This window comes from Frankia sp. CgMI4, assembly GCF_001756285.1.
GTDB lineage: Bacteria > Actinomycetota > Actinomycetes > Frankiales > Frankiaceae > Frankia > Frankia casuarinae.
In genome coordinates, this window is sequence record NZ_MAQZ01000002.1 from 173,015 (window position 1) to 230,685 (window position 57,671).

The window sequence follows — 57,671 nt, forward strand, 5'->3', positions numbered from 1 at the left end:
TCCCTGAACGCCGCGCTGCGGGGCTTCACCGAAGCCGGCAGTGACGGCATCGTGCAGGTGTCCACCGGCGGTGCCGAGTACCTGTCCGGCTCGACGGTGAAGAACATGGTCCTCGGCGCGGAGGCACTGGCCGAGTTCGCCCACCACGTCGCGAAGGCGTATCCGGTCAACATCGCCCTGCACACCGACCACTGCCCGGCCGACAAGCTTGACACCTACATCCGCCCCTTGATCGCGATCTCGAAGAATCGGGTGGCCCAGGGACGCGAGCCGCTCTTCCAGTCGCACATGTGGGACGGCTCGGCGGTCCCCCTCGAGGAGAACCTCAAGATCGCCGAAGAACTACTCGCGGACGCCGCCGCCGCGAAGATCGTTCTCGAGGTCGAGATCGGGGTCGTCGGCGGCGAGGAGGACGGCGTCGTCGGCGCGATCGACGAGAAGCTCTACACGACGCCGGAGGACATGTGGCGGACGGCCGAGGTGCTCGGCACCGGCGCGAAGGGGCGCTACCTGCTCGCCGCCACCTTCGGCAACGTGCACGGTGTGTACAAGCCCGGAAACGTCAAGCTACGCCCGACGATTCTGCACGAAGGACAGGAGTACGTCGCCAGGAAGCTCGGGCTGCCAGCCGGCGCGAAGCCGTTCAACCTCGTCTTTCACGGCGGTAGCGGGTCGGCTCTCACCGAAATCCGCGAGACCCTCGACTACGGGGTGGTCAAGATGAACGTGGACACGGACACCCAGTACGCATTCACCCGCCCCATCGTGGACCACGTGTTCAAAAACTATGACGGCGTTCTCAAGGTGGACGGTGAGGTCGGCGTGAAGAAGGCGTACGACCCGCGTACCTACGGAAAGCTCGCGGAGAGCAGCATGGCGGCCCGCGTCGCCCAGGCGTGTGAGGACCTCCGTTCCGCCGGCACCAGCCTCGGGCGGGCATAGTCGGGCCCAGGAGCGCACGCCGGCTGGCGGGATCGGTTCGTCGGATACCGGCCGCTTGTCCGCCGGCCGGCGGACAAGCGGACAGATAGCCGCCGGCCGCGAACGGGCAACCGAGCAACCGCCGCCGCTCGTCCGAGGACATTCTCCGGACCCCTCGGTCCGACCCTCTCCATCATTTCCGGCGGACGGAACGACCGGCACGCGGCGGACATCCGACCCGCCCCGGTCCGATGCACGACCCGCCGATTTCCCGTACTATGCCGGCCCGYGCGGTCCCCCGGTCGCTCCGACGGCTGGGGGACCACTGTTTAGCGGGCGCGGCATCCCGCTCCTCGCGTAACGCCGCCCCCGCCGGCAACCAGCAGGTTTCGGCCAAATGAGCGGACACGCACCGGACCTTCGGTAACCGTTCACCTACCGCCCCACCCCCAGGGAACCCCTTCGCCCACTGTGGTGATCCGACGGGCGCTTTTCACAGTCGGTGTCCGATTGAATCCGCCGTGTGCAAAAATCACAACGCCGCAAGTTACCGCCCGATTTCCGTTGTTTTTCTCACAAAAACAGGCTTCAATGGACGAAGCGTAGTATCAGGCCGATCACTCGCGTCGATCTCGTAGCAGGGCCGTCACGCCTTTGTCGACATGTCACGCATCTGGCCTGATGTGGGACTCTCCGCTCATCGTCGACCATCGGCAAACAGGGTGATCGGCCGAGCACAAATGCCTCCGCACGCCGTACCGCCAGGTTGATGAGCGGGCGCGCACGCGCGATACCAGGCCGCCAGTTCCTACTCAAGCAGGCGCGCCGAGTGTGCTCTTTTTCACGCACCCTATTCAATGCTTGGCGACTCGCCGGGCGGCGTGGTTATGGTTTTCGCCGTGCCCGGCAACAACGTCGGGCATTCGTCGGGCGGCACGCCGAATCCTGCCCCTGGCCGACGATTTCTCGAACCGGGCGGCAGGAACGGGGGACCCATCTCCGAGTATCGAAAGGATTCGATGCTCTCGGGGTGAAGCCATGTGCGACGACCACCCGGAAAGGTATTTCCGGTGCGGCTTCCGTCTCCAGGGATCCCTGGCACGGCCGGGCAGTTCCCAGCCCGAATCCGACAGCTCACCTCGCAGGCGTGGGGAAGGACCACAAGACATGTCCGACGCACGTATCAGTGGCCGACAATGCCGCGCCGGTACCCGCAGCCGGGCCCGGGCCCTCGTGGTCGCACCAGTACTCGCGGCGGCGGTGGGCGGCACCTTCGCGCTCAGCCAGCCGGCCGATGCGGCCACCACCTGGACGGGCCTGCGGCAGTGCGAGTCCGGCGGTGACTACACGACCAACACCGGCAACGCGTACTACGGCGCTTACCAGTTCTCCGCCAGCACTTGGCACAGCCTCGGCTACGGCGGTCTGCCGCACCAGGCTTCCCCGGCCGTCCAGGACGAGGCCGCGCTCAAGCTCGCCCGACGGTCCGGCTTCGGCCAGTGGCCGGCCTGTGGCCGCGGGATGGGCGCCGACCAGCTCGCGGGCGGCTCGTCGAGCTCCTCGGGCCAGGCCTCGCGCACGACGGAACGCCGCGAGCTGACGGTCAGCCCCATCTCCATGAGCACCCCCGTATTCACCCGTAACCTGACGACCGCACTGGCCAGGCAGGTACGTGACGACGTGCGGGCCTGGCAGGCCCGCGTCAACCATCTGGGCTATCCGATCACGATCGACGGCCGCTACGGACCACGCTCCGCCGCAGTCGCCCGCGCCCTGCAGGCCGCCAAGGGACTCGCCGTCGACGGCATCGTCGGCCCGGCGACCTGGCGGGCCACCTTCCGCTGATCCTCCCCATCAGCCCCATCAGCTCCATCAGCTGATCCATTCGCTCCGCCCCCGTGGCGGAGGGACGACCGCCGCGGGAACCGGACATCCCACCCCGGCGACACCGGTCAGGGGATCTCACCTCGACGACGGGCTGGCCCGACCTGTCTCCGGACGATCTCCGGTTGACGGCCCGTACGGGCCGGCCCGTACAACCCACCACCAGCATCACCAGGACCGCACCCTGACCGGCCTCCGGCAGGGCCGATCTTCGGCAGAGCCGATCTTCGGCAAGGCCGACGAGGAACAGCAGGACCAGCGAGCCACCTGCGGAACCTGTATGGAAGTGGCACGATTCGCGCGATCCTCACTGGTTACTCCGGACCACCCCGGTTTGCGCTCCATGAGCGGTTCTCGCTAGAGTGCCGCTCACTCGCCTCGTCGGCGAGGCCGCCCGGACGGACGCCGAGTCCTGCCCCCGTACGAGCGGCCGGAACGAACATCGACCGCAGCGGGCAGGAGTGGGGGACCCACATTTCGGGCGCCGCAAGCGGCGTCCTTGGGGTAAAGCCGGTGCGTCCCGGCCCATGGTGGAGAGCGGTTCCCACCCGGGGTCGGATCCTCCGGCCGGGCCATCCCAGCCCGCACCCGACAGCTCACCCCGCAGGCGACGGGATTGGACTGACATGCCCTCTGGGCGTCGTGGCGGCAGACATCGAGCACCGCAGGCCCCATCGCCCGCCGGTCGCATCCTGCGCACCACCGGCGCGGTCACGGCCATCGTCGGCAGCGGCCTCGCGGTCACCGCGGCTCCGGCGGGCGCGGCCACCTCCGACGACTTCGCCAAGCTCCGCCAATGCGAGTCCGGCGGCAACTACGCGGTCAACACCGGCAACGGCTTCTCCGGTGCCTACCAGTTCGACGACCAGACCTGGCACGGGCTCGGGTACTCCGGCCGCCCGTACCAGGCATCGCCCGCCACGCAGGACGAGGCGGCCGCGAAGCTCTACAACCAGCGGGGCTGGCAGCCATGGCCGTCCTGCTCGGTCAAGATGGGCCTGACCAACAACGGCCCGGCCARTGTCCCGGGCGGCTCCGGTGACGTCATCCAGCAGGCCATCACCCCGGTGGAACCCCCCATGACGCTGGACCGGGCCCGCCGGGAGATGGGGGACGGCTCGTTCAGGGGCACGGTCCTCGACGCGTCCCTCAGCGACGACGTTCGCCCGGACGCCTTCGTCTGGCAGGACAGGATGCGTCAGAAGGGCTTCGTACTCACCGTCGACGGCAAGTTCGGACCGCAGTCGCAGGGCATCGCCGCGCTGTACTCGTACCTCACCCGGGTGAGCGACGGTCAACCCGGGGTCGTCGGCCAGAATCTGTGGAACGTCAGCGTCAGGGCCTGACCGACCGGTCACCGTGCGCGCAGGGCAAGCGCGTCCGGGGTGACCTCCATGACGTGTGCGGCCGGTCGTCGGGCAGGATGCACTCATGACGACGCCGTCCACCTCGGGAAAGCCCAACCTGCTCTCCGGTCCGCCGCCGACGCTCCTGCCCTCCGACGCGGCCGCGACCGATGCGCTGGTCGCCGGTGATCCGCCGGATGCCGTCGCCGCCCGGCTGCCCGCGTTCAGCGTGCCTTGGGCCGCGCTCGCCGAGCTCGCGCTCACCGGCGGACGACCCGTCGAGGCCTATGCCTACGCCCGCACGGGCTATCACCGCGGCCTCGACGCCCTGCGCCGCTCGGGCTGGAAGGGCAACGGGCCGATCCCCTGGTCACACGAACCCAACCGCGGGTTCCTGCGTTCGCTCGCCGCTCTCGGTCGGGCGGCCGCGGCCATCGGGGAGGCCGAGGAGGCCACCCGCTGCCGGACGTTCCTGGCCGACAGCGATTCCGTCGCTGCCAGTGAGCTCGGCTTCACCTGACAGTGAGTTCATCAGGCCGCGTCGGTGGTGGAGACCAGCGAGGATGCCGCAGCCGGCCCCACGACCCCGCCATCCCTAGTAACCTCGCCCGGTGCCTGCTCTTGTCCTCATCGGTGCCCAGTGGGGCGACGAGGGAAAAGGAAAGGCGACCGACCTCCTGGGCGGCGCCGTCGATTACGTCGTCCGGTACCAGGGTGGCAACAACGCCGGCCACACCGTGGTCATCGGGGCGGAGAGTTACGCGCTCCACCTGATTCCCAGTGGCATGCTGCGGGCCGACTGCGTTCCCGTGATCGGCAACGGGGTCGTCATCGACCCGGGCGTGCTGCTGGCCGAGATGGACGGGCTCACCGCCCGCGGCATCGACGTCTCCCGGCTCCTGATCAGCGCGAACGCCCATCTGATCATGCCCCATCACCGGGCGCTGSACCGGGTCATCGAGCGTTACCTGGGCAAGGCGCGGATCGGTACCACCGGTCGCGGCATCGGTCCCACCTACGGCGACAAGGTTGCCCGTACGGGCATCAGAGTGCAGGATCTCCTCGACCCGGGCATCTTCCACAAGAAGCTCGAACTGGTGCTACGGGAGAAGAACCAGGTCCTGGCCAAGGTCTACAACCGGCGCCGGATCGAGCTCGACGAGGTGGTCGAGGAGTACGCCGACTACGCGAAACGCCTGCAACCCCACATCGCCGACACCGGTCTGATCCTCGACCGGGCGCTGCGCGCGGGCAAGGTCGTGCTGCTCGAAGGCTCCCAGGGCACCCTCCTCGACGTCGACCACGGCACCTACCCGTTCGTCACGTCATCGAACCCGACCGCCGGCTACGCGGCCACCGGCGCCGGCATCGGCCCGACGAGGATCAGTCGGGTGATCGGCATCATCAAGGCCTACACGACCCGGGTCGGCGCCGGCCCCTTCCCCACCGAACTGGACGACAAGGTCGGAGAGGAGCTGCGCCGCATCGGCGGGGAGTTCGGCGTGACGACCGGCCGGGCGCGGCGCACCGGCTGGTTCGACGCCGTAATCGCCCGCTACGCGGTGCGGGTCAACGGCCTGACCGACCTTTTCCTCACCAAACTGGACGTCCTGTCGGGCTTCGACCGGGTGCCCATCTGCGTCGGCTACGACCTCGGCGGCGAACGGGTTGACGAGATGCCCATGACCCAGACCGAGTTCCACCACGCCAAGCCGATCTACACCGACCTGCCCGGCTGGCACGAGGACATCTCCGACGTCCGGTCGTTCGCCGACCTGCCCGGCGCCGCGAAGGACTACATCAGGGCGTTGGAGGAGTTCTCCGGCGCCCCGGTGTCGGYGGTCGGCGTCGGTCCCGGGCGGGACCAGACGCTCGTCATCAATGACCTGGTCTGAAACGACTGGTCCGGAACGGACCTGATCTGATCCCGCCCGGCGCGGGCCGAGATCCGGTCGGTTCCGGTTGCACCCGGAAGCATTACCGTCGACGCTTGGGCGGTCACGCAAAGCAATGACGTCCGGGGGTGGTGGCGGTGGCCGTTGTCAGGTCCCGGCCGTCGGATGACGATCCTTCCATCCCCGGGCGGACACCGCTGTCGCTGCCGGAACCGGCCGAAGCCCCGCAACCGGCCCGTTGGCCACCAGCCGTGAGACGCGGTTACCTGCACCCGACCGACTCCGACGCCTGGCCGGTCGGGTTCTCCCCCACCGGCGAGGCTCTGCCGCAGACCCTGACCGACGTGCTGCTGCGGGGCAGCCACGCCATCCGGAGCTCGAAGCGGGCCGAGGCACAGCGGCTCGAACGCGCCGCGGCCGTCGCCAGTCACGTCGACGCCCAGATCCGTGACTTCCTGGACTTCTGCGCGGCCGAACACCTGGTACCACCGGTCACGGTGCGGGCGACCCGCACCGCGCCGCACCGCGCGCCGGCGCGGTACCGTGCCGGGYGGCCGCTGCCCGCGCTGGACCTGAGCGAGGGCGGGGCGACACGGGCGACACGGGCGGTCACGGACCCGGCGGCCCGGGCCGACCCGGCGGATCGGGCGGACCGGGCGGATCGGGCGGACCGGGCGGACCGGGCGGACGCGGGTGAGGCGGCCGTTGACCCCGGTCGCCGCCGGCGTTGGCCGGGACGGCGGGAACGGCTGCAGGCGTGGCCGCTGCTGTACTGGCGCTGCGAGAACTTCCCGGCTGCGGGGCGGTCGCTGCACCTGTTCGTCGAACCGGGTGGGCGCGCCTTCGAAGGCCGCGACGATCCCGCCCCGCTGACCGTGCTCGGCCGGGAGGTCCGGGTCTGGCCGGTCGACGCCGCCGCCATCGTCGCGGGCATGGCCGAGGTGGACGCACGCCGCTGCGCGCTGCACCTGGTGCACGGCATGGCCCACCTGCTCTGGCGGTCGGGTGTCGGGCTGTAGTCGCTCAGCGCGGATCGTCCCAGGTGATCGGCCGGGAGTCACCGGCACCGACCGGGCACGACGCGCACGATGATCAGCACACCCGCTACTGTGGAACCGTGACCCGACCGAACTGCGACGACGCGATGCCCCAGACGGRGTTCGCCGGTTCGCGATGGCACCCGCGCCCGGTCCGGATCTCCGTCCCGGCGCCGCGCGCCAGGGACAACCGGTGACGGCCGCCACCGACCCTCGCGTCCCCCGCGCACGGCCGTGGCGGCGACGCGGCCCGCTCCGCCGGCATTACCGGGAATTCGCCGCCGCGCACCGGGCCGCTGCTTGCGTCGCGAGGTGAACTGATGAAGATTCTTGTTGTCGGCTCCGGCGGCCGTGAACACGCGCTGTGCCGGGCGCTCGCCCGCGATCCCCGGGTCGGCTCGCTGGTCTGCGCGCCCGGAAACGCCGGAACCGCCGAGCTCGCCGAGCCCCGCCCGCTCGACGTCGCTGACCCGGACGCCGTCGCCGACCTTGCTGAGGCGGTCGGCGCGGACCTCACCGTCATCGGTCCGGAGATGCCGTTGGTAACCGGGGCCGCCGACGAGATACGCGCCCGCGGTCTCGCGGTCTTCGGCCCGAGCGCGGCCGCGGCCCGGCTGGAGGGCAGCAAGGCGTTCGCCAAGGAGGTCATGCGCGCCGCCGGGGTGCCCACGGCGGCCTCTCGCGACCACACCGAGATCGAGCCCGCCCTGGCCGACCTGGACGTCTTCGGGCCACCGTACGTGGTGAAGTACGACGGGCTCGCCGCCGGCAAGGGCGTCACGGTGACCGAGGATCGCGACGCGGCCGTCGCCGCGGTCCGCGCGAGCCTGCGCGGACCGGACGACCGGGTTGTCCTCGAGGAGTACCTCGACGGGCCCGAGGTCTCCCTGTTCGCCGTGGTGACCGAGTCCGGCGCGGTCCTCCCGATRCTGCCGGCACAGGATCACAAACGGGTCGGCGAYGGCGACACCGGCCCGAACACCGGGGGGATGGGCGCGTACACCCCGCTGCCCTGGGCCTCGCATGGCCTGCCGGCGAAGATCGTCACCACGGTGATCCGGCCGACGGTGGCCGAGATGGCCCGGCGCGGCACCCCGTTCACCGGTCTGCTCTACGCCGGGCTCGCGCTGACCACCCGCGGGCCGCGGGTGGTGGAGTTCAACGTGCGCTTCGGTGACCCCGAGGTGCAGGCCATCCTCGCCCTGCTCACGACGCCGTTGACGGACGTGCTCTCCGGCCGGCGGGCACCGGTGTGGCGCTCCGGCGCGGCGATCAGCGTCGTCGTCGCCGCGCACGGCTATCCGGCGGCCCCCAGGCTCGGCGACCCGATCCGCGGGCTCGCCGCCGCCGGCGCGCTGGCCGGCGTCGACATCCTGCACGCCGGTACCCGCAGGGAGCCGGATGGTCGGGTCGTCTCGGCCGGCGGCCGTGTGCTGTCCGTCACGGCCATCGGCTCCAACCTGGAGTCCGCGCGAGGATCGGCCTACGAGGCCGTCAGCCGCATCTCGCTGCCCGGCGCCCATTACCGCACCGACATCGGAGATCCGTCCCGGATGCGCCACGCGGCCGACGTCCGTCGAACGGACGTCGCGTCCGGCGAGGATCCCGCAGGACATAGAAAGAAGGAGTAGACCGTGTCGCAGAGCACCCCCGGGCCGGATCATCCCCAGGTGGCGATCGTCTTCGGATCACCGTCGGACACCCAGACCATGAGCAAGGCCGGCGCCACTCTGGAACGCTTCGGTGTGCCCTACGAGCAGGTGTCGCTGTCGGCGCACCGCGCGCCGCGCACCCTCGCCGACTACGTGGGTCAGCTACGGGCCCGCGACATCTCGGTGGTCATCGCCGGGGYAGGCCTGGCCGCCGCGCTGCCCGGCACCATTGCGGCCCTCACCACGCTGCCGGTAATCGGCGTGCCGATCTCCGGCGGGGCGCTGGACGGCATGGACTCGCTGCTCGCCATCGCGCAGATGCCGCCGGGCGTCCCGGTCGCGACCGTGGGTCTGAACAACTCGACGAACGCGGCGATCCTGGCGATCCAGATCCTGGCGCTGGCCGATCCCGATCTGGGGCTGAAGCTGGCCGCGTTCAAGGACGAGTTCGAGCAGGCCGCGGCGGACGGGCTGAGCGCGGCGGCCGCGGCCGGCAGCCAGCCATGATCGGCCGGTACACCCTGGCGGAGATGGGCCGGGTGTGGTCGGAGGCGCACAAGTACGAGCTGTGGTGTCGCGTCGAGGTGCTGGTCATGGAGGCGCACGCCGCCGCGGGCCGCAYCCCCGCCGATTCCATCGAGCCGGTCCGGGCCGCCCCCGCTCCGACGCCCGAAGCCGTCGCCGAGGTGGAGGCCGTCACCCAGCATGACGTCATCGCCTTCCTGACCGCCTGGGCCGACCGCACCGAACCCCGGTCCGCCGCCGCCTACGTGCACTTCGGCATGACCTCCTCCGACCTGCTCGACACGGCGCTCGCGCTGCAGCTGGTCGAGTCGACCGACCTGCTGCTCGCCCGGGCGGACATTCTCGTCGCCGCGCTGCGCGACCTCGGCCTRGCCCACCGGAACACCCTGCGGGTCGGCCGGACGCACGGCATCCACGGCGAGCCGACGGTGTTCGGGCACCGCGTCGCGGACCTGGCGTTCGGGCTCGCCCGCTGCCGCGACCGGCTGCGCGCGGCCCGCGCGGACGTGGCCGTCGCCAAGATCTCCGGCGCGGTCGGGACGTACTCCAACATCGACCCCGACGTCGAGGCCTACGTGGCCGACAAGCTGGGCCTCACCGCGGCCCCGGTGGCCACCCAGGTCGTGCTGCGCGACGGCATCGCCTCCTGGGTCGCGGCGCTGGCCGGGCTCGCGACCGTCTGCGAGGCGGTCGCCCTGGAGGTCCGRCACGGCCAGCGCACGGAGGTCCGGGAGCTGTCCGAGCCGTTCGGCTCCGGGCAGAAGGGCTCCTCCGCGATGCCCCACAAGAAGAACCCGATCATGTCGGAGCGCATCGCCGGGCTCGCCCGGATCGTCCGGGCGCAGTACGTCCCGGTGCTGGAGGGCGTGCCGCTGTGGCACGAGCGCGACATCTCCCACTCCTCCACMGAGCGCATCGCGCTGCCGGATGCCGCCACCGGCGTCGACTACCTGCTGCACCTGACGACCCGGCTGGTCACCGGGCTGGTCGTGGACACCGCACGGATGCGGGCGAACCTCGATGCCACGGGCGGGCTGGTCTACACCTCGGCGGTGCTGCTCGAACTCGTCGAGACGGGGCTGTCCCGCGAGGACGCCTACGCTGTCACCCAGGCGGCGGCGATGGAGACCTGGCAGACCGGCGTGCCGTTTTGGGAAACGCTGCGCAAGCACGCCGGCGACCGCGGCCTGCCCCTGGACGAGGCCAGGCTCAACGAGGTGAGCCGGCCCGAGCGCTACACCGAGCGCCTCGGCTCGGTCTTCGACGCCCTGGCGRCCCTCACCTGACCCGCACCCCCGCACCTGACCCGCCGCGCAGCCGCGCAGGCATGGCGCGGTGCCCCGGCCGGCAGGTGCTGTTGTTCTCCCTGGGTACGGTCTGTCTATGCCGCTGACACATGAGGAATTCGCCGGACTCACCCACCTGGGTTCGGGCAAGGTCCGGGAGCTGTTCGCGGTCGGGGACGACGCCGTGCTGCTGGTCGCCAGCGACCGCATCTCGGCGTTCGACGTGGTCCTACCGACCGAGATTCCCGACAAGGGAGCCGTTCTCACCGGGCTTTCGCTGTGGTGGTTCGACCAGCTCGCCGACCTGGTCCCGTCCCACGTCGTCAGTTCGAACGTCGACGAGTACCCGGCCGAGCTCACTCCGTACACGGAGCAGCTGCGTGGCCGGTCGATGCTGTGCCGACGCCTGAACATGGTGCAGATCGAGTGCGTCGCCCGTGGTTATCTGACCGGCAGCGGGCTGAAGGACTACCAGCGCACCGGCGCGGTCAGCGGGCATCCCCTACCCACCGGGCTGGTGGACGGCAGCAAGCTGCCGGCACCGATCTACACGCCGTCCACGAAGGCGCCGATCGGTGAGCACGACGAGAACATCAGCCGGGCCGACGCGGCCGGCCGGATCGGCACCGAGCTTGCCGCCGAGCTCGAGCGGCTGACCCTGCAGATCTTCGGCCGGGCCAGTGTCCTCGCAGCCGAGCGCGGCATCCTGCTCGCYGACACCAAGTTCGAGTTCGGTCATGACACCCAGGGCACGCTGCGGCTCGCCGACGAGGTCCTGACCCCTGACTCGTCCCGGTTCTGGCCGGAGGACACCTGGCGGCCCGGGGCCTCCCAGCCGTCCTTCGACAAGCAGTACATCCGTGACTATCTGACGAGTACCGGCTGGGACAGGACCGCGCCGGGGCCGGAGCTGCCCGCGGACGTTGTCGAGGCGACCCGGGCCCGTTACGTGGAGGCCTACGAGCGGCTGACCGGCATCTCCTTCAAGGACTACCTGTCCACCGTCTGACCGCGCTCRCACCGCGAACAACACGAGAAGTTATCTTCTGGGTACTATAAGTTCATCTTAGGTTCTCTCCTAGAAGGAGATCGAGATATCGAGAGAGGTGAGCTGCCATGGCCACGAAGACGGACACCCCRCCACGGGCACGGCCACAGCCGCACCGGGAGGACACGGACACCTCTGCCCCTGAGCGGGACCAGCAGCAGCCGGCCGCGCCCACGGGCCCCGAGCGGTCGTCTGRCACACGCACCTTCACGGTCCGGGCACCGCTACTCACGTCGCGGTTCGAGGTTGGACGAGGTACGAGCATGCAGTGGCCGTCACTGGGCAAGAGCGCCTACTACCTGGGACTCGGCGGGCTCGCCGCGGCCTCAATCATCGAATGGCCGGTCGCGGCGGCGATCGCCGCCGGCACCTACGTCGCGCAGCACACCCGCCCAGGAGCCCCCACGCCCTCCTCCCCCGAGGAGGCCGAGGCCCCTGAGCGGGCTGAGCCCACGCACGCCGGGGCCTGAACTCCGGTGGACTCGCCGCCCCCACGAAGTGGCGCATAACGTCATAAAGCAACAAATTGCACCTTCCGGCGTGAGCAGAGGGCTTCGTTCGGGACGATCGCCCGAACGAAGCCCAGCTCACAGGGGAGGGCGGCAACCATTGCAGCCGAGTTACAGTTGCCAACGACGTCCGGTACCCCATCCGAGGACTGGAACGGATCATGACTACTGTTTCCTCCACCACGCCCGGCCGCCCATCGACGGAATCCCGCGATCAGGCGGCCACCGCCACGGTCCCCTCCGCAAGGAGCATTGCCCCCTCCGCCCGGCCCAGCACGCTCCCCGGCTCGTCCCGTCCCGTCCTGGCCAGAGACCGGGCCGAGCTGCGCGCCGGGCTCGCCGCGCTCGACCGGCAGGCCAACATCGCCCGGCGGGGTGAGGGCGGTCCGCCCGCGCCGGACGACGCGCCCACTCGGGCGGCAGCCGGGCACCCGCGCCCGACCAGGGCCGTCGTCATGACAATGGGAGCGCTGCACGAGGGCCACGCCTCGCTGTTGCGCGCCGCCCGGGCCCAGGCGGACCAGGTGGTTGCCACGATCTACGTTAATCCGCTGCAGTTCGGCGCGGGTGAGGATCTCGACCGGTACCCGCGCACCCTGGCCGCCGATCTCGACGTGTGCGCGGGGGAGGGGGTTGATCTCGTCTTCGTCCCCCGGGCGATCCACGACCCGCCGCCGCTCGTCCGGTTGCAGGCCGGGCCGCTCGGTGAGCTGCTTGAAGGCGCCGCCCGTCCGGGCCATTTCGATGGGATGCTGACCCTGGTGGGGACCATGCTCCACCTGGTCCGTCCGGACCTGGCGTTCTTCKGGCGCAAGGACGCCCAGCAGCTGGTCTGCATCCGCCGGATGGTCGCGGACCTCGCCTTCGACGTCACCGTGATCGGCGTGGAGACCGTGCGCGAGCCCGACGGCCTCGCGATGTCGAGCCGGAACGTCTACCTGACCCCCGACCAGCGGCGCAGCGCGCTCGCGCTGTCCCGAGCGCTCGCCGCCGGGGCACGGGCCCAGGCGGGCGGGCGGGACACCGTGCTCGCGACCGCGCGGGAGGTTCTGGCCGCCGCGGACGGGGTGGACGTGGACTACCTCGCCCTGGCCAGCCCCGACGATCTACGTCCGGTCCGGAGCGGTCCCGCCCTGCTACTCGTCGCCGCCCGGGTGGGCACCACCCGCCTGATCGACAACATCGATCTCGTCCTGCCTCCGGAATCCCCGGCGCCGGCCCCCACCGGAACTCCGRCATCAGCCGGATCCCCCGCCGTCACCCCCCGACCGGACCGTCCCGCCGACCGCGATCACCCGGGAGCCTGACCGTGTTGCGCACCATGCTCACCGCCAAGATCCACCGTGCCACGGTCACCCAGGCCGATCTGCACTACGTGGGCTCCGTGACGRTCGACGCGGACCTGCTGGCCGCCGCCGACCTGCTGCCTGGCGAGCAGGTCACGATCGTCGACATCAACAACGGCGCCCGGCTGGAGACGTACGCCATCGCGGGACCGGCGGGAAGCGGGATCATCGGTATTAACGGTGCCGCGGCGCGCCTGGTCCAGCCGGGCGACCTAGTGATCATCATTGCGTACGGGCTCATGGACGACGCCGAGGCGCGCCGGCACGTCCCGAAGGTGCTGTTCGTCGACGCGGCAAACCGGATCATCGGGCACGGCGACGACCCGGCCGAACCGCTCCCCGGCGACCCGTCGAGCCTGCGTGGCGACATCCCGGTCGACATCCCGGTCGACATCCCGGTACCCACAGCCGCGGCGGCGGTCCGATCGGCCATGGCTACGCAGTGACCGTGCTACCTTGCCGGCTCGGCGCGCCCCGCCCGGGATGGATGCGCGCCGCGGACGTCGTCGTCATCGGTTCGGGCATCGCCGGGCTCACGACGGTCCTGCACCTGCGCCGGGCGCTGCCCGCCGCCCGGGTGCTGCTGGTGACCAAGGCGCACCTCGACGCCGGGTCGACCCGGTGGGCGCAGGGTGGGATCGCCGCCGCGCTCGCCGCGGAGGACTCGCCCGATGATCATCTTGCCGACACCCTGGTCGCCGGCGTCGGGCTGTGCGACGAGGACGCAGCCCGAGTGCTGGTCCGCGACGGACCGGCGCGGGTGCGTGAGCTCGCCGAGCTCGGCGCCCGGTTCGATCGGACCACCGACGRCTCGTTCGCCCTCACTCGGGAGGGCGGCCATCTGCGCAACCGCATCATCCATGCGGGTGGGGACGCCACCGRCCTGGAGGTGGAACGCGCCCTGATCACCGCCGTCCGGGCCGATGAGAGCATCGAGGTCATCGAACACGCCCTGGTCCTCGACCTGCTGCTCGACTCCGACGGCCGGGCCGCCGGCGCCACCCTGCACGTGCTGGGGGAGGGCAGCCGGGACGGCGTCGGCGCGGTGACGGCGGGCGCGGTGGTCCTGGCGACCGGCGGGATGGGGCAGATCTTCGCGTCGACGACCAATCCCGGCGTCTCCACCGGGGACGGGGTGGCGCTGGCTCTGCGCGCGGGCGCCGTCGTCGCGGACCTGGAGTTCGTCCAGTTCCACCCGACCGCCCTGTGGCTACCCCCGTCCAGGCCGGGCGCCGTCGCCGAACTGCTCGGGGGCCAGCAGCCACTGGTCAGCGAGGCCATGCGGGGGGAGGGTGCCGTTCTCGTCGACGCGGCCGGCGAACGGGTGATGGCGGGCGTCCATCGGCTGGCCGACCTCGCGCCGCGCGACGTCGTCGCCAAGCAGATGTCGCGGGTCATGGCGGCCCAGGGGGTCGATCACCTGTTCCTGGACGCCCGGGGGCTGGGCGCGGCGACCATCGAGCGGCGGTTTCCCTCGATCACCGCGCRCTGCCGGTCCGCCGGCATCGATCCGGTCGCCAGGCCGATCCCCGTCGCGCCGGCCGCCCACTACGCCAGCGGCGGGGTGCGCACGGATCTGTGGGGCCGCACGAGCGTGGCCGGCCTGTACGCCTGCGGGGAGGTGGCCTGCACCGGGGTGCACGGCGCCAACCGGCTCGCGTCGAACAGCCTGCTGGAGGGGCTGGTCTTCGCCGCACGCATCGCGGAGCACCTGGCCGGCACAGCGCCCGGCGGCCGGCACCGCGTCGCCATCCCCGCCGCGCCGGTGGTCGGTCGCGGCAGTGGTCTGACCGACCCCGCCGAACGCGCGGAGCTCGCGCGCGCGATGACCGACGGTGCCGGGGTGCTGCGCAGCGCGGACAGCCTGCGGGCGACGGCGAAGGTACTGGCCGGTCTCGGGGACCTGCGGGTCAGCGGGGCGACGGTCACGGCCGGGCCGCCGGCCTGGGAGATGACCAACCTGCGCACGGTTGCGACGGCCCTCGCCGCCGCCGCCGCCAGCCGGACGGAGACCCGCGGGTCCCATTGGCGAGAGGACTTCGGTGAGCGGGACGACGAACACTGGCTCGGCCGGATCCTCACCCGGCTCAATCCAGAAGGGGAACTGATCGTGGACGTCGAGCCCATGCGCGGCTCGCGGTGAGCGGTTCCGCGCCCGGCTCCGTCTGCGGGCCCGGTTCCGCCGGTGTGCCCGGCGGACGGCTCTCGCCCGCCACCCGCAGTGCCCTCGCCTCGGCCGGCCTCGACCCGGACGGGGTGGTGGCCCTGGTCGGCCGCGCGCTCGTGGAGGACCTCCCGGTCTGGGAGGAGAACGAGGTGACCGGCCAGATCGGCGCGGTCGACGCGACCTCCGAGGCGACGGTCGACCCCGCTCTCGTCGGGCACGGCGCCATCGTCTCGCGGGCCGCGGGCGTCGTCGCCGGCCTGCCGGTCGCCGCCGCCGTCTTCGAGAGCCTGCTCGGGCCGGCCGCGACCGTCACCCTGACCGCTCGCGACGGCGACCCTGTCCCGCCGGGTACCACGGTGGCCTACGTCAACGGGCCGGTCCGCGGCCTGCTCACCGCCGAACGTACCGCGCTGAACCTGCTGTGCCACCTGTCCGGGATCGCCACCCTGACGCGGGCCTGGGTCGACGCGGTCGCCGGCACCGGCGCGATGATCCGCGACACCCGCAAGACGCTACCCGGCCTGCGCGCGCTGGAGAAGTACGCGGTGCGCTGCGGGGGCGGGGTGAACCACCGCATGTCGTTGACGGACGCAGCCCTGATCAAGGACAACCACGTGGTCGCGGCGGGCGGCGTGGCGGCGGCGTTCGCCGCGGTGCGGGCACGGTTCCCCGGGCTGCCCGTCGAGGTCGAATGCGACACCGTCGACCAGGTCGCGGAGGCCGTCGATGCCGGATGTGATCTCATCCTCTGCGACAATATGTCGCTGGCGGACCTGCGAGCCGCGGTCCAGCTCGCCCGTCCGGCCGGGGTGCGGCTCGAGGCGAGCGGCGGCCTGACCCTGCGAACGGCGGCGGCGGTGGCAGCCGTCGGCGTCGACTATCTCGCCGTCGGCGCCCTGACCCATTCGGCGCCCGCTCTCGACCTCGGCCTCGATCTCGCCCTGGACCCCGATCATCGCCCGGGATCGGCCACCGCGGGCCCACCGATCGAGGATCTGATCGTGGAGGAATCCTGATGCTGCTCGCCATCGACGTCGGTAACACCAACACCGTCGTCGGCGTGTTCKAGGGTGAACACCTCGCCGACTCCTGGCGGGTGCGCACCGACCCGCAGGCGACCGCGGACGAACTGGTGCTTCTCTACCGCGGCCTGCTCGGYGAGTACCAGGTCACCGGTGTCTCGATCTGCTCAACCGTTCCCGCCGCGCTTCGAGCGCTGCGCCGGATGGTGGTCCGGGCCTTCCACGACATCCCGGTCGTCATCGTCGAACCGGGGACGCGGACCGGGGTTCCCATCCTCATCGACAATCCGAAGGAAGCCGGCGCGGACCGCATCATGAACACACTCGCCGCGCACCACCTCTACGGCGGGCCGGCGATCGTCGTCGACTTCGGCACCTCGACGAACCTGGACATCGTCTCGGCACGCGGCGAGTTCATCGGCGGAATCTTCGCACCGGGCATCGAGATCGCGCTGGACGCACTCGCGTCCCGGGCGGCCCAGCTCCGTAAGGTGGAACTGGTCGCKCCACGTTCCGTCATCGGCAAGAGCACGGTCGAGGCACTCCAGTCTGGCATGATCTACGGCGTCGCCGGCCAGGTGGACGGCCTGGTACGCCGCATCCGGGCCGAGCTGGACACGGATGCGGTGGCGATCGCCACCGGGGGTCTCGCGTCCGTGGTCATCAAGGAAAGTGAGACCCTTGACCGTCACGAGCCCCATCTGACACTCATCGGCCTGCGTCTCGTCTTCGAGAAGAATATCTGATCCGGTCCCGACCGATCCCGACCGATCCCGACCGGGCTCGTTCGGGCTCGTTCGGRCTGCCTTACGGCGACCAGGCTAATTACGACGATCGTGCATCTCCGGGGCTTCGGCCGGTCCAGCGGATTAGGCAACCGACTCTGCCGAGCGACAGCCACCGGGTTCGACGGACCGCCCTCCCGCGACTCGGTTACGATTCCGTGCCATGCGGGACCGAATCTCGGGAACACAACCCGGCGTATCGTCACATCCCGGCAGCGGATACTTCACTCATCCCTTTCTTGTCACCGCGATGGCAGCATTCTTGTTCGCCGCGGTTCCGATTACATACGGTTGGAATGATCCGGCTTCGGCCGGTCCGCAGCCCCGTACCCTGGCCGTGCTGGGCGACTCCTACTCCTCGGGAGAGGGCAATCCCCCCTTCGACTCGCTGGCCCCCCGGTGCCGGCGGAGCAGCCAGGCCTGGCCACGACTACTGGGCGGTATGGGATCGGGGGTCACCGTCTCGCTGTTCGCCGCGTGTTCCGGAGCCACCACCGGCGCCCTACACGAGTCATTCAAGGGCGAGAAACCCCAGCTGGCCCAGCTACGTGCACTGGGCCGGGCCCCGGACGTCGTCACCATCACCATCGGCGGCAACGATGCCGGATTCGGCAGAGTCATCTTCAGTTGTTATGCGTGGAGATGCTTCTGGGATGGCAACGACCGCCGCGAGCGCGATCTTGTCACCAAGGAACTCCCGGGTGTCCTGAGCGCCAACTACACGGCGGTGAAGGCCGCCGCCCCGCATTCGCGGATCATCGTGGTCGGCTATCCCTACATATTTCCGGACAACCAACTCAACAACATCTGTACCTGGCTGACCAACAGGGAACGTCGACAGCTGACGAGGCTGAACAGACAGCTCGACCRGGTCATCAGAAAAGCCGCGTCGGATGCGGGAGTGGAGTTCGTCTCGACGGATCGGGTGCTACGCGGTCACGAAATCTGCACACCGGACCCGTGGGTGGCTCCGGTCAATCTGTTCGGACCGACACGTGATCTGAGCGCGCACCCCACCATGCACGGGCAGCAGGCCATCGCCGAGGCCGTCCAGCGCCATCTCGCCATGGACAGCTGGTGACGCGGGCCGACCATCCCGGCAACCGCGCGATGTCGAACCACTCATGATGCCGACCCRATGACTCGTGGGCATAGCACTGATGGCGACTCCAGTTGACGCCAGACATGAAGTTAGGCTTACTTAAAGTTATGCTCATGCTCACGCTCACGCCACTCCGCGGGAGATCCCGCACCCTGGCACAGCTACGCCCGGCCCAGCCGCGACACACCTCCCGGTCCCGGCAGTGAAGCAGTCGGTGAACGAACGCCGCACCGGCTCGGCGGCGTCCCCGGCGGCGCCTTCCAGGGAGGTGGCCCCCGAGGGGACGGCGCCGGAATTCTCCGGGGGTACCGTTCAGTGCGCCGAACCGCCGTTCGAGGCGAGCCTGCGGGACCTCGCCGAGGTGCTGGAGCCACGCGGTGTGCAGTTCGGGATGCCGGACGGCCCGGGCTGGGCCGACTGTGCCTTCCTGACCGGGCCAGCAGGCGTGGCCGAGGCCTTGGCCCGGGTGGGCGACACGCACGGCGCCAGCCCGGAGGTCGCCGCGAGCTACCTGGCGAACTGGTACTCGGCGAACGTCGCCGCCCCGGCCATCGCCTGTTTCGTCCTCCTGCACCGGGTGCCGGCCCTGACCCCGGCGACGATGTCCCTGCGCGTCCTCGACGGCGGCTGGTTCGACCAGACCGCGTTCCACCGACCGGCCATGACCGTCCTGGCGGATGACCCGATCGCGGGGGGCGCCACCGCCGGAGACGGGATGAATGCCCGGATCGGCGTGGTCGGGGACGTCGCCGCGTTGCGCGGTCGCCTGGTCGAGGAGGTGCTCGCGCATCTCCAACCGTTCGTCGAGGAGCTGCGGGGACGGGTCCGGCTCGGCCTTCCGGCGCTGTGGGGTGCGGTGGCCGCGCAGTGCGCCCGCGCCTTCCTGCTGACCGAGCGCGCGACCGGCGATCCCCACCTCGGCCGAGTGGAGGCCGACGCCTTCTTCTCCCGGGCCACGCCCACCATCCGGGCCCGGCCCCGTTGGCACGAGTTCGTCCACCACGGCCGACGGTACACCGGCATACGCCGTGRGTCGTGCTGCCTGGCCTACCGGCTTGGTGACGACTACTGCACCTCGTGTCCCTTTACTGGTGACCAGGATCGCGAGGAACGGCTGCGCGCCTGGATCGACACGCAGGGCAATGGAGGCCTTGCGGTCTGAGAGCCACCCGAAGTACAGCCCGAGTATGCGCACGTAAAGTAGTTACTCGCGAGATGCAAGCAAGATCCGTCGCCGAAACTCCCCAGGGCGACGACAATGAGTAACATTGACAACGCAAAACGATATACATGTGAGTTGAATCACAACAAGATGCACCTCCTCATCCACTACCGTCGGTAGCATCGGTGAGGAGGCTCACCGAGGTGGGACGCACCGCCTGGCGCGTCCCGCCGCACCGTACGTCCGACCGGAGACGTCGCGAAGCGGGTGGCGTCGCGAAGCGGGTGGCGTCGCGAAGCGGGTGGCGTCGCGAAGCGGGTGGCGTCGCGAAGCGGGTGGCGTCGTTCTGCTCTTGGCGGAACGACGTGACGGAGTCATGGCTGGTCGGCCACGGTTGCATTAGACGTCTCCGCTGGACGGCCGGCACTTGCGCCGGTCCGCCGCCCACGACGATGTGGGCGGTGCCGGCGGGTAGGTTTCTGTTCGATGCGTGAGGACATGCCTCGGCGGAGCTAGCATGCGGATACCGGCTGTCGTGTGGTCGGTCRCAGCTCGAAGGAGCGCACATGTTCGAGAGATTCACCGACCGGGCACGTCGGGTCGTCGTCCTGGCCCAAGAAGAGGCCAGGATGCTCAACCACAACTACATCGGGACCGAGCACATCCTGCTCGGCCTGATCCACGAGGGCGAGGGCGTCGCCGCCAAGGCTCTCGAGTCCCTCGGCATCTCCCTTGAGGGTGTGCGGTCACAGGTCGAAGAGATCATCGGCCAGGGGCAGCAGGCACCGAGCGGGCACATCCCGTTCACGCCGCGCGCGAAGAAGGTCCTGGAGCTGTCGCTTCGGGAGGCGCTGCAGCTCGGTCACAACTACATCGGCACCGAGCACATCCTGTTGGGCCTGATCCGCGAGGGCGAGGGTGTCGCCGCTCAGGTGCTCGTCAAGCTGGGTGYGGACCTCAACCGGGTGCGGCAGCAGGTCATCCAGCTGCTGTCCGGTTACCAGGGCAAGGGCGAGACCGCCACGTCCGGCGCGCCCGCCGAGGGGACCCCGTCCACCTCCCTGGTGCTCGACCAGTTCGGCCGCAACCTCACCGCGGCGGCGCGCGAGTCCAAGCTCGACCCGGTCATCGGGCGCGAGAAGGAGATCGAGCGCGTCATGCAGGTGCTGTCGCGCCGCACCAAGAACAACCCCGTCCTCATCGGCGAGCCCGGCGTCGGCAAGACCGCCGTGGTCGAGGGGCTGGCGCAGGCGATCATCAAGGGCGAGGTGCCCGAGACCCTGAAGGACAAGCAGCTCTACACCCTCGACCTCGGCGCTCTGGTCGCCGGTTCCCGCTACCGCGGTGACTTCGAGGAGCGGCTGAAGAAGGTCCTCAAGGAGATCCGGACCCGCGGCGACATCATCCTGTTCATCGACGAGCTGCACACGTTGGTCGGCGCGGGCGCGGCCGAGGGTGCCATCGACGCGGCGTCGATCCTCAAGCCCATGCTCGCCCGGGGTGAGTTGCAGACCATCGGCGCGACCACGCTCGACGAGTACCGCAAGCACCTGGAGAAGGACGCCGCTCTTGAGCGGCGGTTCCAGCCGATCCAGGTCGCGGAGCCGTCGGTGGCGCACACGATCGAGATCCTCAAGGGGCTGCGGGACCGGTACGAGGCGCATCACCGCGTCTCGATCACCGATGCCGCCCTGGTGGCGGCGGCCTCCCTGGCCGACCGTTACATCTCCGACYGGTTCCTGCCGGACAAGGCGATCGACCTGATCGACGAGGCGGGTTCGCGGATGCGCATCCGTCGGATGACCGCCCCGCCGGACCTGCGCGAGTTCGACGAGCGCATCGCCGCCGTCCGCCGGGACAAGGAGTCCGCGATCGACGCGCAGGACTTCGAGAAGGCTGCGTCCCTGCGGGACAAGGAGAAGACCCTCCTCTCCGAGAAGGCCAAGCGGGAGAAGGAGTGGAAGGCCGGCGACATGGACGTCGTCGCCGAGGTGGGCGACGAGGAGATCGCCGAGGTGCTCGCGATCTGGACGGGCATCCCGGTCTTCAAGCTCACCGAGGAGGAGACCGCGCGCCTCCTGCGCATGGAGGACGAGCTSCACAAGCGCGTCATCGGCCAGYAGCAGGCCATCAAGGCCGTCTCCCAGGCGATCCGGCGCACCCGCGCCGGGCTGAAGGACCCGAAGCGCCCCGGCGGCTCGTTCATCTTCGCCGGCCCGTCCGGTGTCGGTAAGACCGAGCTGTCCAAGACGCTCGCCGAGTTCCTCTTCGGCGACGAGGACGCGCTCATCCAGCTCGACATGTCCGAGTACATGGAGAAGCACACCGTCTCGCGGCTGGTGGGTTCCCCGCCCGGCTACGTCGGCTACGAGGAGGGCGGCCAGCTCACCGAACGGGTCCGGCGCAAGCCGTTCTCGGTGGTCCTGTTCGACGAGGTCGAGAAGGCCCACCCCGACGTCTTCAACACGCTGCTGCAGATCCTGGAGGATGGTCGCCTGACCGACTCCCAGGGCCGGCTGGTCGACTTCAAGAACACCGTCCTGATCATGACGTCGAACCTGGGCACCYGGGACATCTCCAAGGGCCCCGGCATCGGCTTCGCCACCGGCCAAGGCGCCGTCGACTACGAGCGGATGAAGGCGAAGGTCCAGGACGAGCTCAAGCAGCACTTCCGGCCCGAGTTCCTCAACCGGATCGACGACATCATCGTCTTCCACCAGCTGTCCGAGGCCGAAATCATCCAGATCGTCGATCTCATGCTGGCYCGGGTGGACGCCCAGCTCAAGAACAAGGACATGGCTCTCGAGTTGACGTCGGCCGCCAAGGCGCTTCTGGCGAAGAAGGGGTACGACCCGGTGCTGGGTGCCCGGCCACTGCGCCGGACGATCCAGCGGGAGATCGAGGACGTCCTGTCCGAGAAGATCCTCTACGGCACGCTCAAGYCGGGCGAGATCGTCGTCGGGGATGTCGAAGGCGACGGTGACGAGGCGAAGTTCGTCTTCCGCGGCGAGGCGAAGCCGAACCAGGTGCCCGATGCCCCGCCGGTCGATCTGGCCAAGTCCAGCGAGTAGGCGGTCGGGAATTCCGTGCCGCCTCCCGGGAGGCGGCCAGTCCGGTGACCCGGCGAGGGCCGGACGCGATGGCCGGAGTAGCCCCGCGGCTGCTCCGGCCATCGCAGTCTCGGCCGCGTAGCCGGGCTGGTCGCTCCAGAGCTGGAACACGTTCGTTCTCTCACACATCGCTCGGTCGCACCGCTCGATCGGCGACCGGTAACAGAATATGGGAAAATGTCAGCCACCGGGTAACCACCTTGCCGGCCGGGGCATCCGGCGAGATCGGGTCCGGTTGCCGGCGCAGGCACGAGCACAGGCACAACTTCATCGCCCCGAGGACGATTCGGACTGCTGGTTCGGCGAACGGGAGAGCTCCGCTGGTGACTGGTAGTCCCGACGTCGCGCTCGGCGTTCACCTGACCTTCGGCTCCGATCCCGCCACGTCCATGGTCGTCTCGTGGCTGACCCGAACGGCCGTCCCTCGGCCCCAGGTACGGTTCGGTCCGGCGGCTGGCGGATCTACCGGCTCGGTGACCGCGCTCACCCGTTCCTACACGGACGCCCTGACGAACGAGGTGGTCTTCGCCCACCATGCGCACCTGTCCGGGCTCCTGCCGGCTGCCGACTACCGCTATGACGTGGGTCATGACGGGCGCTGGGGCTTGGCCCACGGGTCGTTCCGCACGGCTCCGCGGCATCGGGCCGCCTTCAGCTTCACCTGCTTCGGCGACCAGGGCACCGACGAGCCGCACGATCCGTACGGCTCGGCTGCGTCACGCCACGTGATAACCGGAGTGGAACGCCTCGCGCCACTGTTCAACCTCGCGAACGGTGACCTGTCGTACGCAAACCAGCGCACGGATCCGGTTCGCGCCTGGTTCGACTGGTTCGCGATGATCAGCGCCTCCGCCCGGTTCCGGCCGTGGATGCCCTGCAACGGCAACCATGAGACCGAGCGGGGCAACGGAGCTCTGGGGCTCGCCGCCTACCAGACCTACTTCGCCCTTCCCCAGCACGACGAGGAGGCCTACCTCGCCGGGCTCTGGTACGCGTTCACCGTCGGCGGCGTGCGGTTCGTCATGCTCAGCGCCGCCGACGTCTGCTATCAGGACAGCGGGCGGGTCTACCTCCATGGGTACAGCGCCGGCCGGCAGACCTCCTGGTTGAGACAGACCCTCAAACAGGCCCGCGCCGATCCCGGTATCGACTGGATCGTCGTCGGCATGCACCACGCCGCGGTGTCGACCGCGGTGGAGCACAACGGCGCCGACCTCGGTATCCGGGAAGAATGGCAGCCGTTGTTCGACACCTACGAGGTGGATCTGGTGCTCTGCGGCCACGAGCACCACTACGAGCGCACTCATCCGCTGCGCGGGGTCGTGCCGGACAGCGCGACCCGGACTCCCCGCCCGGCCCCCGGCGCGACGACGCCCGCCCGGAAGACCGCTGACGGAGCGGGCGCCGCGGCCGGTGACGGGGCCGGTGACCTGCTCGACACCTCGGCGGGCACCGTCCACCTGCTCGTGGGCACCGGAGGATCCTCGTCGCCGTCCGCGCACGCACTGTTCGATCCACCCGCCTGCTGGGTCATCGTCGGCGTGCACGAACAGGATCCCGGCCGGTGGCATCGCCAATCGGTCCGGGCGAGAGAGGACGCGCCCTGGCTCGCCTTCCGGGCACCGGAGCATCCATACGCCTTCGCGGCTTTCGAGGTGGATCCAGGTGAACCGGGCGGCTCGACGAGCATCCGGGTGACCGTGTACGACTCCAGTGCACCGACGCCGGTCCCGTTCGACCGGTTCACCCTCGTCCRGCCACGCGCCGACGCGGCCGTGCCCACCACCTGACCGGCCACCCGACCGAGAAGCCGTCGGACGGTGCGAAGCGGGMCGGTTCTGATCGCCCTTCCGGCGGGAGCTCAGGAATCGTGCCACGACCATGACAACCTCGATCTCGACCGAAGACCGTTCACCGCTCGCATCGTGTGACGGTATTCAACGTCAGATCCGCCCCCGGGATAGCGTCACTCGCTGTGAGATCCGTCGGATTATTGGCGCCGGAACCACCGCCGCTGCACCGATCAGCTCGATGGATCCCGCCAATTCCGCGAACAAACCGCGCCCGCGCGGTGGCGGGCACATCCGGGACGACGAACGAGCCGAATAACATCATGTCAACATCATGGATACAACGGCGACCCACCAYGCGACGAAAGGACGACCGCGGAAGTTCACCGGCGCACGCGTATACCGGCGGCGCGGCAGCGGGCACTACAGAACTTCGTCGGGGGTACGACCCTGGGCCCGGTTGCCGATCCTTCCTCGGGCGGGAGCGACGGCACACCCCACGGAAGGATCGCAACCGACGGGCCGGCAGCGATCGCAAGGCCGATTTTTCAGGACTCCTCTGGACATCCACCAGGCGCCAGGAATATTTTTCCGCCAGCACGCCACAATTCACCGGGATAGCACGATCAATGCCCGGCTGAGGGACCGCCGTCTGGGGGGCGACCATTGGCTGAGAAGCAGCGAGCGGCCAGGGGGCTCCTGCCCTCAGGCCCACCCGCTATGACCAGGATTTTCGGACGGGACCAGCATTACGCGGCCCGGTATTACGGTCCCCGGAAGAAAGTATCACCGGCGGGTGCGAGCGGATTTGAAGACGCCYGGGAAGGCGTCGCCGCCGGATCCGTCGTCCTCGGCGCTTGTCGCGGCTGGCACGTTCAGCGACGCCGCCGGGTCCGGCGGAACGGGTGTCTACCGTGATCGATCACCTGGGGACGTCGATGGCGCGGTCCGGCCGGGCGGCGGAGGCAACGCGGCTCGACCAGATGATCTATGCCTGGCCGCGCCGAAGCAGGACGGGTGGCGAGGGTCACCTCCCGGCGGCGAGCTCCCTGGGCTCCACGGTGACCAGGTCCTGGAGCGGGCTTCTCGCCGGCGAGGTCGAGCTCGACGAGAGCCGGGTCCCCCACCCACCGTCGGCGCTCGCCTACCTCATCCGATCTCCGGATCATCCCGAGGCGCCGGATCATCTTACGGCGAGGGATCCGCACCGCATCCCGGAGGCGGCGCTCGTGCACCGGATCCGGATCCCGGAACGCGGCGGCGACAGCCGGGCTCGGCTGCGTGCCCACATCCTGATCGGCCGGGCGGACTATCTGACCGAACGGGTGGGGCTCGCGTTGTACGCGGCGGGTGGGGTCGTGGTGGGGAACTCCCGCACCATCCCGCGGCTGGCTCCCCTGCACCTGCGCGACCTCACCGCACGCCGGCGGACGGGCGAGCGGACCCTGCGCCAGTCGGCGCGCGCGGGGGTGCGGCGCGATCGGCTCGTCACGCTCATCGCGACGGTATTGGCATGGTCGCGGGCCGAGCGTCCCTTCGTGGTGGCCCACACCGGTTCGGATGAGGCGCTCATGCTGATGTGGGCCCTGGTGGAGATCCTCGAAGGCGTTCTGCCCTACCGGCTGACCTTCTCCACGCATGCGACCACCGTCCCTTCAGGCGCCACCCCCTCGGGCGCGCGGCACACCGACGAGCCAGGCCCGCGGTTCCTGTTTGTCCCGTTCGAACCAGAGTGTGCCGGCAACGGGGAGCCTGCCGCGATCCACGTGGATCCGCGGGTCGGGCCGGACGCTCCACCGATCATGACCGCCGCCGCCCGGCTGCTCGTGGACCTCCACGGCCGCGGTGGGATGCGGGGAATCGGCGACCTGCTGGCCCTGGTCGGTGACGAGATGTTCGACCCGAGCCGGCCGGAAGCCTGGTGCCGGCGGGTGATGGAGAACGGGGTCGAGAGGACCACCGCGCCGCCGCCCGGCGGCGACCTGKCCACCCTCGCGGATACCGCGGGTGCTCCGCGTACGGGCGTCCCGGGTACCGCGAGTGGTTCGGGTACGTCGGGTCCCCCGGATCCGGCACCCCTCTCGACCACGACCGATGCCGTCGGCCTGGGACACTCGACGGCCCCGGCCGCGCCGGGCGATCCGGCACCGGCAGCGACGACAGGCGCCGGAGCGCTCGCCGTCCGCGAACACCTCCGCGAACGGTACGAACGCCTGCGGGCTTCGAACTGGTCGAGCTCCGCCGAACAGGGCACGGCCGCGGACCCCGTGCGCCGTCTTTTCACCGCCCTCATCGAACCGGTAGGTCTGCCGGCGGACCTGGCGAGCGTGGAGCGGCTGCGCGGTCAGTTGCGCCGGGTCGCGGGGCTGCTGGCCGGCCCCGTCGCCGGCCCGGGCGGCGGGCTCGTGCCAGCGGCCCGGGCAGCGGGCCCCGGGCCCCGGGAACGGTTGCGCGAGGAGATCGTCGGCGTCATTCTGGGCCGGCTGCGGGAGGAGGAGCCGGCCGGCCGGATGATCGACAAAATCTCCAACGCGGTCGCCAACGCGGTCTCCGAGGAGCAGCGCCAGGTCGAAGGAACAATCTCCGCCCTCGCGGACGAACTCGCCGCGTTGCGGGTTCCTTCGCCCGCACAGGTCCACGACGAGCCACCACGCCGGGACGAGCCACTGCGCCAGGCAGTCCCGCTGCTCGCGGTCGCCCTGGAGTCGATCTTCTCGGGATACCGGATGACCTCCGCGCGCGACAACGCGATCCGGCTGGCCACGGAGACCGTCGAGGCGCTGCGCGCCGCCCGACCGGACCACCTGTCGGCGTCGCCTACCGCTGCTTCYCGACCCGCCCGACTCCCCGTCACCGTGCGCCGCGTCCCCCGACCTGCCACGCCGCCGCCCGCCACCCCGGAATCGGCCACCGCGCAGCCAACCGATCCGGGCCCAGGGGAACGGCGGCACCTGGAACGGCTGGAACGGGACGCGGGGAACGCCGWCATCCGACACGTCGCGGAGGCGTATCGGCAGGAGTGGTCGTACTGGGACGATCGTCTGCACCCGATCGACCGGCTGCTCGCCGCGTTGGGCGTCCCGCTGGGTATCTCCCTCAGCGACGCGGCGTACGACCCTCTCGTCGATCCGCTCGAGTCACCCACCGAACTCCGCGAGCTCGCCGCGCTACGTGACCTGCTGCACTGCACCCTGCCGCAGCGCGGCGAGCCCGCCCGGTCTCCTCTCGGAACGGTCTCTCAACGCCCACCCGGCCACCGTACCGATGTCCTGGCCCGCGCCGCGAGCGACGTCACTCAGGCCATCACTCGACGGCTGGCCCCGGACGCCTACCAGAGCGACCACGACCGCGCCGCCTACATCGACGCGGTGCACCGCGCGGTGACGACGATGCAGCGCGAAGTCGTGGAGATGTTGACCCGGCTGGTCGCGGGGCTCGCCGCGCTCGCGATCCCGGCGGCCGCGGTAGACCCCGCCGTCTGGGCCGGGCGCCGCATCGATCTGATCCATCAGACGCTGCGGGCCCTCTTCGACCTGTTCGGCCTGCCCGAGGGTTTCGAATTCGCCAGAGCCCTGGCAGACGAGGTGGTGACAGGCGCCGCACCGACGGGTGGCGGGTCGCGGTGGCCCCCGGAGTCGGCCGCGGCGAAAGTCGTGCGTCTGCTGCGCGAAACCCATGCCCGGGGAGCTGATGCGTTCCGGCTGCTCGTTCTCTACGCCCCGGGATGGCATACCGCCGAGGACATCCGCGATGACATCGCCTACGCGGGGGCCTCCCCGGTCGGGCCACCCGGCCGGCCCACGTCGCGGGCACATGAGGCGGAGGTACTCGGAGCCGGTGCGCGCCCGTATTTCGAGCGGTTGGTCGCGGTCGAGGCCGCGTCGGGACGAGGCGACGGGCCGCTGATGCAGACCGTGCGGCGCATCGCCGGCCTCTACCTGCCCGGCGCGTCCCACGAACCCGGTCCGCCAGGAGCACCAGGAGCACTCGAGAACGATCTACGTGTCCTGGGTGCGGAGCTCACCGCCCGCATTCCGCCGACCTGGCCGGATGGTCCCGATCCGGCGATCGCCTTCCTCCGAGCCTGCCAGCTTGGCCAGCCGAACGCGGCCCGCATCTTCGGGCTGTTGGTCCGACACGTTCCGAACTGGGACGACGCCTGGGATCTGCACGAGGTTATCCGCCGGGACGGTGCCCCGGGCCAGGAAACCGCCCATCCGGAGGAGGGGCCGTTGACGGGTCCGGAGTTGGCCAGAGCGGCGGAGAGGTACTTCCGCCGAACAGTGCGGGGATCGGAGGCAGATCACCCCTTCCCCGCCGACCTGGAACGCGTCGTGCGCCGGCTGGTGGCGCTCTACCTCCCCGACGACCCGCGGCTGCGGGCCGCGAGCGAGCTGCCCGGCTTCGTCGAGAGCCAGGTGATCGCCGCGATCGGCCGACCCGCACCGCTCAGGCGCCGCCGCCTGCTCCCGTGGCGCGCCACGACCGCCATGACCACCAGAGTCGCCGTGACCGCCGTGACCGCCGTGACCGCCGTGACGTTGTGCCTGACCCTGATGATCTTCATCACCGTGACGCGTTGATGCGGCGGCGAACAATCACCGTCTCGCGCCCCCCGATACGGGCCGTCACCGTTCATCGGAGGCATCCTTCGTGGCGCCCGCCTCTCGGCGGGGCCGCCCGGGCGTCGGCCCTACTCGGCCGCGCCCAAGTCTGGAACAATGCTCAGCACTTGTGTCAGTGTCGCGACACATACCCGGTCTCTTCTGAGTTGATGCCTTTAGGTATGAAGGAAGACGGCTGGCGACACGTCCTACAGCGTGATCGTAATTGCTACGGCGAGGACGGAGGCYATGGGTAGCCCGCTGGTACCGATCATGCTCATTGTGATGCTGCTGGTGGGTGGGCTGGTCTTCGTCATCCTCAACAACCGGCCCGTCCGGCCCGGGGAGAACCAGCGACGCTCTCGTGGCCTCGACCATCAGCGCCACCGATACGGTACGGTGCCGATCCGTGACAGCTCTGACGCCACCCCGCCCGACGGGATCGTGCCCGGCTTCGCCGAGCCGGCGCCGGTCTCCTCGGCAACCGGTGCGACGKGCAACACGGCGGACAGGTCAGCGGACAGCGCGAGCGGCGTCCCGGACGCAGGCGCGGCATGGGGAGGGGATGTGACCTCGCAGGTTTCCGTCGGCGGCGGTGAAGGCGACCGCGATCCCGACTCCACCGGCTGGACGCCACCGCCCGCCGGTCAGCCGCACCTCGGGCCCGGTGCCTTCGGTGACGAACGGGCGGATGCCACCCGCTACTACGACCCGGCGACCGGCGACTATCCCCTCCCGCCACCCGGGGAACACGCGCCGGCTCCGCGCGGCGCCGAGTCAACCCGAACGGTTGAGGACACGCCGTGGGAGAGCTCCCCCACGGCGACGACCATCCCCGTGGCTCCGCCCGCTCCCCCGAGGGGGCAGACGGGCGATCTCATGGCGATCGAGCCGGAGCAGACGACGGCCGCCGCGCTGCGACTCGCCGCCGCGGGGCGCACCCGCCGGGGCAAACGCGGCGGTCCCAACGAGGACGCGTYCGTCGTCGTCGACGGGCTGCTGGCGGTGTCGGACGGGGTCGGTGGCGAGGCTGCCGGCCAGATCGCGTCCACGCTGACGGTCACCACGGTGGCGGGTTTCCGCCCGCAGTACGCCGAGGATCCGCTCGAGGGCCTGCGCAAGGCCGTGGAACGGGCGAACTGGGTGGTCCGGACCCGGGCTCGAGAGGAGCCGGCCTGGCTCGGCATGGCCTGCACGCTGGACGTCGTCATCCTCGGGCGTCAGCAGAGCACCGGCGAGTACCTCACCGTCGCACACGTGGGCGACAGCTCGGTGTGGTTGCAGCCCGGCAAGGGACGGCCGCGGGCACTGACCACGCCGCACGCGATCCGTAACGGTCCGTTGCTCAACGCCGTCGGGCTCGCTGACGAGATCGAGGCGGACATCTTCAGCGAGCCGGTCCGCGCCGGTGACCGGGTCGTTCTCGCCAGCGACGGCATCACCAAGGTGATGAGCCCGGAACAGCTCGACGGCCTGCTGAGCGCGCTGGGGCCCGAGCCGCCCGAGCGGGCCGCGGACGCGCTCGTCGAAGCGGCCCTGCTGGCCGGTGCCCGGGACGACACCACCATCGTCGTCGCGGATCTGGTGTCCGAACCCGCCGCCCGGTGAGTTCGTCCGGACACCCGGACACCCGGTCGTCCGGCCCGGTGTCCGGACGTCCTAGATAGACGGGCTGAGACCCGCCGACAGCCGCCCCGAGAAGTCAGGAGACGCGCTGACCGACCGGGCAGTCCAGGGCGCTGGCGCGGGTCAGGCCGTCGACGGACAGCCGGGCGGACAGGCGCACCGGTCCGGACGACTCGGTGAGAATGCCCGTCCAGCCCCCGGCCGCCCGGAAGACGCACGCCGTGCCCCCCGACAGCTGCCAGTAGGGGGTGTAGTGCACGAGCACCGTGGCGACCCCGGGCGCGTGGAAGTCGACCGCGACCGAACTCACCCCCAGTTCGGTGAGCGAGGCCGGTCCCTRCACCAGGCCCGGGGAGTCGGTGACGAGCCACACCTTCCAGTGCGCGTTCTGCCAGGCGAGATCGAGATAAGGCAGACCGGCTCGCAGCAGCCTGGCCTCGGCGACCGCGGAGGGATCCAGCTCGACGTCGGGGAGGGCGACGTAGCGGATGCCGCGGGCGAGCARCCACTCGTGGTAGGTCTCGGYGTTCAGTGTCCCGTCGTAKAACAGCGCGTTGTACTTGCTGTCGAGCTGGCGCAGCCAGCCGCGGGCCATGGGTACGGACGGGGCGACGAAGCGCGCCTCCCAGTGGGCCCGGGTGAAGGGGATCTCCACCCGCCCGGCCGACACCGGTGCGCCGCGGTCGAGGTAGTCGAGGAGCTCGGTGTAATAGGCCTTCGACCCGGACGGATCGCCGTGGACAAGCAGCGCCCCGTGCACCGGCCCGATCTGCCAGCCGATCAGCGGGATCGCCACGACCGCGAGGACGCGGCGGCGTTCGGCGAGCAACAACGCCGCGGTAGGGCCGGCGAGCAGCGTCGCCGGTCGGGTGATGTTTCCGCCGATCTGGGTGGGCACGAAAAAGAAGACCACTGCCGCGGCCGCCCAGAGCAACAGGCCGTGCCGGATGGGCCGGATGAGCCGGGCGTGCCCGGGCACGACGAGCAGGCCGACCGCGATGAGGGTCAGCAGCGACAGGAAGGTGAGCGCGGGAAAGGGCTGGTACCCGTCCTCGGGAAACGCGAGCGCGACGATGATGCCGGATCCGGCGCCGGCGAACGGGAGCRCCCGGCGCCATCCGATCGTCGGCAGCAACGCGAGGCCGACGAGCAGCACGAAGCCGCCGGCCAACGGAGACGCCAGCGACGACAGGACCGCGCCGATCCAGGTCAGCTTCGTGTGCCGTTCCCGCGCGCCGACCAGCGCCAGAGCACCGAAGGTCATCCCGAGCGCGAACGGCATGCGGCCCACGACGAGGTTCGCCACCGTCGAGACCGCGAACCAGACGAGGACCAGATCATGCCCGGTCCGCCGGCCAGGACCGCGGAGCAACCGGGTCACGATCATCGTCGAGGCGACGCAGGAGATCGCGCCGAGCGGCTGTACCCCGACAAGCGCACCGAGCGGGGGGAACAGCACACTGTAGCCGGGGATGGTGTGACCGCCGTACCACTGATCATCCCAGAGCACCACTCCGCCGTGCCGGAACAGCCAGACCCGGTACTCCTGGGCGGRGGTGTCCGGACCGGTGATGCCAAGACCGAYGCACAGCAGGCAGAGCGCGGCGGWCAGAATCCAGGGCCAGYGGCGAACCGCCACGACGACAGCGAGAACACCCCGCACGAGCGGTCCGCGGTGCCGCGGCGGCTCGAGGGCGATGGAAGGGGTCTGGGGCAGTGTGGCCACGCGAGGCTCCGACCCGGGGTGCCCGGGCCCACCCGTCGCCGGGGCGGTCGACGCCGTCCGCCCCCCCGAGATGGCGTCAGGCGGGGAACCCGGGGTCGCGAGYGTTGTCACCCGCGACCCCCCCACACACCGACGACAGTCCATCCGCCGTCTCCGACCGGTCATCACCCGACAGCTTGCCCCGCGGGCGGCGTCAGGCCGCGCCCGTCCCGTCCGGACCGGGCAGCGGCAGGCCCCGACCGGCCGGCATCCTGGCCCCGACCAGGGTGACCCTGCTGGTCCTCGCCGGTGGCGGCGCCGCGGTCGTGGCCATGATGAGCGAGGGTCGGCTCGGTTCGCGCGATCCGCACACGACCGACCCTTCCTCCTGGTGGGGCATTCTCCCATCGGCGGCCTCGTCGGATACCGCAAGGGGCGTCCTGGCCGGCCTGGCGGCCCTGGGCATCATCACTCTGTGTCTGTGCTGGGGCGGACTTGTGCGCGCGACGATCGCCGGCCGCACCTCCCCGCGGGCCGCCCTCGCGGCGTGGATCGTCTGGAGCCTCCCGTTCGCGGTGGGCCCACCACTGTTCAGCCGKGACATCTACGCCTACGCCGCTCAGGGTGAGCTGGCGAGGCTCGGCCTGGATCCGGCGACACACGGCGTCTCCGCCCTGCTGACCGCCGAGGGCTCGGGCTCGGCGTTCGTCCGGGCCGTTGACCCCCGGTGGTGGAACACCCATGCGCCCTATGGCGGTGCCGCGGTCGCCGTGGAGAAGAGCGCCGCGGCCCTCGGCGGCGGGCCGGCCGGGACGGTCGCGCTGCTCAAGATAGTCGCGATCCTCGCAACGATCGCGATGGTCGTCCTGACGCTACGGCTCGCCGGACCGGAGCCGGGYCGACGGGCCCTGGTCATGGTGCTCGTCGCGGCCAATCCGGTCGTCGTCGTGCACCTGATCGGCGGAGCCCACCTCGACGCAACGGCCGCGGCGCTGCTCGTGGCGGCGCTGGTGGTGGACCGCCGACGGCTCGCCTCGGCACCGGCGCCCGGCCCGGAGGGAAGGAGCACGCCGACGGSTCGGCAGGCCGCGCTCGGCGCCGCGGCGACGGCGCTGGTCAGCGTGGCCGGAAGCGTCAAGGCGACCGCCCTCCTCGGCGTCGCCTGGCTGGTGCTGGCGCATCTGCGGGCCGCCCGGTCGGCGCGGCGTCCGATCCGCGCCGGCGCCGTGCTGCTCGCGGCCGATGCCGCCGCGGTCGCGCTCGCCGCGGGGCTGAGCATGGTGGCTGGCGGCTTCGGCCCGACCTGGATCCACGCGTTGTCCACGTCGGGCACCCTGACCACGGGGGCCGCACCGGCCTCGATTCTCGCCGCGGCGGTCGACGGGGTCGACGGCATGCTTGGTCCGGTCGGCCGCCATCCGTCCGGCGCCGAAACGCAGCGGGCGACTCGGGCCCTGTGCCTGGCCGGCGCGGCGCTKGTGGTGGCCTGGCTCGCCCTGCGCGCCTGGCGGGRCCGGGACGGGTACACCGGCCGTCGGCACGACCTGATCGTGCTCGGCTACGGCGGGCTGGCGGTGGCGCTCGGCAGCCCGGTGCTCTACCCCTGGTACCTCGCGCTGTGCCTGCCGGCACTCGCGGTCGTCGTGGCCCTCGCCCGGTCAACCCCGCCGACGCCCCACCCTGGAACGGCCCGTCCCAGGACGCCGGGGATGCAACCACGCCGCATGAGGCGTCTCGGGGCGGCCGTCGAGCGGATCGTCGGGGGGGTCGGGGGGTGGACCATCGCCCTGGTGGTCGTCACGTCGGCCTGGCTGTGCCTGACGACCCTCGCGCCGCTCGCCGCGACCTGGCGGCTGCTCGGGCGCGTCGAGACGTCCCTGGCCGTCATCGGCTGCGCCGGCCTTGCGGCCGCGGGAACGGTCATCACGCTGGTCGCGATCCGGCGGCGGCACGCCACGCCCACCCGCAGACGGTGACCAGTCCGACGTTGCGGACCACCAGGACCAGGCTCATCATGATCCGTCCCTGGACGACGTCGTTGTACCGCCACGGATAGACGACCTGGGAGAGCACAACGCAGATCAGCAGCAGCGCCACCCACCGCCACGACGGTCCACCGGCCGGGACGGGGGCAGCCGGTCCACCAGCCGGGACGGTCAGGCCGCCGGAGCCGGCGGGCCGGGCCATCGCGATCCAGACCGCGACGAGCGCCATGATCCACACGAGGTACTGCGGGCTGAGCACGCGGGCGGTCACGACCACGACAAGCAGCAGCGCGAGCGTGCGCCCCACGAGCACACCGGCCCGGCCCGCGCCGTCCGCCGCCGCGGGCGGACGCGCCCACCCCCACCACCACAGGGCCGAAATGGCGATCACTACGATCTCGGTCAACRAGCATGCGGTGGCCACGCCGCGGGCCAGCGGGGTGTCGAACTGGAGCGAACCGTAGGAATAGCCGGGTGCCGTTCCATGGCCGAGCATGTGGGCGACGACGAACGGCGTCGCGGCCACCGCCTCCACCTGTAGTCCGCGGGCCTGCTGCGCGCCGAGAAACCCGAACGCGTCCCGCCACCACCCGGTGAGCGCGAACAGCGCCGCGAGCCCCCCGACGGCGCACAGGACGCCGGCGGCAAGACGCAACCAGTCCGGCGAGGGCGCCGGGAATCGACCGGTGGGCCGGCCGGGGGGCGGATCGGGGGGCGGATCGATGGACGCCGACCGACCCGGGGACCGGAGCGGCGGACGGGACAGGGCGATCAGCAGCAGGACCGGCCAGATCTTGAGCAGCGCACCCGCGGCGAGATGAAATCCCGCCCGGCCGAACCGGCCCGCGGCGAGCGCGAGCACGGCCGCGACCGCCGCCGCGGCCGGCAGCAGATCGAAACGGGCCAGCGCCACCGGTCCCAACGCGGTGAGACCCGCCACCCAGAACCCCGCCGCCGGGACCGAGCGACGCACCAGCGCGGCGGTCAGGACGGCGTCGACGGCCACCATCATCCCGACGAACACCGCTCGATAGGGCAATCCCAGATAGGCGTGAGTTACGTCGGGCAACACGAACACAACTGCCGCGCCCGGCGGATACTGCCAACGGTCGTCACCGGTGGGCATCCCCTCGCCGCGACTGAGCCCGCGGCCCCACTCCGCATAGATGTGTAGATCGCCGAGCACGCTCTGCTGCATGCCGAACGCCTGGTCGGTCACCACCAGGGTGACGAGGACGGCACGGCTGACCAGCCACCATGCCCAGAGGCGCCGGGCTGACCGGTCGGGGGTGCCGGCTCCGGGACGAGCGAGCGCGGCCGGCCGTCCGGGTGCGGACAAAGCCGGCCCCCCGGCGCGCCGCGGCACCGGGAGGCGGCTCGACGGGTCCGCGCGCACGCTCGCGACCGTACCCGCAGGTGCCTGGTGGGCGATGGCGCGCCCTGCGCGCACCTGACGGACGGCATCTCCCGTCACCTATTGTTTGCGCCATATCGAGTCACCACCGCGGCGCGCAACGGAGCGCGCCGTGGCCGGCGGACCGGGCGGCGCGTTCGGCGGCGAAGGGTGGCTCGAAACGCGCCGCGGAGGTGCCTGTGATCCTCGGATCCGGCTCAGCATGGGACACGGCCTGCGTTCAACTGGCGAACGCGGCTCGTCATCTGGGCCTTGACGACGGTATGCACGACCTGCTCCGCACGCCCCGCCGGGCGATCACCGTCAGCGTTCCGCTACAGCGCGACGACGGTCAGCTGACCGTGCTGACCGGCTATCGCGTCCAGCACAACCTCGCCCGTGGCCCGGGCAAGGGAGGGATCCGCTTCCACCCAACCACCGACCTCGACGAGGTCAAGGCGCTGGCGATGTGGATGACCTGGAAGTGCGCGCTGATGGGGATCCCCTACGGCGGGGCCAAGGGCGGCATCGCGGTGGAACCGGCGATGCTCTCCCTGCCGGAACGCGAACGCCTGACCCGGCGCTACGCCGCCGAACTCGTCCCGTTGATCGGACCGGAGAAGGACATCCCGGCACCGGATGTGGGCACCGACGAGCAGACCATGGCCTGGATCATGGATACCTACTCGGCGCACACCGGGTACACCACCACCGGTGTGGTAACCGGCAAACCGCTGTCCATCGGCGGTTCCGCCGGTCGGGCCGGGGCGACCAGCCTGGGGGTGCAGCTTTCGGTGTTCGCCGCGCTGCGCGAGACCGGGCGCGACCCGCACGCGATGACGATCGCGGTCCAGGGCTTCGGCAAGGTGGGGGCGCTCGCGGCCCAGTACCTGCACGACGCCGGTTGCACTGTGGTCGCGGTCTCGGACGTGAAGGGCGGGATCTACAACCCGCAGGGACTCAACCCGGCCGCCCTCATCCGCCATCTCGCCGGCGGCGCGGAGACGGTCGTCGGCTACCCGGGAACCGACACGATCACCAACGACGAGCTCCTGGAGCTCGACGTCGACGTGCTCGTCCCCGCGGCGTTGGAGGGCGTCATCACGGTCGAGAACGTCGACCGGGTCCGCGCGCCGATCATCGTCGAGGGTGCCAACGGCCCGGTGACCGCCGAGGCCGACCAGGTCCTGGACGACCGGGGCGTCCTGGTGGTGCCGGACATCCTCGCCAACGGCGGCGGGGTGGCGGTCTCGTACTTCGAATGGGTGCAGGACATCCAGGCGTATTTCTGGTCCGAGGACGAGGTCAGCGACCGGCTCCGGGCGCTGATGGACCGCGCGTACCGCGAGGTCTCCCTGCTGGCCACGACCCAGAAGATCAGCATGCGCAACGCCGCGCACGTCATCGGGGTCGGCCGGGTGGCCGACGCCCACCGGACCCGGGGTCTGTATCCCTGACCGGCGGTCATGACCGCCGCGCGCGCCCCGGGCGGCGCGGCGGTCGTGCCCCTGGGGCCGGCAGCCCTGGGGCCGTCGCAGCCTGCGCGGCCGCGGCGGCGACCGCCAGCAGCGTGTCGTGATCGTCCGCCGGGACGGACCGGTTGCGGCGCCGATGCCCGCACCGCTCGCAGACGTGCGTGATGACCAGATCGTGCGTACGGCTCTCCACCGCGACCGGCCGCATCACAGCGCCGCACCGCGCCGCCCGGTCGCCGGGGTTGACGTCGACGTGCCGCGACGACAGACAGGACGGGCAGTGGTTGGTGTACCCGTCACCACGCACGGCCGTCGCGCAGACCAGGCAGACGAAGTCCTCGGTGGTGCGGGTGAAGCGCCGGCTCACCGGCCAAGGGTAGGCCACCACACGGCGTGCCCCGCCTGCCCGKAAGTCAATCAGCGCCAACGGTAGCCAATCGGGGCCCTCGRAGCTGGCCGGAACTCGGAGCTGGCCGGAACCGGGTGGGGGCCTCCCGCGAACATCTCATCGTATCCGCGCCGGGCGGCCGGGCCGTGGGCGGGACGTGTGTCGCCGGAGACGCCGAAGATGTCGGACCCACGGGGTGAAATAGTGGGCGGCGCACCATACCGGGCGTGGTACGTCGGCGCACCATCGCGCCCATCGTCCCGGATGCGTCCCGAGGAGGTCCCGCTGTGGAGGCAGCACATCCTCTGCCGCCCGAGAGACTGCCGCCCGAGAAACCGGCGCCCGAGAAACCGGCGCGGGCGGACGTCCCGCCGAACGAACTGTCCGATCGCGATCGTCGCATGTTGCGCTTCGAGCAGGGTTGGTGGCGTCACCCGGGAGCCAAGGAGGAGGCGATCCGGGTCGAGTTCGGACTGTCATCAACACGCTACTACCAGTTGTTGAACCGGCTGATCGATTCGGAAGCCGCGCTGATAGCCGATCCGATGCTGGTCCGCCGGCTGCGCCGGCTGCGGGAGCAACGCCGGGCGGCCCGATCCGGCCGACATGACCGGGCCGAGAGGTAAGACCACGCATGACACATGCCACGAACGCACCGCAGCGGCGTCCCCACCGGTGGCGCCCGGACCGGCTCCACACCCTCGGCGCGGGCGTCGTCGCGGTTCTCGCCGTACTCGCGGGCATCCTGGTGGTCAATCTGCTGAACGGCTCGTCCAACACGGACGGCTCCACCACCCAGGTCGCGGCCCCGACGCGCTCGGCGCGGCCGGGCACGGACCAAGCCGGCGGCGGCCGGACCACTCCGGCCCCGCCGCCGCACCGCGCGGCGGCCCCGGCCCCCGGCCCGAGGGCCACGAAGACGGCGTCGGCGTCCCCGAAACCGACGCCGGCGCCGTCCGCGTCCACCGCGACGAAGCCGCCGGCCCCGCCGGGACCAAAGGCCACAGCCCCGGTGGTCGTCCTGAACAACTCGCGGATCGCCGGACTCGCCGAGGTGGCCGCCAAGCAGGTCGAGTCGGCCGGGTTCCGGGTCGAGCGGGTGGGCAACTACCAGTCGATCTACAACGTCCCGGTGACGACGGTCTTCTACGACGACGCCGACGCCGACGCCGCCCGCGCCCTGAAGGAGGCGATGCCGGGCATCGAGAGCATCGTGCCCCGGTCGAAGACCAGAATCGTCTCCACCGACACACTGATCCTGGTGATCACCCGCGACTTCCCCGCCCATCCGGAAAAATGATCACTTGACCGCCGCGCCGCGCTCCTCACCGGCGCCCGACCACCTCGACCCGTGACCGAGGAAGGCCCAGTGACCGAATCCRCGCCGAACAGCCCACCCGCCCCCCGCACACCCGCYGGGGGCGCTGGACTCGCCGCCCTGCTCACCGCGCCCGAACGCGCCCTGATCGCCCTCGACTACGACGGCACCCTCGCGCCGATCGTCCCGCGGCCGTCGGACGCCGTCCCGGCGCCGGGGGCGATGGATGCGCTGCGCCGGATCTCCCATGAGATCGGCACCCTCGCCATCATCACCGGACGGCCGGTGGACTCTCTGCTGGAACTGACCGGGCTGGAGAAGATCCCCGACTTCGGGAACCTGATCATCCTTGGCCAGTACGGACTGCAACGCTGGGACTCGGGCAGCCGCGCGATCAGCAGTCCCGAGCCGCTGCCCGGTGTCGCCGCGGTCCGCGCGGCGCTGCCCGAACTGCTCCGCGACGCCCCGGTCGGCACCGCCGTCGAGGACAAGCACCAGGCGCTGGTGGTACACGTGCGGYGCACCGCCGATCCGGACTCGGCGCTCGCCGCGCTCACGCCGGCGTTGAYGGCCCTCGCCGAAGACCATGGGATGGAGGCGGCACCGGGCAAGCGAGTGCTGGAGCTGCGTCCGCCCGGGCACGACAAGGGCGGTGCGCTGCGCAGGCTCATCGCGGCCTGCCAGGCGCGCTCGGTGCTGGTCGCCGGGGACGACTACGGCGATCTGCCGGCATTCGAGGCCGTCGACGAGCTACGGGCGGGCGGGCTGCCCGGTATCACCGTGTGCAGCGACAGCCCGGAGGTCCCGGACGTGATCCGCGAACGCGCCGACCTGGTCGTGGGCGGGCCCCCCGGGATGGTCGCCCTGCTGGAGGTGCTGGTCGAGCGGCTCAGCGGCTGACCGCCCGCGCCCTGTTCGCTCATCCCCGCAGAGCGCGCTCAGCCCGCCCGGGGCTCATCCCACCCGCATCAGCCGGTTCGTGTCCGGCGKGTGGTCGTCCTCCCGCAGGCGGATCCACGCCGTCAGGGTGGGCTCGGCGCCACCGCCGTACGGCCGGTTCGGGCCGACCAGCATCTCAATGCCGACGATCCGCCGGTGCGTGTTCGTCAGCGCCACCAACTCGATGATTCATTACTGTACGTGATCTCTCTGGATGGAAAACCTGAGCCAGGGGCATTTCCGTGAGACATCTGTCGCCGATTCGTGAGCCTCCGCCGCCCAAAAATACGATCTTGATGGACCGGCGTACAGGGCTGAGCGGATGGCCTACTCTCCGCAGTGTGCGTCGGATGCCGGGAGCCGAGGAAGACACCCTGCCGCGGCTGTGGCCGACCGGCACCGCGCGGGTGCTGGTCGCCTCCAACCGGGGGCCGGTGGCGTTCGCCGTCGGGGACGACGGGAGGCTGCGGATCCGGCGGGGCGCCGGCGGCCTCGTCAGTGGCCTCAGCCGGGTGGCGGCCGACAACGGTGACGGTCCGATGGCGTGGGTGTGTGCCGCCCTCAGTGACTCCGATCGCCGGGCGGCGCGTTCCGCGCCTGCCGGCCGCCTCGATCTCGCCGGCCACGACACCGACGGCACCGCCGTCCGGATGCTCGACGTCGACCAGGTCGTTTTCGACCGCGCTTACAACGCGGTCGCGAACCGCACGCTCTGGTTCATCCACCACCTGCTCTACGCGCCGGCGTCGCAGCCGGTCTTCGGCCCGGCGTTCCGCCGCGACTGGCAGGCGTACGAGACCTACAACGAGATGTTCGCCCAGGCTCTCGCGCACGAGGCCGCCCCGGGCGCCTCGGTGCTGATCCAGGACTACCACCTGACCCTGGTCGCGGCCCGGCTGCGGGCGCTGCGGGCGGATCTGCGGATCGCCCACTTCAGCCACACTCCCTGGGCACCGCCGGAGTACTTCCGGATTCTCCCGGACGACGTCAGCGAACAGATCCTGCGCGGCATGCTCGGCGCCGACCGGCTCGGGTTCCTCACCGACGCCTGGGCCGACGCGTTCCAGGAATGCTGCCGCGACCTCCTCGGACTGCGGATCGACCGGCGGGCGGTGACCATCGGGACGGCCGGGTCGGGACGGGGAGCCGGGTCGGGACGGGGAGCCGGGTCGGGACGGGAGGCCGGGTCGGGACGGGAGGCCGGGTCGGGACGGGAGGCCGGGTCGGGACGGGAGGCCGGGCGGCACCGAACGGTGCGGATCGGGGTGCATCCGCTCGGCGTCAGCGCGGACGAGCTGCTTGGCCGGGCCGCCGCCACCGACGTGGCCGCCCGGGCCGCCGAGCTGGTCGACTTGGCCGGCGGGCGGCGGCTCATCGTCCGGGTCGACCGCACCGAGCTGTCCAAGAACATCGTCCGCGGTCTCGACGCCTACCGGGAGCTGCTGCGCACCCGTCCGGAATGGYGCGGCAAGGTGATGCACCTGGTCTGCGCCTACCCGTCACGGCACGATCTGCCGGAGTACMGGGAGTACACCGCCGCGGTGCAGCGCCTGGCCGCGGAGATCGAGGACGAGTTCGCCACGGACACCTGGCTGCCGCTGCGGCTGGAGATCACCGACGACTACCCCCGGTCGATCGCGRCCCTCTCACTCGCGGAGGTGCTCGTCGTCAACCCGATCCGGGACGGCATGAACCTCGTCGCCAAGGAGGGGCCGATCGTCTCGACCAGGGATGCCGTCCTCGTGCTCTCCCGGGAGGCCGGAGCCTGCGCGGAGATGGGCACGGCGGCGCTGGTCGTCAACCCGTTCGACATCCAGGCGACCGCGCGGGCCCTGCACGCCGCCCTGACGATGCCCGCCCCCGAACGGCGTCGGCGCGCCGAGGAGCTGGCCGCCGTCGCCGGGCGGCTACCGCCCCAGCGCTGGTTCGCCGACCAACTGCACGCCCTCGCCGCCGACCGGTGACCGTCCGGTCTGCCCTGCCGGGGCCGAACGTCGACGCGCGGACCGCGTTCAGACGGCGGCGTTCAGACGGCGGCGGCCGCTCGCACCGCGCTGGCCCAGCCGGCGCCGACCGGGCCCGCCTCGACCGTGACGTTGTCGTACCGCGTCAGCAGGGCGGCGATGTCCGGGTGCCGCACCGCGTTCGCGACCAGGTGCATCCGCCCGACATGGGGAGCCATGGCCAGGTCGCTGGCGGAATCGCCGATGGCGATCGCCTCGGCCGGTGACACCCCGCGCCGCTTGAGGTCGTAGGCGACCGCGTCCCCCTTACCCACACCGTCCGGGACCAGATGGTAGACGTGCGGATTCACCCCAAGATCAGGCATGTGGACCGGCGAGATCAGCCCGTTGTCACGCATGCTCAACCAGGAGAATCCGGTCTCGGTGAGCCAGCCGTCGACCTCCGACACGTCGATCTTCCCGCGAAGCATGACGTCGACTTCCCGGCCGGAGTGCCAGGGGGTGTGCAGCTCCAGCCGCCCGGGGTAGCGCTCGACCATCCGGTCGAGCAGGTACTCCGGTACCTGGTCGAAGTCGGGCGGCATCGCGCCGCGCAGGATCTCGCTGTCGCGCCCCTCGTTCCAGCCGACGATCGCGCCGAGCTCCCCGATGAACCCGTCCGCACCGAAGATCGCCGCGGCCTCGAGAAGCTGCGGACGGGTACGCCCGCTGACCAGAACCAGCGCAATGCCGGCGTCGTGCAGCTCGGCGAGCGCGCGAGCCGGCTCCAGCGTGATCGCTCCCCCCTCCGCCCGGAAGAAACAACCCTTGGGACCGACCATCGTGCCGTCAAGATCGGTATAGACGACGCGGATACTCACTGTTACAGACTCCCTGGCTCTGGCATGATCGGGTCGATCTCCGGGCATGGGGGCACGCGCGGCCGGTAGGAGCGGGCAGGCCCCGCCCGCACCGGTGGGACCACACCGAGAAACCTCCGACCGACCCATATCATGTCCACAACCAGAGGCAACACCGGTGCACGACCACCCGCGCACGGTCTACAGTACGGACAGACAACTTCATCTGGCTCATCCAGAGGGGCAGAGGGAACGGCCCAGCGAAGCCCCGGCAACCACCCGCATCCCGTGCGCGGCAGGTGCTAATTCCGGCCTGGTGGCAGACTGCCCCGGGAAAGATGAGGAGCTTCTTCATGACACTCGCGCCCGAGCGTGCCACCAGTCCCACCCTCGAGGTCGCGAACCCCGCGGTCTCGCTGTCCTGTCGGCACTGCGGCGCCACCTACCCGCTGTCCCCTACGCATGTGTGCGTGGAATGCTTCGCTCCTCTGGAAATCGCCTACGACCCGGACCTGCTGGCTCGTGTGACCCGAGAGTCCATCGAACGTGGTCCGGCGAACCTGTGGCGTTACGTCGGGCTGCTGCCCGCCGGGCATGACCCGGCGCGGCGGGTCTCCCTCGGGGCCGGCTGGACGCCACTGCGCCCGGCCCCGAGGCTCGCCGCGGAGCTGGGGATGAAGACGCTCTATATCAAGGACGACAGCGCCAACCCCACCCACTCCTTCAAGGACCGGGTCGTCTCCGTGGCGCTCACCGCCGCCCGTGAGCTGGGCTTCACCACGGTCGCCTGCGCCTCGACGGGCAACCTCGCGCAGTCGGTGGCGGCGCACGCGGCCGGTGCCGGGCTGCGCTCGGTGGTGCTCGTACCGCACGACCTCGAGGCTGGCAAGACGGTCTCCACCGGGGTGTACGGCGGGACGCTGGTCGCCATCCAGGGCAACTACGACGACGTGAACCGGTTGTGCAGCGAGCTGGCCGGAGAGTACGAATGGGCGTTCGTCAACGTCAACGTCCGCCCCTTCTACGCCGAGGGATCCAAGACGCTCGGCTACGAGGTCGCCGAGCAGCTCGGCTGGCGGCTGCCCGAGCAGGTCGTCGTGCCGATCGCCTCCGGTTCACTGCTAACAAAGATCGACAAGGCCTTCGGTGAGCTCGGCCGGCTCGGCCTGGTCGAGCCGACGCCGTACAGGGTGTTCGGTGCGCAGGCGGCCGGCTGCAACCCGGTGGCCGCCGCGTTCGCCCGCGGCGTCGAGACGGTCGCCCCGGTCCGGCCCGCCACAATCGCCAAGTCGCTGTCGATCGGCAATCCGGCCGACGGCCCCTACGCCCTCGACGTGGCTCGGCGGACCGGCGGGGCTATCACGGACGTGACCGACGAGGAGATCATCGACGGGATCCGGCTGCTCGCCCGCGCCGAGGGCGTCTTCGGCGAGACGGCCGGTGGCGTCACCGTGGCCACCCTGCGCAGGCTGCTGCGCGAGGGGCTGCTCGACCCGGCCGCCGAAACCGTCCTTTACAACACCGGCGATGGGCTGAAGACGCTCGACCCCCTCGTCGAGACGGGCGGACCGACCGCGACGATCAAGCCGTCGCTGCGCGCCTTCGAGGCCGCCGGCCTCGGCGACGACTGACTCGGGCCCGGCACGGCACAGCGCATTCGACGAACTTCGTGGACCACGCCGGACCAACGGAAGGGCYGCGGACGACGGCGGGGTGCCGCGGGGGATCGGCGTCGGGCACGCGGAACCATGGGCCAGCTTGCACTCACCCAGGCCGAGTGCTAAACAAGACCTGGCACTCTCGCCTAGGGAGTGCCAAGGCTGAAACGGCGAGGCTGCCCGATCCGCGCTGTGTCCGAGGTGCATCACCCGGGTCCGGAGCAGGCGGGAGCCGTCCGTCGCGGGCGTCGTTAGGGCCAGGCCATCGAACCTGCCATCCCACTGGGAGGACCCAGAAACCATGCCGAAGATCATTGCCTTCGACGAGGAGGCTCGGCGCGGCCTGGAGCGCGGCATGAACCAGCTGGYCGATGCGGTCAAGGTCACGCTCGGGCCGAAGGGCCGCAACGTCGTGCTGGAGAAGRAGTGGGGCGTCCCCACGATCACCAACGATGGTGTGAGCATCGCCAAGGAGATCGAGCTCGAGGACCCGTACGAGAAGATCGGCGCGGAACTCGTCAAGGAAGTCGCGAAGAAGACCAACGACGTCGCGGGTGACGGCACCACCACCGCCACCATCCTGGCCCAGGCCCTGGTGCGCGAGGGTCTGCGCAACGTGGCCGCCGGCGCCAACCCCCTCGGGCTGAAGAAGGGCATCGAGGTCGCGGTCGAGCGCGTCTCCGAGGAKCTGTCCAAGCAGGCCAAGGAGGTCGAGACCAAGGAGCAGATCGCCTCCACGGCGTCCATCTCCGCGGGTGACTCGGCCATCGGCGGCCTCATCGCCGAGGCGCTCGACAAGGTCGGCAAGGAAGGCGTCGTCACCGTCGAGGAGAGCAACACCTTCGGCCTCGAGCTCGAGCTCACCGAGGGTATGCGCTTCGACAAGGGCTACATCTCGCCGTACTTCGTCACGGACGCGGACCGTCAGGAAGCCGTCCTGGACGACCCGTACATCCTGATCGTCAACAGCAAGATCTCCGCGGTCAAGGACCTGCTCCCGCTGCTGGAGAAGGTCATGCAGACCGGTAAGCCGCTGGCGATCATCGCCGAAGATGTCGAGGGCGAGGCGCTGGCCACCCTGGTCGTCAACAAGATCCGCGGCACCTTCAAGAGCGCCGCGGTGAAGGCCCCCGGCTTCGGTGACCGCCGCAAGGCGATCCTGGGCGACATCGCCATCCTGACCGGTGGTCAGGTCATCTCCGAGGACGTCGGCCTCAAGCTCGAGAGCACCTCGCTCGACCTGCTCGGCCGTGCCCGGAAGATTGTCGTTACCAAGGACGAGACGACCGTCGTCGAGGGTGCCGGCGACCCCGACCAGATCGCCGGTCGGGTCAGCCAGATCCGCAACGAGATCGAGAAGTCGGACTCGGACTACGACCGCGAGAAGCTCCAGGAGCGGCTCGCGAAGCTGGCTGGCGGCGTCGCCGTCATCAAGGTCGGCGCGGCCACCGAGGTCGAGCTCAAGGAGAAGAAGCACCGCATCGAGGACGCGGTGTCCAACGCGAAGGCCGCTGTCGAGGAGGGCATCGTCGCCGGTGGCGGCGTCGCGCTGCTCCAGGCGTCGATCACTGCCTTCGAGAAGTTGGACCTGTCCGGCGACGAGGCGACCGGTGCCAACATCGTCCGGCTCGCGCTCGAGGCGCCCATCAAGCAGATCGCCTTCAACAGCGGTCTCGAGGGCGGCGTCGTGGTCGAGAAGGTCCGCAACCTGCCGACCGGCCACGGCCTGAACGCGGCCACCGGCGAGTACGTCGACCTGATCGGCACCGGCATCATCGACCCGGCCAAGGTCACCCGCTCCGCCCTGCAGAACGCCGCGTCGATCGCCGGCCTGTTCCTCACCACCGAGGCCGTCATCGCCGACAAGCCGGAGAAGAACCCGGCCCCGGCAGTCCCGGGCGGCGGCGGCGACATGGACTTCTAGTCCAGCTCGTCACCCGCTGTACCCTGCACCACCGTCTGGACGAGGGCGGCTCCGGTTCTCCCGGGGCCGCCCTCGTGCGTTCGCCCGTGCATCACGGCCGAAGGCTCCGTGCGGGGAAAGGCTTGCCCCCGCGGACGGGAGGTTCCGCGGGGGCAAGCTCTCTGGCGTGGGAGCCGGGCGCCACTCGGGACGGAGCGAACGCCGGAAGGCACTCCCAAAGACGATCTTTCCAAGAACGCTCTTCTCGGCCGCCATCGACGGCGACCAAATTATCATCGGGTAATCCAAGAGACAAGAGCTTTATATCACTCCTTTTGAACAATTCGAAGGTCGTCTTCGTTAGACTTCGACCTTTTGTCGCGACACGGACAATTAACGCATGCCAGCTTTAGACAGCGGCCACGGCAACAGGCACGATAGCCATCGTGGTTCAGGCCCCCGCACAGCCGCGCTCCCATCGCCCCTCGATGACCGTTCCCACCCCCCCGGTCACCGTGGAAGATCTCGACACGGGCGGGCATGACGACGCTCGGTTCGAACTCCTGGACGGCTTGTGCGTCCTGCGACCATGGCCGACACCGCTGCGGGCCCGCGTCACGGCGCGCCTGGTCCGGATCCTGGCGGACACGGCCACCTCCGGAGCTCATATCCTGCCGGCCGGGATCGGGGTGGAGCTGTCCCCCCGCAGTCTGCTCGTGCCGGACGTCGTGGTGGCGGCGGCGAGTGGTGACACCGGCCGTCGGTTCCGGGACACCCCGTCCCTCGTCATCGAAGTGGCCGACGCCAGCACCCGGCGCTACAACCGCACCCTCAAACTCGATCTCTACCGGCAACGCGGCGTGCCGTCCTGCTGGCTGATCGACCCGGACACCRCCACCATCGAGGCGTACGACCTGGTCGCCGACGCGTACCTCGCCACCCGCACGGTCAGCGGGAAGGAGACCTTCACCGCCACCCAGCCCTTTCCGGTGGCGATCCAGCCGGCCGAGCTGATCGACCCGCCCGACTCGGAGTGATGGCGCGACGCCGACCGCTACCCCGGGAAGCCCGCCGAAGGCCTGTGCGGGGCTAGCAGACGTCGTCGGCGTCGACGATGGTGTAGGCGTAGCCCTGCTCGGCGAGGAATCGCTGGCGGTGCGCCGCGTACTCCTGGTCAAGGGTGTCGCGGGCCACCACCGTGTAGAAGTGCGCCGTGCGGCCGTCGGCCTTGGGCCGCAGCACCCGACCGAGCCGCTGGGCCTCCTCCTGGCGGGAACCGAACGTGCCCGAGACCTGCACGGCCACCCCGGCCTCCGGCAGGTCGATGGAGACATTCGCGACCTTGGAAACGACCAGTGTGGTGATCTCCMCGGTCCGGAACGCCTCGAACAGTCGCTCCCGCTCCCGGTTACGGGTGGAACCCTGGATGACCGGGGCGTCCAACAGTTCCCCGAACTCGTCGAGCTGGTCGAGATACGCGCCGATCACCAGCACCCGGTCATCGGAGTGCTGGCGGACGAGACGCTCCACCACCGCCCGCTTGCTGCGGGCGGTGGCACACATCCGGTACCGCTCCTCCGGCTCGGCGACGGCGTAGGCCATCCGCTCGTCCTCGGTGAGCGTGACGCGCACCTCGGTGCACTGCGCCGGCGCGATCCAGCCCTGTGCCTCGATCTCCCGCCACGGGGCGTCATACCGCTTCGGCCCGATCAACGAGAAGACGTCGCCCTCCCGGCCGTCCTCCCGGACGAGGGTCGCGGTCAGGCCGAGCCGACGACGGGACTGGATGTCGGCGGTCATCCGGAAGACCGGCGCCGGGAGCAGATGCACCTCGTCGTAGACGATCAGACCCCAGTCCCGGGCCCCGAACAACTCCAGGTGCAGGTATTCGCCCTTACGCCGGGCCGTCATCACCTGGTAGGTGGCGATGGTGACCGGCCGGATCTCCTTGCGCTCCCCGGAGTACTCGCCGATCTCCTCCTCGGTCAGYGAGGTGCGGCGCAGCAGCTCGTGCCGCCACTGCCGGCCGGCGACCGTGTTCGTAACCAGGATCAGCGTGGTCGCCCCGGCCTGGGCCATGGCCGCGGCGCCGACGATGGTCTTCCCGGCGCCCGCAGGCAGCACGACGACCCCCGACCCGCCCTCCCAGAACCCGGCTACCGCGCCCTTCTGGTAGTCGCGCAGCTCCCAGCCGTCCTGGCGCAGGTCGATCCGGTGCGCCTCGCCGTCGACGTAGCCGGCGAGATCCTCCGCCGGCCACCCGAGTTTGAGCAGCACCTGCTTGAGCCGGCCGCGCTCGGAGGGGTGCACGGCGATCGTGTCGTCGTCGATGCGGGAGCCGAGCATCGGCACGACCTTCTTGGCCCGGGCCACCTCGACGAGCACCACCCGGTCGAGAGCACGCAACACCAACCCGTGGGCCGGGTCATTCTCCAGGCGCAGCCGACCGTAGCGATCCATCGTGTCGGCGATGTCGACGAGCAGGGCGTGCGGCACGGCGTAACGGGAGAAGCGAACCAGCGCATCGACAACCTGCTCGGCGTCATGACCGGCGGCCCGGGCGTTCCACAGCGCCAGCGGCGTCACCCGATAGGTGTGCACGTGCTCCGGAGACCGTTCGAGCTCGGCGAACGGAGCGATGGCCGACCGCGCCTCGACAGCACTGGGATGCTCGACCTCGAGCAGCAACGTCTTGTCCGACTGGACGATCAACGGGCCGTCCGTCACCCGCCACCGCCCTTTCCGTCCGCCGTAGGTTCCGCCGTGGGTATCGACCCATCAGTGAACCRCCAACACGAGCCGCCCTGCACCGATCGGTGCGGTGCAGGCCACCGGCGTAGCACCGGCACGAYCACACCGGCGGCGCGCTGCTCGTTCACCGGCGCCCTTCGACGGTACAGCCGACCACCGACACGGTAACCAGAGGGGCCGAAGCCCGACCGAAACCACCGCGGGTCCCGCGGGCAAGCGGGCACACCGGTACCGGTACAGGTACCGGCCCACCGGCCCACYGGCCCGCCCGGCTCATGGCGGATCGGCGAGATCCTCCGCGGCGGCCGACCAGTCCGCCGCCACCGGCGGTCCGCCGAACGCGTCGTCGATGTCAGCGACGCCGGTCACCCGGTGCAGGACGAAACGACGCGGGCCGGCGCTGAGTTCGTCCCACGCGGTGAGCCAGCCGCCCTCGACGACGGTGGGCCGCACGATCCGGTCGCTCGGCGCACCCTGCTGGTCAACGTAGCCCAGCAGCACCCGGCGCCGGTCCCGGACGGCTCCCTGCAGCAGCACCAGGATCAACGGCGCGGACCGGGTGAGCCCGACCTCGATGCCGGGAACCTCGCCGGCCGCCCGGACCGCCCGCGCGCTGTCGTCGCCCCGGCGGACCAGCCGGACCACGTCGCGCAGCTGGTTGATCCGGGTGTCGGCCACGTCGACCGACGCCGCGCGGGGACGCGCCGGCGTCCGATGGGCGGCGGGCCGGCGCAGCACCACCCGCCCGTCCGGGGCCTCCGCGACCGGGGCGAACCCGGCGTTGCGCAGGCCGGCGAGCATCTCCGCGGTCGGCAGTGGGGAGATGACGATCGTCGGCGCGATCCGGCGCAGCCCCAACGCCTGGGTACGCCGGTTGGCGACCACCTCGGCGAGCAGCGCCGTGTCCTCGCAGCGCAGGTAGCTCGCGGCGGGACCGGCCCGCAACCGGCCGTGCCGCCGGGCGGTGTCGTCGATCAGATAGGTGAGGGCCTGCGGCACCCCGCCTCGACCGAGACGGACGAGCATCGCGTGGATGTCCTCCGCTACCAGGCCCGAGTCCAGGCCGCGACGCAGCGAGGCCTCGGAGAACCGATAGACGGTGGCCGCGCCCGCGGACTCGACATCCGCCATCCGCGCCAGCTCCGCAGCCACCCGGGGTACCAGCGGGCCCGGGGCAACCGCGGTGAGATCCCCCTGCAGCAGCAGCTCCYCGACCGGCTCGGGCAGCAGCGGCGCAAGCGCGTCGGCGAGCCTGACGCACAGCCCTGGATCACCAGCCGCCGATCGGCTCGGCACGCCCACGTTCCGCGTCGGATCGGCGTTCTCCGCGTCGAGCTGGGCGGCGAGTAACCGACCGACCGTGCTCGGCGCGCCCCGGCCGGTCAGCCCGAGCAGCTCGGCCTCGACGATCGTTCCGTCGATCATCCCGGCGAGCAGCATTCCGCCGCGCCGGGGCGCTCGCCAGGTCAGCAGGGCACGCAACGACTCCGCGGTCGGCACCACCCCTGCGGGCGCCGCGGCCAGCGCCCGCAGGACCTGGGCACGCAGGTCCTGCACGGCCGGCCGCCGCACGTCCAGCGACAGGGGAGCGATCTGCCGGCCCCGTTCGTCCCGCTCGCCGACCAGCCAGGCGGCGGTCGGCGAGCGCAGCCAGCCCTCGACCAGTACGGCCCACCGGGCCGCCACCAGGTCGGTGCCCCAGCGGTCGTAGGCCGTGGTCGGCACGTACTGGACGTCAACCCCCGCGGTCGCGTCAACCAGGCCGGCCGCCGCGGCCAGCTCCACCACGAAGGCCGCGGTCCGCTCGTCAACGTCGAGCAGTTTCGCGGCGGCCCGCAGGTCCCGCACGCTCAACCCGCCGGTGCGCAGCGGAGTGACCGGGCTCRCGCCCCAAGCGTCCAGCAGGGTGGTGACCCACCGGACGAGGGTGTCCGCCGCCAGGGCCGCCACGGCGTCAACCGCCGCCACCCCGACGACCTCTCCCTCGACGGCGGGCGGATGCGGGTGCAGGACCCCGGCCGGATGCTCGCCGCGCACGACCAGCCCAACCTCGCGCGGCAGCTCGACGGTCTCCTCGTCCAATCCGACGAGCAGGCCGCGGGCGAGTAGTTCCTCCACCGGGGTTCGGGCCGCGGACACCCCCAGCAACCGGCCCGCCTCCGTGGTGGCGCCGAGCGCCGGACCCGCGGCCAGCCGGTCCAGCAGCTGCCGCGCCCGGGAGGAGCAGGTCTCGATCCACTCCCGCACCCGATCCGCGTCCGCGAAGGCGTCGCTCAACGCGTCGATCATCGCTTCCCGGACGGCGACCCCGGTCGTCGTCTCGTCGACCGCGCCCCGGGGCACCGGCAGGCCGGCCGCGGTCAGGAGCCGGGCGAGCTGGGACTGCCGGTACGTCGTCAGGCAGGCTCGCACGGGACGGCCGAGCCCCAGCGGGCGCACGCCGAGGAGGTCGACGACCATCCCGGTGACCCGCAGCTCGGCATCGTCGCCCCAGATGAGCCCGAGGTCACGAAGCCGGCCCACCGGCTCGGACACCTCCGAATGCCCGCAGAACCTTGTCAGCTCCGCCAGGGACACCGGCCGGGGAAGGATCGTCAACGCCTCCAGGAGCTCGCAGGCGCCCGTGTCGAGACGTTCCAACGCGCGGGCCACGCTGACCCGGATCTCCAGGCGGGCCGCAAGCACCTCGAAGTCCGGTGGGGGCGGCGTCGCCAGGTCCGGCCGTAGGAGGAAGAGCCGGGTCAACGCCTGATCCGGAAGCGCACGCAACCAGTCCACAAGGGTCACGGGCGCTGTCCTGAGGCCTCGGCGGCCGGCATCGACACCCTCACGACGGTAGCTGGCGCGACGCCAGGCCGACAGGGCGCCGTCGCTCAGCCGGGCCGTGCCGCGTCACCTGGGCGGATGCCGGATTCGCAACCGCGGCGGACACCGGCACCGCGGCGACGGGTGATGGCCCCGCGCGGCAGGTCGTCGTGCCGTCCAGCCGCTCCACCGCCGATCCCGACCCGGGCCGTCCCCACCTGATCGAGCACCCATCCGCAGCTGGTGTCCCACCGCAGTACCGCGATCGCCGGATCGGTACCGCCCAGCGGAGACAACACCGCAAACGCCCAGTCGGGTGCGCCGGTCGAGGTGCGGATGCCGGTGATGCGCAGACCATCCGGCGACACCCTGGACACCAGCGGGCTGTCGAAGACCGCCGCCGTGATCGCGGCGGCCTCGGCCTCGGTGGGCAGCCGGCCGGGTCCGTCGGAGGCGTCCGGGAGCTGCCCGGCCCGGCCGTTGCCGGCATGGCCCTGCCCGGCCCGGTCCTGGCCCACCCGCCCCTGGCCGCCACTGTTCACGGTCAGGGGTGCCGCAGGAGAAGGTGCGGGTCTTGGACGCACGTGGCCTCCCTGGATGCTTTGGCAGGCCAGGACGYGCGCTCGGCCGAACATCGGCGACCAGGATGCCCGAGACGGGCCTCTTCGCGGCGAGGTCGACGGAATGCGACAGACCTACCGATACCGATTTCACACGCCCGGGGCCATCGGATGCAAGAGGATTCGGCAAACTGGGCGCAACCAATTTCGCCGGGACCGCTTCTCCTGCTCCGCCGGCCCGGATGGTCCGCGTGGCCGAGGATCCACAGGTTACCTGGACATTGCTTCGATCATACTCAATGGAGACCATAAAGCGACAAGTACGGCAACGGTGACAACAATCGCTCTCTGGTCGACAAACCTCTGCGTTGTATGCCATCTTTGCGAACTTTTTACGGGCCTGAGCCGCGAAGCCCAATCTCCGCCGACGGCGCCGGTCCAAGCCCTAACGACGCCGGTCGAACTGATCCACGAGGAAGGACAGATGGTTCACCCGTCCCCAGTCCGCGACCCGGGACATCGTCCCGGCGTCACCGGGCAGGGCCAGTGTCCGGCCGAGCGAGACGCCGACGACGAGGACCGCCGCGAGCACCGCCGCCTGAATCGCGCTGAGTACCGGGTTACGCGGCTGGCGGCCCCCTCCAGCCGGGACTCGGGTACCGGCTCGGGTACGGGCTCGGCTACCGGCCACGCGGCCGTGCGGGCGGGCCGGCTCCGAGACGGCGGCAGCGTCGCCGGCATCCGGCCCGTCGACTTCAGGACTCCCCCGCCGACCCTGTCCCGGCGGGTCCGCTCGTGGCCGGCCGGAGGCAGCGCCCGGTGACATCCGATCCGGGGCGCGCCGGGGTTCCCCGGCGGTCCGTGGGCCGTCGTCCCTGATCGCGTGCTGGTACCCGGTGAAGCTGACCTCGTCCAGTAGCCCGGAACCCGGCCGAAGTCCGGAACCCGGCCGACCGCCGCCCCGGGAGAAGCCGTCCGGGTCCGGAGGAGATCCCCGGTCCAGCCCGGACGGCGCGCGCGGGTCCGGGGGAGACGAGGAATACGCGGGTCGGTGCCGGGGGGCATCGACCCCACCCGGCGGGGAGACACCCGCGCCGCGTGGGTCGGRCCAACCGCCGCGATGGTCGGATCGCTGCGCCGGCTCGGATCGCTGCGCCGGCTCGGGCCGCTCCCCGGGCGGGACCGGCCCGCCCGGGGGCCGCCAAGCCGAGGCCGGCCGATCAACCTGCGCTGGCGTCACTGTATGAGATTGTACGATATCGTACGGTGTTGGATTGTCACCGTACGCCGGTCCGTCGAACGTCGGCGCGGCGGCTCGCGGCGAGTGGCGGGGCTCGGGCCTCCTGGCGGATCTCGTCGCCAGCGTGCTGAACGCGACGATCCGGCCCTCGGACGGCTGGCGGCGCCGGGGCGCGGCGGTTCCCTCAGCTGCCGGACCCGACCGGGGAGCGGCCCGAGCCGCGTTGGCAGGGAGATCACGCACGGGGTCCGAGAAGTTCCGCGCCGGGTCGCGAACCGGACCGGCGGGTGGGCCGGGATCGGCGCCATCGCCCACCCGACCATGGTCCACCCGACCATGGTTCAGTCGCGGCTGCGCGCGCGTGCCACCGTGCGAGTTCCTGCCCTCAGYGACCATCACCCGCCCCTTCCCGCCCCCGGCGCCTGGGCGCCACGTCACCGCACCATCCACCGACGACGCGAACAACGCCGACAATCACCACCCTACGGAGGTGGCCCAGGACAACCCCGACACCGACCACGGTCATATATCGCAATCTACCCCAGAGTAGTCCTACCAATACGAATCGGAACAGGCGGCCCATCGGTGATCACACCACTTTTCGGTGTTCCATCAGGACATTCCTCCCGGAGCCGGGCCGGGCCGGGCCGGGCTAACGCTTCTTGACCCGGCACACCCGTTCGAGGATGAGGCCCCCGGTTAACAGCACCATCGCCGCAGCCAACCCGAGACCCGCGGTGAGCGCGTCGCCGCCCGCGGTCGGGAACTCCCCCGTGCGGGGCATGGTGTAGCCGAACACACCCGCCCAGATGCCGGCGAGCGCCGCTCCGACGACGGAGCTCGCCTTGGCCAACGCGGCGAGCCGGGCGACCGTGAGCGGGAGGATCGGCCGCGTTCCCGGCCGCCCCTCCAGCCGGCGACGGGTCAGGGATGCGACCTGGAGCTCGATGGCACCGATCATGAGAACCGACACCGACGCCGTTCGCGGCAGCGTGGGAATCGATCGGTACGCCCACCACAGCAGCAGGTACCCGAGTACCCCGAACGCCACCGCGACCGCGATGAGATCACGTGCCCGGGTCGGTCTCACCTGGCCGCCTCTTCGGCGTCACTGCCGCCGACGGCGGGATCGGTGACGGCATCGGCCCCCGGATCCGCCTCGACCACGGGATCCGACAGCGACCACGGGATCCGGCGCAGACCGGCCGGGTGCTTCCCCGCGGCCATCCGGGCGACCAGATCGGCGACCCGCCCGTGCCCGGGCAGCGTCGCCTCGGGATCAACGTCCAGCCAGGGCACGCAGACGAAGGCCCGCAGATGTGCTCGGGGATGCGGCACGAGGATCTCGGGGTCGTCACTGCGCAGGTCACCGATCGCGATGACATCGACGTCGAGCGTTCGCGGGCCCCACCGGACGGCCCGGACCCGCGCGGCCCGTTCCTCCACCTCGCGGACGACCTCGAGCAGATCACGCGGGGGTGCCGGGCGCACCAGGACGACGGCGTTCAGGTAGTCGTCCTGCTCGGGTCCACCGACGGGTGCCGTCTCGTACACCGGTGAGCCGGCGAGCACCCCCAGCGCGCGGTCGAGCCGATGGACGGCGGCGGACAGCCGGCCCAGACGATCGCCGAGGTTGGACCCGAGCGACAGCACCGCATGCTCCGGCCGGGTCATCATCCGGTCACCCGCCATCGGTGACGACCCCCGCGGCCGCGGCCGGCGCGGTCACCGACTCGACGCCGTCGACCCGGTTGCGGACGATCGTCACCGCGACATCGGCGAACGGAACCGCGATCGGGGCCGCGGGCTTGTGGACAGTCACCTCGGCCCGCATCACCCGACCGTCCCGCAGACAGGCGCGGACGAGTCGATCGGCGAGGGTCTCAATCAGATTCACGGGTTCTCCGGTGACGATCCCGGCAAGGGTCTCGGCAAGCTCGCCGTAGTGCACGGTGCGGGTCACGTCGTCGTGGAACGCCGCCGAAGAGAGGTCGAGCCACAGCGTGGCATCGACGACGAACTCCTGGCCAAGATCCCGTTCCGCCGCCAGAACCCCGTGGTAGCCGCGAGCCCGCAGCCCCGACAGGGTGATCCGGTCGAGCGACGTGGCCCTCGATTGGGAGGCGACCTCCGCTGCGGAGCCCGTCACCGCGGAGCCCGTCACCGCGGAGCCCACGGAACCTCCCGATCTTCCACGCGGCCGGGATCCACGGCCCGGCCGGGATCGGCCTCGGGTCCGTCCCCGCGCCGGTCACTATCGTCCCGCCAGGCGCGCACGACCCGCACGGCGTCGGCGGCCGGCCGGACGGCGTGCACCCGCACGCCCCACACCCCGGCCGCGGCCAGCAACGCGGTGGTCGCCTGGGTGGCGTCGTCCCGGTCGGCGACCGGCCGGGCCGGGCCGTTCGCGTCCGCCAGTACCGAGCCGAGAAACGACTTGCGGGACGTGCCGACGAGCAGCGGCCGGCCGAGCGCGACGAAGGCGTCGATGTGGCGCAGAAGCGTCCAGTTGTGCCGGGCGGTCTTGGCGAAGCCGATGCCGGGGTCGAGGATGACCCGATCCTCGGCGATCCCGGCGGCCAGCACGGCCCCGAGCCGGTCCACGAGCTCCGCGACCACCTCCGCGACCACGTCGCGGTACACCGCCCGGGACGCCATGTCCGCACTGGTCCCCCGCCCATGCATCAGCACGTAGTGCACGCCACGGTCGGCGACGAGACCGAGCAGATCGGGATCGGCGCCGCCGGACACGTCGTTGACGAGCACCGCCCCGGCGTCGACCGCGGCGGCGGCCACAGCGGCACGGCTGGTGTCGACGCTGACCCGGACGCCCGCGGCGGCGAGCTCGGCCACCACCGGAAGCACGCGACGCATCTCCTCGGCGGCGATGACCCGAGACGCGCCCGGTCGGGTCGACTCACCACCGACGTCGACGAGATCCGCCCCGTCGTCGGCCATCCGCAGCCCGGCCCGGACCGCGTCCAGYGGATCGAGGTAGGTACCGCCGTCCGAGAACGAGTCCGGCGTGACGTTGACGACGCCCATCACCCTGGTCAGGCCGCCCGGCAGGAGGAGTTCCTCGACGGTCCCGCTCATGGGAGACCTCCACCGGACGTCGCGTCCAGCGGCGCACGGCGGTAGGTGTAGCGGTAGACCGGCCGGAAACCAAGATCGGCGTACAGGCCCCGCGCCGCGGCGCTGACCTCTTCGACCTGCAGATACGCATGAGTGGCGCCTCTGCCCGCCGCCCACTCGGCGAGTGCCGCGATAACCCGGCGGGCCGCGCCCCGGCCACGGGCCACGGGCAGGGTGGCCATGCTGTAGACACCCAGCCAACGGTCGTCCGCGATGYCGCGTCCGACCGCCGCCGGCATGCCGTCCACGGTCAGGGTGATGTAGATGGTGGGCAGCCGCAGCGCCGAGAGCACCGCGAGCGTGCCGGGCCRCTGCGCGTTGAACGTCGTCAGCACCTGGCCGGCGACATCCAGCCACTCATCCGCCGGCGTGGTGGTGACGGTCATCCCCACCGAGCCGGCAGCCGCCGGTGCCCGGTCGGCACCACTCACAAGGCCGGCGAGAGGCGCCGTGCAGACGTCGGTAGGACCGGTGTCGTCGTACCCGGCGGCGTCGAGGACCGCGCCGAGCCCGGTCGGCCGGGAGAAGGGTGTCAGCTGGAAGGTCGGCGGCAGACCGGCGGCGGTGTAGAAATCCCGCACCGTGGCAAGCGCCGCGGCGAGGTCGGGCACGTCGCCGCGGGCCCAGACCGAGTTGCCTCGCCGGGACGACCCGGCGGACTCGCGCAGCACCCACCCGGCCCGTTCGACCTGGCGCAACGGCGGCCAGGCCCGGTGCGCCAGGTCATCGAGCTCACGGGCCAGGGACGCGTCGGCGGACGGCAGGTTCGTCCGCGGCCCGACCAGCGGATCGGCGG

Annotated in this window: 45 protein-coding genes and 3 riboswitches (2 of these 48 running past the window's edge); of the genes, 31 read left to right on the forward strand and 14 right to left on the reverse strand. The window is 71.1% G+C overall.

Annotated elements, in window-relative coordinates:
• The 22 genes from fbaA to Manayef4_RS00880 all read left to right on the forward strand — a co-directional run.
• Positions 1-942: the 3' portion of a class II fructose-bisphosphate aldolase gene (gene fbaA, locus Manayef4_RS00770; protein WP_011438718.1), read on the forward strand. Its footprint begins 96 nt before the window's first position; only the last 942 of its 1,038 coding nucleotides appear in the window; its start codon lies beyond the left edge, outside the window; its stop codon occupies positions 940-942.
• Between the two features lie 905 nt (positions 943-1,847).
• Positions 1,848-2,082: riboswitch (cyclic di-AMP (ydaO/yuaA leader) on the forward strand.
• Positions 2,083-2,088: 6 nt separating this feature from the next.
• The gene (locus tag Manayef4_RS00775; protein ID WP_011438719.1) at positions 2,089-2,766 is read left to right on the forward strand and encodes a transglycosylase family protein; all 678 of its coding nucleotides are present in this window, start codon (positions 2,089-2,091) and stop codon (positions 2,764-2,766) included.
• A gap of 473 nt (positions 2,767-3,239) precedes the next feature.
• A riboswitch (cyclic di-AMP (ydaO/yuaA leader) is annotated at positions 3,240-3,429 on the forward strand.
• A 2-nt stretch (positions 3,430-3,431) separates the two neighbouring features.
• Complete coding sequence (locus tag Manayef4_RS00780) at positions 3,432-4,151, forward strand: transglycosylase family protein (protein ID WP_070130279.1); 720 nt, start codon at positions 3,432-3,434, stop codon at positions 4,149-4,151.
• Positions 4,152-4,236: 85 nt separating this feature from the next.
• Positions 4,237-4,671 carry a DUF3151 domain-containing protein gene (locus Manayef4_RS00785; RefSeq protein WP_023840671.1) on the forward strand — a complete coding sequence of 145 codons (435 nt, stop codon included), beginning with the start codon at positions 4,237-4,239 and terminating at the stop codon, positions 4,669-4,671.
• Positions 4,672-4,762: 91 nt separating this feature from the next.
• Complete coding sequence (locus Manayef4_RS00790) at positions 4,763-6,046, forward strand: adenylosuccinate synthase (protein WP_070130280.1); 1,284 nt, start codon at positions 4,763-4,765, stop codon at positions 6,044-6,046.
• A 179-nt stretch (positions 6,047-6,225) separates the two neighbouring features.
• Complete coding sequence (locus Manayef4_RS00795) at positions 6,226-7,065, forward strand: hypothetical protein (RefSeq protein WP_254665395.1); 840 nt, start codon at positions 6,226-6,228, stop codon at positions 7,063-7,065.
• Between the two features lie 338 nt (positions 7,066-7,403).
• A complete protein-coding gene (purD, locus tag Manayef4_RS00805; protein WP_070130282.1) occupies positions 7,404-8,714 on the forward strand; it encodes a phosphoribosylamine--glycine ligase in 1,311 nt (436 codons plus the stop codon).
• 3 nt (positions 8,715-8,717) lie between these two features.
• Positions 8,718-9,242: a 5-(carboxyamino)imidazole ribonucleotide mutase gene (purE, locus tag Manayef4_RS00810; protein ID WP_070130283.1), complete on the forward strand. Its 525-nt coding sequence runs from the start codon at positions 8,718-8,720 to the stop codon at positions 9,240-9,242.
• On the forward strand, positions 9,239-10,546 hold the full coding sequence (gene purB / locus Manayef4_RS00815) for an adenylosuccinate lyase (RefSeq protein WP_070130284.1): 1,308 nt from the start codon (positions 9,239-9,241) through the stop codon (positions 10,544-10,546). Before purE ends, purB begins: the two co-directional genes overlap by 4 nt.
• Before the next feature lie 97 nt (positions 10,547-10,643).
• Entirely contained in the window at positions 10,644-11,555 is a 912-nt protein-coding gene (locus tag Manayef4_RS00820; RefSeq protein ID WP_043590473.1) for a phosphoribosylaminoimidazolesuccinocarboxamide synthase, read from the forward strand.
• A gap of 302 nt (positions 11,556-11,857) precedes the next feature.
• Positions 11,858-12,064 carry a hypothetical protein gene (locus Manayef4_RS23720; RefSeq protein ID WP_133056995.1) on the forward strand — a complete coding sequence of 69 codons (207 nt, stop codon included), beginning with the start codon at positions 11,858-11,860 and terminating at the stop codon, positions 12,062-12,064.
• Between the two features lie 200 nt (positions 12,065-12,264).
• Positions 12,265-13,410, forward strand: coding sequence for a pantoate--beta-alanine ligase (gene panC / locus Manayef4_RS00830; RefSeq protein ID WP_070130286.1), 1,146 nt, complete (start codon positions 12,265-12,267; stop codon positions 13,408-13,410).
• A gap of 2 nt (positions 13,411-13,412) precedes the next feature.
• Positions 13,413-13,895 (forward strand): aspartate 1-decarboxylase, encoded by a 483-nt coding sequence (gene panD / locus Manayef4_RS00835; protein ID WP_070130287.1) that lies wholly within the window; start codon positions 13,413-13,415, stop codon positions 13,893-13,895.
• Positions 13,892-15,592 carry an L-aspartate oxidase gene (locus Manayef4_RS00840; RefSeq protein ID WP_070130288.1) on the forward strand — a complete coding sequence of 567 codons (1,701 nt, stop codon included), beginning with the start codon at positions 13,892-13,894 and terminating at the stop codon, positions 15,590-15,592. The genes panD and Manayef4_RS00840 overlap by 4 nt, the downstream gene beginning before the upstream one ends.
• 44 nt (positions 15,593-15,636) lie before the next feature.
• Positions 15,637-16,632, forward strand: coding sequence for a carboxylating nicotinate-nucleotide diphosphorylase (gene nadC / locus Manayef4_RS00845; RefSeq protein ID WP_236707286.1), 996 nt, complete (start codon positions 15,637-15,639; stop codon positions 16,630-16,632).
• Positions 16,632-17,384, forward strand: a complete 753-nt coding sequence (locus tag Manayef4_RS00850; protein WP_070130289.1) for a type III pantothenate kinase — start codon at positions 16,632-16,634, stop codon at positions 17,382-17,384. The genes nadC and Manayef4_RS00850 overlap by 1 nt, the downstream gene beginning before the upstream one ends.
• A 202-nt stretch (positions 17,385-17,586) precedes the next feature.
• Positions 17,587-18,504, forward strand: coding sequence for an SGNH/GDSL hydrolase family protein (locus Manayef4_RS00855; protein ID WP_070130290.1), 918 nt, complete (start codon positions 17,587-17,589; stop codon positions 18,502-18,504).
• Positions 18,505-18,739: 235 nt separating this feature from the next.
• Positions 18,740-19,687, forward strand: coding sequence for a (2Fe-2S)-binding protein (locus Manayef4_RS00860; RefSeq protein WP_070130338.1), 948 nt, complete (start codon positions 18,740-18,742; stop codon positions 19,685-19,687).
• A gap of 566 nt (positions 19,688-20,253) precedes the next feature.
• A complete protein-coding gene (locus Manayef4_RS00865; RefSeq protein WP_070130291.1) occupies positions 20,254-22,758 on the forward strand; it encodes an ATP-dependent Clp protease ATP-binding subunit in 2,505 nt (834 codons plus the stop codon).
• Between the two features lie 68 nt (positions 22,759-22,826).
• Positions 22,827-24,587 (forward strand): metallophosphoesterase family protein, encoded by a 1,761-nt coding sequence (locus Manayef4_RS00870; RefSeq protein WP_070130292.1) that lies wholly within the window; start codon positions 22,827-22,829, stop codon positions 24,585-24,587.
• Between the two features lie 914 nt (positions 24,588-25,501).
• Entirely contained in the window at positions 25,502-29,170 is a 3,669-nt protein-coding gene (locus Manayef4_RS00875) for a hypothetical protein (RefSeq protein WP_139139945.1), read from the forward strand.
• Positions 29,171-29,440: 270 nt separating this feature from the next.
• Entirely contained in the window at positions 29,441-30,799 is a 1,359-nt protein-coding gene (locus Manayef4_RS00880; RefSeq protein WP_070130294.1) for a PP2C family serine/threonine-protein phosphatase, read from the forward strand.
• 94 nt (positions 30,800-30,893) lie between these two features.
• On the opposite strand, the gene Manayef4_RS00885 is transcribed toward Manayef4_RS00880, so the two are convergent.
• On the reverse strand, positions 30,894-32,543 hold the full coding sequence (locus Manayef4_RS00885; RefSeq protein ID WP_139139946.1) for a hypothetical protein: 1,650 nt from the start codon (positions 32,541-32,543) through the stop codon (positions 30,894-30,896).
• Between the two features lie 314 nt (positions 32,544-32,857).
• Between Manayef4_RS00885 and mptB the strand changes: the two genes are divergently transcribed.
• The gene (gene mptB / locus Manayef4_RS00890) at positions 32,858-34,498 is read left to right on the forward strand and encodes a polyprenol phosphomannose-dependent alpha 1,6 mannosyltransferase MptB (RefSeq protein ID WP_254665396.1); all 1,641 of its coding nucleotides are present in this window, start codon (positions 32,858-32,860) and stop codon (positions 34,496-34,498) included.
• Here mptB and Manayef4_RS00895 read toward each other — a convergent pair.
• Complete coding sequence (locus Manayef4_RS00895; RefSeq protein WP_254665391.1) at positions 34,446-35,981, reverse strand: glycosyltransferase 87 family protein; 1,536 nt, start codon at positions 35,979-35,981, stop codon at positions 34,446-34,448. The two genes, mptB and Manayef4_RS00895, sit on opposite strands and share 53 nt — an antisense overlap.
• 119 nt (positions 35,982-36,100) lie before the next feature.
• Here Manayef4_RS00895 and Manayef4_RS00900 point away from each other — a divergent pair, with 119 nt between their 5' ends.
• The gene (locus Manayef4_RS00900) at positions 36,101-37,357 is read left to right on the forward strand and encodes a Glu/Leu/Phe/Val dehydrogenase (protein WP_011438744.1); all 1,257 of its coding nucleotides are present in this window, start codon (positions 36,101-36,103) and stop codon (positions 37,355-37,357) included.
• Positions 37,358-37,364: 7 nt separating this feature from the next.
• On the opposite strand, the gene Manayef4_RS00905 is transcribed toward Manayef4_RS00900, so the two are convergent.
• Positions 37,365-37,742: an RNHCP domain-containing protein gene (locus tag Manayef4_RS00905; RefSeq protein ID WP_049761025.1), complete on the reverse strand. Its 378-nt coding sequence runs from the start codon at positions 37,740-37,742 to the stop codon at positions 37,365-37,367.
• A gap of 308 nt (positions 37,743-38,050) precedes the next feature.
• On the opposite strand from Manayef4_RS00905, the gene Manayef4_RS00910 reads away from it, so the two are divergent.
• The 3 genes from Manayef4_RS00910 to otsB all read left to right on the forward strand — a co-directional run bounded on the left by Manayef4_RS00910 (position 38,051) and on the right by otsB (position 39,981).
• Complete coding sequence (locus Manayef4_RS00910; RefSeq protein ID WP_023840660.1) at positions 38,051-38,389, forward strand: DUF3263 domain-containing protein; 339 nt, start codon at positions 38,051-38,053, stop codon at positions 38,387-38,389.
• An 8-nt stretch (positions 38,390-38,397) separates the two neighbouring features.
• Positions 38,398-39,063, forward strand: coding sequence for a LytR C-terminal domain-containing protein (locus Manayef4_RS00915; protein WP_011438747.1), 666 nt, complete (start codon positions 38,398-38,400; stop codon positions 39,061-39,063).
• Between the two features lie 69 nt (positions 39,064-39,132).
• A complete protein-coding gene (otsB, locus tag Manayef4_RS00920) occupies positions 39,133-39,981 on the forward strand; it encodes a trehalose-phosphatase (protein WP_139139947.1) in 849 nt (282 codons plus the stop codon).
• Between the two features lie 54 nt (positions 39,982-40,035).
• Here the strand turns inward: otsB and Manayef4_RS24640 are convergent, their stop codons facing one another.
• The gene (locus Manayef4_RS24640) at positions 40,036-40,197 is read right to left on the reverse strand and encodes a hypothetical protein (protein ID WP_175443282.1); all 162 of its coding nucleotides are present in this window, start codon (positions 40,195-40,197) and stop codon (positions 40,036-40,038) included.
• A gap of 173 nt (positions 40,198-40,370) precedes the next feature.
• Here Manayef4_RS24640 and Manayef4_RS00925 point away from each other — a divergent pair, with 173 nt between their 5' ends.
• On the forward strand, positions 40,371-41,984 hold the full coding sequence (locus Manayef4_RS00925) for a trehalose-6-phosphate synthase (RefSeq protein ID WP_083282214.1): 1,614 nt from the start codon (positions 40,371-40,373) through the stop codon (positions 41,982-41,984).
• 62 nt (positions 41,985-42,046) lie between these two features.
• Here the strand turns inward: Manayef4_RS00925 and Manayef4_RS00930 are convergent, their stop codons facing one another.
• Positions 42,047-42,844, reverse strand: coding sequence for an HAD hydrolase family protein (locus Manayef4_RS00930; RefSeq protein ID WP_011438750.1), 798 nt, complete (start codon positions 42,842-42,844; stop codon positions 42,047-42,049).
• 207 nt (positions 42,845-43,051) lie between these two features.
• Positions 43,052-43,168: riboswitch (SAM riboswitch) on the forward strand.
• Positions 43,169-43,176: 8 nt separating this feature from the next.
• On the opposite strand from Manayef4_RS00930, the gene thrC reads away from it, so the two are divergent.
• The 3 genes from thrC (at position 43,177) to Manayef4_RS00945 (ending at position 47,421) form a co-directional block, all read left to right on the forward strand.
• Entirely contained in the window at positions 43,177-44,454 is a 1,278-nt protein-coding gene (gene thrC / locus Manayef4_RS00935; protein ID WP_011438751.1) for a threonine synthase, read from the forward strand.
• Between the two features lie 328 nt (positions 44,455-44,782).
• Positions 44,783-46,405: a chaperonin GroEL gene (gene groL / locus Manayef4_RS00940; protein WP_070130299.1), complete on the forward strand. Its 1,623-nt coding sequence runs from the start codon at positions 44,783-44,785 to the stop codon at positions 46,403-46,405.
• Between the two features lie 467 nt (positions 46,406-46,872).
• A complete protein-coding gene (locus Manayef4_RS00945) occupies positions 46,873-47,421 on the forward strand; it encodes a Uma2 family endonuclease (RefSeq protein WP_070130300.1) in 549 nt (182 codons plus the stop codon).
• Between the two features lie 52 nt (positions 47,422-47,473).
• Here the strand turns inward: Manayef4_RS00945 and Manayef4_RS00950 are convergent, their stop codons facing one another.
• The 9 genes from Manayef4_RS00950 to Manayef4_RS00985 form a co-directional block, all read right to left on the reverse strand.
• On the reverse strand, positions 47,474-49,111 hold the full coding sequence (locus tag Manayef4_RS00950) for a DNA repair helicase XPB (RefSeq protein WP_070130301.1): 1,638 nt from the start codon (positions 49,109-49,111) through the stop codon (positions 47,474-47,476).
• Positions 49,112-49,408: 297 nt separating this feature from the next.
• Complete coding sequence (locus Manayef4_RS00955; RefSeq protein WP_070130302.1) at positions 49,409-51,922, reverse strand: helicase-associated domain-containing protein; 2,514 nt, start codon at positions 51,920-51,922, stop codon at positions 49,409-49,411.
• Between the two features lie 86 nt (positions 51,923-52,008).
• Positions 52,009-52,524, reverse strand: a complete 516-nt coding sequence (locus tag Manayef4_RS00960) for a hypothetical protein (protein ID WP_011438756.1) — start codon at positions 52,522-52,524, stop codon at positions 52,009-52,011.
• A 421-nt stretch (positions 52,525-52,945) separates the two neighbouring features.
• Positions 52,946-53,092 (reverse strand): hypothetical protein, encoded by a 147-nt coding sequence (locus tag Manayef4_RS24645; RefSeq protein WP_023840655.1) that lies wholly within the window; start codon positions 53,090-53,092, stop codon positions 52,946-52,948.
• A 1,300-nt stretch (positions 53,093-54,392) separates the two neighbouring features.
• Positions 54,393-54,830 carry a DUF3180 domain-containing protein gene (locus tag Manayef4_RS00965; RefSeq protein WP_011438758.1) on the reverse strand — a complete coding sequence of 146 codons (438 nt, stop codon included), beginning with the start codon at positions 54,828-54,830 and terminating at the stop codon, positions 54,393-54,395.
• Positions 54,827-55,432, reverse strand: a complete 606-nt coding sequence (gene folK, locus Manayef4_RS00970) for a 2-amino-4-hydroxy-6-hydroxymethyldihydropteridine diphosphokinase (RefSeq protein ID WP_011438759.1) — start codon at positions 55,430-55,432, stop codon at positions 54,827-54,829. The genes Manayef4_RS00965 and folK overlap by 4 nt, the downstream gene beginning before the upstream one ends.
• On the reverse strand, positions 55,422-55,889 hold the full coding sequence (folB, locus tag Manayef4_RS00975; protein WP_011438760.1) for a dihydroneopterin aldolase: 468 nt from the start codon (positions 55,887-55,889) through the stop codon (positions 55,422-55,424). The genes folK and folB overlap by 11 nt, the downstream gene beginning before the upstream one ends.
• A gap of 11 nt (positions 55,890-55,900) precedes the next feature.
• The gene (gene folP / locus Manayef4_RS00980; RefSeq protein WP_011438761.1) at positions 55,901-56,836 is read right to left on the reverse strand and encodes a dihydropteroate synthase; all 936 of its coding nucleotides are present in this window, start codon (positions 56,834-56,836) and stop codon (positions 55,901-55,903) included.
• On the reverse strand, positions 56,833-57,671 hold the 3' portion of the coding sequence (locus Manayef4_RS00985) for a GNAT family N-acetyltransferase (RefSeq protein ID WP_070130340.1). The gene runs 28 nt beyond the window's last position; only the last 839 of its 867 coding nucleotides appear in the window; the start codon falls outside the window, past its right edge — the gene reads right to left on this strand; the stop codon is at positions 56,833-56,835. Before Manayef4_RS00985 ends, folP begins: the two co-directional genes overlap by 4 nt.

Coding starts and splice junctions, on each gene's coding strand:
- Manayef4_RS00775 (WP_011438719.1), top strand. CDS start 2,089: ATGTCCGACGCACGTATCAGTGGCCGACAATGCCGCGCCGGTACCCGC.
- Manayef4_RS00785 (WP_023840671.1), top strand. CDS start 4,237: ATGACGACGCCGTCCACCTCGGGAAAGCCCAACCTGCTCTCCGGTCCG.
- Manayef4_RS23720 (WP_133056995.1), top strand. CDS start 11,858: ATGCAGTGGCCGTCACTGGGCAAGAGCGCCTACTACCTGGGACTCGGC.
- Manayef4_RS00915 (WP_011438747.1), top strand. CDS start 38,398: ATGACACATGCCACGAACGCACCGCAGCGGCGTCCCCACCGGTGGCGC.
- thrC (WP_011438751.1), top strand. CDS start 43,177: ATGACACTCGCGCCCGAGCGTGCCACCAGTCCCACCCTCGAGGTCGCG.
- folK (WP_011438759.1), bottom strand. CDS start 55,432: ATGGCGGGTGACCGGATGATGACCCGGCCGGAGCATGCGGTGCTGTCG.